The sequence below is a fragment of the Sphingobacterium sp. MAE genome (genome assembly GCF_056711605.1).
Genome location: NZ_CM160044.1, coordinates 2,709,062 through 2,766,732, shown reverse-complemented (window position 1 = coordinate 2,766,732; position 57,671 = coordinate 2,709,062). Strand labels below are relative to the sequence as shown.

The window sequence follows — 57,671 nt, the reverse complement described above, 5'->3', positions numbered from 1 at the left end:
TTATTTTCATGGGATGTTCCCGCAATGATATCCCCTTCAACTGGTACTTGTAATTAAGGAAGATATGAATAGATTTAAAAAAGTAATTGATGAATATTTTGACTGGAAATTTTCTGGAGACCATCTGAGTCTTCAAAACAGAGCAAGTTGGACGAACGGGGTGAACGTTTTCTTGCCAATCATCCAGATCTTTTTAAAGAAGGTCATAACTGACTTTAGATCAAATTTTCCACAGTCAGAAATTTTAGGATTCAGTCCATTTCCTGTCGAAGACCGATGCTTAAGTTTTGAAATAAAGTCTAACACTGAAGGTACTTTTGTTATTTGCATTAGTATTTTCAAGTATTTGCTGGTGTGGAAATTGTATGATGGTGAGCCATATACTCCTGAAAATTATATAGAAACTGGTGAATCGGAACTAATTGACAGAATTTACCAACTCGTAATAAAACCACATGTGGAGGTCGAGTGGTTGTATAGAGATGAAGCGTTCCTAGAAGTGAAAGAATTTAATTATGCTTCAGCCTCAGGACCATTTAAAGACGAGGAGGAAGATTTTGAAACACCGATTTTCTTAGCAAATCTATTAACCCGTTTTCGTTAAAATTTAAACTTTGTTTAAGCCTTTCGCACAGTATGGCGAAAGGTTTTCCAAGCTTTATATATTTTGCTCGTTGGCCAGATATTACAGCAGGAGAGTTGGAGCCATTTAAGAGGAGATTGGTTGATTAATTTGTCGTAATAGGAGTGTTTTCTTCGAATTGTAGCAGCTTTCCATATGGACAACATTGACACCCGACATTAAGAAATTGATTAATCAAATTCATGGAGGTTTATGTCTATGCACTTTATCTTAAGTGAATTAATATGGAAATGTAAACCATGAGAAAGCATATGTAGCATACAAATTTCAGGAAATAGACAATTCCTATTTGCACATCTCTGAAAACTATAAAGTCGTCAGGAAAGTTCAATCTTAATCACATTGGCTTTTTTTGCAAATTAGATGTTGATAAAACAACTTTACCAAATTCTGGATATAGGTTATTAACTTGCTATAATGTCTAAAAATCGAAATTTTATAAGGAGTAAAAATAAAGAGCAAAAAGATAAAGGTTCTGGAAGGCTACACATTGTATGGCGTATAACAATAGTTTTGTACATTGTAGTCATGCTGTACTTTTTATTTACATGTGGTGGCAACGGAGCTGATTGGTTTCCAAGAAAACCTATATTTACGAGATAGCTAAGGTAGAACTTATCCGTTTCGAGCGCTTCAAAACCAAGTTATGCAGGGTCTTTATGAAGACAAAAGTTTATCTCCAAACGGTGGTATCCATCTCCAGATACGAGAGCTTACCAACCTAAGCTTTACGAGCTTATAAATTCGTATAAAATATATACCAATGAATAAACCAGGTGTATTCAGTTTATAGCAGGCACTGAAGAAATTGATGTACATGATCATAAAAGATGTATCAAAGAAATGGACGATGCCAATGCACAATAGGGGCTTGAGCATATGACAACTATATACTAAATTTGGAGATAGGCTCAAGCTGGATAGAGGCTTTTAGAATTAGGCTAATTATCCAATGACACAGTTTGAGTTACACTCCCAGATAGAAACTTTTAAAAAGAGACTAATAACACAGTTGCTTGTACACTCCCGGATTTAGATCAATTAGTTTCCTGTATAGTTTCGCATAGTTTTTGGAAGTGAAATTTCTACACTGCCATCTTTTTTTAATTTAAGGAACATTTTTAATTTCGTGTCCATCGGCCTTCCACTGTCGTACATTATTGCTGCTCTCCACTTAGGTTTATACTTTCCAAAATCTTTATTCTTGTCCAAAAAAATAGCCCTTTCAGCAATATCGTTAAGCTCTGAGTTTTTTCCTCCAATTGATTTTACATCTGTAACCTTTCCAGTTTTTAAAATGATTATTTCTAGCACACAAATAGAATCATTAACAGCATCAGATTGGTTTAAACTTAATTCTTTGGCAATCTGCTGTTCCCGTGCCTCTATACTGCCCAAATATTTTGCAGGAAAACCCCATAATGGCATTATCTGTCCGTAGAAGTCTTTATGTGTAGTAAAGTAATATATAGTGCTATCTCTATAAATGGAGATTTTACTTAAGTAATTTATCTCATCATTTTTAGGTAGATTTTTAGGATGTATGTCCTCGATAGATGGTAAATGAAGCCACGGATAATTTTGATTTAAGATATATTTATCGCCCTCAAAATTTAGATCAAAATAATAATTATTTTCTTTATGCAGAAAAGATTGCGAAGTATCTCCATTTTTTCTATCAAATGTTGTTGTCTTTTTTGTAAATAATTTGATGAAGTATGCTTTTTCATTTGAATATCCTACATATATATGAGTTATATTATCATCTTTAATGCTGTTCTTTACAGAGGAAAAATATTCTTGTTTTAAGGAATTCGTTGTACTCCCTTTTAGCGGTATTGTTTTGTGATAATACATTTAATGACAGTAAAAGAGTGCAGAAAAATAGAAGATATTTCATATACATAAATGTGATTACTGATTATAGGCAATGATTTGAATGCCATTAAAGATCAACAGATCCTCTTCAATTTCTTCAAAATCCGTTATTTTCTGTTTCGAATTAAATAAAACAATATCCCAACTCATAATGGGATATAATATGGACGTATTATATAACTAATATAGTATAAATATAATAAATCATTGGTATTCAAATGGTACAAATAAAAATACATGAAAAACTAATATTTATAGCAATTATTAGCTAATATATTTAGTTTTATTATTTATCTTTGGATATTGAATAAGGATGGACACGCTTCAAGATAACTGGTTGCTCAACATTCTTGCGTGTTCGTCCTATTCAATATTGAATTAAAGCAGGGGAGAGTTCTGTAAGTTCACATTATAGTAAAGGGACTTGCGATTGAAATGCCAACCTGTTGGAATGAGGTGATAATGATAAATACTAATTGCGATGAATGTACCATTGACAATCGAGATCTTGAAGGACTTAAAGCATAAGGGATATAATATCCTGAAGTCTGACAATAGTGTGGATGATGTTATACAGCATTTTGTCCCGACAAAAGTAAACGACCTATGGGCGTTTATGAGTGAATTTAAGGAAGTTGTTAAGTGCATCAAAATTGGTGAAGAACCAAAGTAAATTTGCTATTTACATTGTGATTATTTAGATGAGAATGAACTGCTAGAAGAATGGTCAAAGTATACGAAAGAAGATCTCGAAGACTGTGATTTTATTTTTACCACTTACAGAATAATTCGGAGAAACCACTTCACGATCGATTTATCCTATCAAAAAATTCTGGATTAAGGTTAGGAACTTCAGTTAATTCAATTGGATCATCTAAAAAATTTGCAGAGATCTCAAAATTAAAGAAAGTTAGAAAAAGCTATAACCTCTAACCGTTTTCAATTATCTTACAAAATAGCTAAACCAAGTAAAAGGAAGTTGTTTTTAAAATTTTTTAATGGAGGGGTATCAATACCACTCTTTCCATTAAAAATTGATGAACGACATTAAATCTACCCAACAAAAACATCATAGTCATTCATTTTGTCTCTGTTTTTAACTAACCTAGGCGCTTTCTTCTTTTTTGTATAGTGTTGAATAGCATTGGCAATTAATAGCGGTCTAACTGCTTCATCGAAATGTGCTTCACAGTCTAAGAAAATATGCAGTGCAGTTTACGTAGTATAAAAAAAGCTGCCCTTTTCGGACAGCTTCATCTTGAGAAACACAAATAATATTATAATTATTTATCTGAAATTTTTTTGTAATCAAAATAACATCCTTCGGGACAATTTAGATAAGTAGGAGTCAATCTCAAAATACCCTCTTTGATACTAAATATTTCCTTTTGTATCCCTTTACTTAACATATTTTCTTTCCCCTCGCATGTATAATCAAAGATTATATAATTCTCTGAAATTTTGTATGTTCCTTGATCACAGTTCCCACCGAACTTTTTGAATGTTCCATCACTATTTATAAATATTTCTGCTCCATCTTTAATCGACACATGTGAGTCAGGAAGTCCTACATTTTGTGCAATCAATTTCCACTTTCCTTCGATCTTATTTAAATTTACATTTTCAGTTTGTTTACTGCATCCTTGGTTCACTACAGTAAACAGCAATAATGCTATAATAGGTATAATTTTCATTGGTTTCCTTTGTTAATATATTTTGAGAACTATTTTCACTTAATTTCTTACTATTATAACGAATCTGTTATAGAAAATGCTACATCGTTACTGAGTACATAATATACTTCCAGTCACCCGTTCCACAACTATTTTTTGCTCTAGCCTTTAATTGTATAGTACCAGAACCATTAATCTGTATAATCGCTGTTTGTCCTATATTACCATTTCCATTATTGACAGGATTAGTTGAATAGTCCCCAGTTATAAATATAAAATTACCAAATCCTTTTTCCCATTCCCAATCATTTATTCCAGTAGTATTTGTACCTTTCCCTTGTAAACTTAAAGTTATTTTTGAACCGAAAGGTAAAGAACTTGCTGCTCCTCCATAGTTCATGTCACATGTAGTACTGAAAACATCATTACAATACATATTAAGGGCTACAAGTGGAGTACCGATTCAAACTTCTTTTTTAAGCGTTTGAAAAGGAAGTTTTGCCTCGACAAAAGCTGTTTTTTCATAAATTAACTTAGGTTTAACCGTTATTGAATTACTGTTCTGTGAAATGATATCTACTGTAGAAGAAACATTCCAAACAACATTAGAGCCTCCATTTAGAAGTGTATACACTATATTTTCTCCAGCGCAATAATTCTGTTTATTTGTTGATAAAGTTGGAATTATACAGTTATTTCCGATTACATTTGTTAGGACTGAATTATTAAAAATGGATGTTTTCATTCTTGATTTTTGTCCTTCAGTAAAACGTGCGCTGGTCGATGTATAGTATGACATAATATTATTTAAATCTGGCGTATATCCATTTTCCGTTCCAAACCCCCGGTCAGCAGGAGTATCACAGACCTTGTCTCCACATGTAATACAATTTGACCCATTTATATTTTCCGCACAGCCAGATGTTCCTGGTTTAGTACCCTGAAAAGTATGCCATAAGTCAAGGCAATGTCCCATCTCATGAGCAGAAATAGGAGTGGTTACATAATTCTGATTCATAATTAACGTTTTAGATGGAATTCCAAGGGCCATTCCCAAGACACTAGAACCTCCGCTACTCCACAGATTATTAACTATATAATAATCTATAGCATTCTGTTTCACATTAACATTTCCTAATTGATTAGATTCAGTATCATTATCTATAGAATAATATTTTGAACTGTTTATAAAATCATGACCTGTTGACTTAAAGTATATACCGTGTTTATTGTAATGACGGTTTAAAGAATCAAGTACTATATTTAGATTTGTTTCAGGGTATCCACCTGTTCCATTATCTTGACGTACAATATGAAAGAAAACATTAATACATACAGGTTGATCCGGATCTATTGTAGAATAATTGGCAGAAGCTCTATTTTTAGCCTCAATTTCAGTTGTTGTAGGAGTTGGAGTACCACATATTATTCCATGGTTATCTAATTCTAAATCAGGTTTGTTTTTGTCATTTTTATCATTTTTATTACAAGAACTTATTCCAAATAATAACGGTAGAATAATTAGATAAAAAAATTTTTGCTATTTTCATAATTTTTTTCGGTTTTCTCGAAATTATAGCTTTGTTTTTAACTAGTTTTACGGGAAACCGGAAATTGGTGTATTATTTGTTTTTTTTACAATATTTCATTTTTCTCATAATTTAATCTTGATGTGTTTTTTAAAAAAAAATCTAAATTTTTTAAACAATCAGAGCTTTTATAATAGAAGCGAAAAATTTGATATGGACATGATTAAACTATTTGTTAAAAATCAGTCCCGTCCTAAATAAATTTTAGGCGCTTGTTTCCATTTCTAAAACAGCTATTTTTAGATCATTTCAATTTTGATCCTATTTTTTAGTCTGAAAACATTTGTAACTGGCCATTTTTCCCTTTAACTGGTGGCCTGATAAAAGGATCATCTATCCATTGCCATATATTTATTTTTACGAAGATATTCATCCTGATAAATCCCACCAGATTTGATAGATTCCAGTCATATTTTAGCCTTCTTTTGAAGGTATTTTAGTAACAAGATGCCGATCAAGGAAGTCCATATCTGGATCATCACCGCATTTTCGGATGTGCCCACAAATGTCGATACTTTTAAGCGCTGTTTGAGATGCTTAAAGAAGACCTCAATCTGCCATCGCTGTTTGTAAATGTTTGCTACCAGTGAGGCCTTCCACCCAGTATTATTTGTCAGAAAGTGATACTGGGTGTCTGTGGTGCTGTCCCAAAAATGAATCAGGCGCAGCGATTTGGAACTGTATTTATCTGCTGATGGACCAGAAAGCTCAACGATCTGATCTTTAATGATTCCCTTTTCTAAGAGTGCTTCACTCTGATATGACCTGATCACGTTGTACTTCATGTTAGTTTTACTCCTGGTAACAAAATAACAGCCGTTGCTGTCCAAATCCCCGAGCCAGCTGTAATCTACATAACCTCGGTCCACCACCATGACGCTTCCTTTAGAAAAACTGTAGCTGCCCGCACGCTGGCTCTCATGAACCTTTCCGTCCGTAATCTGCATAAAAACAGGCAGACAGCCATCATAATCCAAAACAGTGTGCAACTTTACAGCTCCTTTGGTACTTCTAAACTTAGCCCAGTCAAATACCGATAAGCATAATGGGATAACACTGGCATCCATTAGATAAACCTTGCGCTTTAATTGGTTAAGCTCTTTACGGAAATGGGTATCTTTTTGCCACAGCTTATCCAATAGCGAAAAATACAGACCTTTAAAGAGTTCATGGGTGGGATGCTTATTGATATAGGAAATATTGGACTTGCTGGGAGCTCTGCCCACACCTAAATGGTTCAGATTACCGGTCGTACTACGCAAGCCATTACTGATATCCCGAACTGAATCTGCAGAAGAAAAATGGCAGAATAACATGCTTGCAAGATGAGTCCAGCTGTTGATCCCTTTGCAATGTTTGTCACTCTTATGTTTAGCAACCAAATCTTTGAATAATTCCCGGTCGATAAGGGATAAAATCTGACTAAAACGTTTAAATTTACCATGGCGGTGTAAGAAAAGTTAGCGATTTAAATATAGCAACTTTGCTATACCAAATCACCGCCAATTTTTAAACGTTTAGGACGGAACTGATAAATTTTAGTCATAATAATGAATCTATGAAGAGCTATTAAATCTTTTTTTAACTTAATATAGTTGTTTTTCTAAGTCTATTAGGCTTGGGTTTTCTGAATTATTTATTTGACATTTATCTCCTATCCACCTCTCCAATAAAAACATCATAGTCATTCATCTTGTCTCTGTTTTTAACCAACCTTGGGGCTTTCTTCTTCTTAGTGTAGTGTTGAATAGCATTGGCAAGGAATAACGGTCTAACTGGTTCACCGAAATGAGCTTCACAGTCTAAGAAAATTTCCAGTGCAGATTTAGCAACATTAAAATATCCATTATGGTACTTTTTATCAATCCAACTTTGAATCTGGGTATCTGTTATTAGACTAGACGACTCTAGAAGGATGTCCTTTTCTTCATCACCAAATCTTAAAAATTCCTTCCACTTGCCGTTTCCAATTTTTTGCTCTGCTATATAATTTCTGTTGCCTTGGTCATCAACTTGATAGAGTATTTGAATTTTATGATTGGTACTGCCGTTACTTAATGGAACAAAATCCTCAAGTTCACATTTGAAAATTATTTTGATGGTATTATTTTCACTAAGACCTAAGATTAAAGTATGATCTGGTCGTTCAAAATCTCGCACATAAAGGTCACGTTGTCCCAACAAAAATGCTAGCTCAAATTGACTTAAACCACGGTTATTACGTAATTTAATTATATTGAGCATCTTAATGAGCTCGATATCCGACATACTGCTTATTTTTAAGATCTCAAAATCTAGATTTCGTTTCATTATATGGGCTATTACCGACTTACAACAAATATAATCAAACGAATCTTTAATACTATCTCCTTTAAAAATATATTGTAATGGGAAAAATTTGTAGATTCAATAAATTAACAATGAATAGATCTGATGAATCAAAATCAATTGCAAATATTAAAATTATTGGAAGAACTTCCTGACTCATCAGACTTTGAGTTGGTTCCAGCTACTTCATTACAAATCACTGTTTTTAAAGAACGTGCTTTTACGAAAAAAGTACCTGAAAATGTGATTACGCAATTGATTGAATTATATAAGGTTGCCGATGGATATGTTAATCATATGGTTATAGGCTTTATTAATTGTGATGATGAAACTATATTTGAATGGTGGGGTGTTTATCAAGAGCTTTGGATAGGGCAAAGAGATTTAAATACATTACGTTGGGCAAATGGTACGTTCTGTTTAGGTGATGCCTCCAGCATTAGCTATGACGAATCTTATGAATCACCAACTTTAGTAGGACTTATAGAAATATGTAGAAATGAAATGTTGAGAGCGATCGATTAAATCTTTGGACATTATAAATACTAGTCAACCTTTTTATCAATACTTTCTTTTTTAGGTTTGTATTTTATGTAGGTATTTCTGCCATCAACAATTACGACTTCCAATCTTTTGTTTTTGCCTTTAATAGCACGACTCAATGCATCAGTGAAATCTGAACTCGTCCAAGTCTGATTTTGTAATTTATTACAATGATTCACTATTTCCTCTAAAGTTCTGGCTTTGTCGAAATACTTTGTGTTTTCAATCACCGCATTCAATGTAGATGCAGAGCCTGCTCCTGGTGGGATAGGAGGTATCACTTTTAATACTTTATCTCTTTCTTGAATATCAGAAGGTTGTAAATCTAAGTTGGTATAGCTTGTTTTAAAATCTATTGGTTCACCATTCTCTACACATTCATTTTTACGCTCTTCTGCTTTTAACGAGAAATAGATTGCAATGTGATAAAGAGCTTCTTCGGTATATTTTAGGGCACTAGCCTTACTTTCAATATGTCCAATATATTTTTTACTCTTCCCTAGATAAAGTGATAATTCTTCACCTGAAATACCCAAGCTCAATCTAATTGTGCGAACTGTAATTATTGTTAATAACTCATACGGGGTAAGATACCATTCCTTGTTCATTATTTATAAATGAAGTAATTTTGTTCGCGTATATTGTATTGATATAATAATTTGCTTTTGTAAAATATACTCTGTACTTTAGCGTTAGATTTCGGATTAACGAATTAATCTGAAATACTGGTATTTAAAATAAGAGTCTTGCGATCACAATTTCTCAGGCCGTAACGCAGGGCAGTAGTTTAAAATACCCATGTCTTTTCTTTATATTGCAAATCGTATATTTGCGTATATAAGATGGATATGGGCCTACTGTTAGTCCGTGTTACGTAAGGCCTGAGAACTGATAAGTGGTCACGGCGTGTAGTCCCATATTCATCATACTACCTGCTACTGGACTCGTTAATTATAAAACGAGTTATGAACAAAAAACAAATCACCAAAAACATCGTCAAGCCTGCAGATTAGATCTGTTGCGCAAAGTCACTATACTGACTATCCATTCAAAATGCAATAATGTAGACCATTATATAACCAATTGACGACAACTTAAAATTGCATTTTTTCCATTTTATTTTTTAACTATTGAAAGTTAAATAGGGGATTTATTGTCTAATTTTTAGCTCCTGATTCACTTTCAGTATAAACCTTTAAAAAATGCAAAAAACTTGCTATAGGGAGAGCTATGTGCTATCCCCAAGGAAAAGTACTGTCCTAAATCAAGCGTTATTTTTTGGTCTTCAATCAAAAACAAACCAAAAAATAAACACATTGAAAAGTTCTATACTACAAATTGAAAATGTTAGACATGATTACGCTCTTCAAGAGCATGATCAAGCTGCTGTTTCATATATAAAAACACATTGGAAGCTGGTGCTATGCATCTTGCTTTTTCCAATACTACCTGTCTTTAATTTGCTCTCGTGCTTGCTAAAGGCCATTAAAGTAATTGCGATATCCTGTATCATGATCATTGCAGTATTTCATAGTTTATGTTTATCAGCTCAGACACCCCGCAAGGACAGCGGGGTGAATGGGCAGGTAAAATATGAGCTTACAGGTGTTGTTTTTTCTTCCACCGATGGTACGCCACTGCAAGGAGTGTCGGTCCGAATCGAAGCCGAGAACTTACAGATTAAAACTTCCAAAGATGGAAGGTTTCAATTGACGGTCCATAATAAAAGTGGAAAGATCAGATTCTCTTCCATCGGTTTTAATAGCCAAGAATTCAATTATACCACAGGAGTATCAATGACTGTTAAATTGATACCTGAAGATCATAAACTTGATGAAGTGGAGGTGGTATCGACAGGATATCAGAAAATACCGAAAGAACGAGCAACTGGTTCTTTTGAATTTGTCGACAATAAACTTTTTAATAGAAAGGTATCGACAGATTTCGTGAGTAGGCTGGAGGATGTGGTGCCGGGGATCTCATCATCAAAACTATATGCGGATAATAAAGGAAATTTATTAAATATAAATGTTCGAGGAGTAAGTACTCTGCGTTCAGAAGGCTGGCCTTTAGTTGTTATAGACGGAGTGCCTTACGAGAATAAAAGTGCTGATTATGGAAAAGGTGCTTTTAATAATATCAATCCCAACGATATCGAAAGTATAACCGTATTGAAAGATGCAGCGGCAGCTTCTATTTGGGGTGCACAGTCAGGAAATGGCGTGATTGTAATTACGACAAACAGAGGGAAGTTCAATGACCGTACGCAAGTTGCTGTTAATGCAAATATCAGTATCAAGGCCAAACCAGATCTTTATTATTATCCACAAATGAATACATCAGATTATATTGATGCACAGCAATACTTATTCGACAAAGGGAAATACAATAGCTGGTTCAGGAATAGATTGCGGAATCCGCAGCCCGCCCTCTGGTTGATGTATGATAGGAAGAATGGCAATATTTCAGAAGTGGCTTTTAATGAAGAGATAGATAAAATGAAAAATACAGATTTGCGTGATGATTTTTTGAAATATATCTATCGCCATACTGCCAATCAACAGTATCATGCACAATTGCAAAGCGGTGGTGAAAAAGTCAATACATTATTTTCATCTGGTTACGATAAAAATGCGAATGAGTTAGTTACTTCCTCTTTTAATCGACTAAATCTCAAATCAAATACACAGATCAAACCTATAAAAAATATGGTGCTGGATGTTGGAATGATGTATACAGAAATTAAAACGAAAGAGTCTCTACTGGGTGTTGGATATAATAGATTGGCAAAGGGTATTCAAAACTATCCGTATATGCGACTTACCGATGATCAAGGAAACCCGTTAGAAGTGAATGCAGGAGGATATAACCCGGCTTTTAGAGATACGGTAGCAGGTGGACGTTTATTGGACTGGACCTATAATCCTTTGAAAGAATTGAAAGATACAAAGGAAACGCAAGACATCAATGAGTTTTTTACAACAATCAATGCAAATTATAGCTTTGATTTTGGATTAAAGCTAAACTTACTTTATGCCTATCAGCGGTCTTCTACTGAAATTGAAGCATGGAGAGGTATTGGTTCAATGGCGCAACGTGATTACGTTAATAGTTTTGCGAGTTGGGATGATGCTTCAGTAACCTGGAACGTACCCGTAGGCGATTTTTTAAATATCATCCACTGGGACAATCGTACCCAGCAAAGTCGTGGTACTGCCGAATATTTTAAAAAATGGAATAATCAGCATGAGTTATCTTTGTTCGCTGGGATGGAAATTCGAAAAATTCAAAAAAATGTCTCAACTAGCCAATATCATGGATTTGATCCCGAAACGGGATCATTTAAATCTGTCCCATTCGGTGTATTAGTTCCCAAGTTAAACGGGATAATAGGTGTGTCTACCATCGCAGATGCTAATGAGTATCGATCTTATCGGAATAACTTTGTATCCTATTTTGCTAATGTAGGGTATACATATTCAGAAAGGTACCTTTTCAGTGCTTCTTATCGGAAAGATGCTTCTAATCTTTTTGGAGTAAAGAGCAATGATCGTGGACAACCTTTCTGGTCTATCGGAGGAGCTTGGGTAATATCAAAAGAATCATTCATGCAATATAGCCCATTTGAATTGTTGAAATTACGCAGTACCTATGGGTACAATGGAAATGTAAATAATAGTATTTCTGCTTATCCTGTTATATCCATTCAAAGTGAAACCCATTATATAACAAATCAGAACTATGGTATGATCACGATGCCTCCCAATCCCAGTTTGCGGTGGGAAAGAATCGGGATTACAAATTTGGGTCTTGACTTTGCATTAAAAGGTAATAAGTTTTCTGGAAGTATCGAATATTATATTAAAAATGCCAAAGATCTGATTGCGCCGGATCGCGTTGATCCCAGTACAGGTTTTACTACTTTAATGGTTAATAGCGGTAATATCCGTACAAAGGGTTGGGACATCAGTATGAATGCAATACCACTGCAACGCAAAGACTGGACATGGAACAGTAATTTGGTTTTTTCCTATGCAAGCACTAAAGTCTTAAAATCCAATATCGAAAATGAAAATGGAAAAGACTTTATTGGTTCGCAACAGAGCTCGCTATGGACGCCAATTGAAGGTATGTATTTGAATAGTTTATTGGCATATAAATGGGCAGGGCTGGATCCTGAAACAGGAGAAGCCAGAGCTTACCTGAATGGTGAAGTGTCCAAAGATTATAATGCCATACTGGCACAAAGTGTTTATAATCTTGAAAAATTAGGTTCTACCATACCTTTGTACACAGGTAGTTGGCGCAATAGTATTCGATATAAAGCTTTTGAACTGTCCTGGAATATCTCTTATCAATTGGGACATAAATTCTTACGAAATTCCTTTGACAATACCGTGTTTTTAAACAGCGATATTGGTCATAAGGATTATGCTTTACGTTGGCAAAATCCGGGAGATGAGCTAATTACAGATGTACCTGCTTTCACATACCCATCTAATATAGGAAGCCAAGTATACATGCGATCTTCTGCATTGCTAGAGGATGGTGGTCAGGTTAAACTAAGAGATATTCAGATGAGCGTTAACGTGCCATTTACTACCAAATTTAAATTGAAGAATTGCAAGGTATATGCTTATGTGCAAAATGTCGGTACCATCTGGCGCGCTAATAAATGGGGTATTGATACCGAATATGGTTTTAATATACCCGATCCAATAATGTCTTCTTTAGGTATAAGTTTTAACCTTTAATTTTCCATAATCATGAAAATAGCTATTTCAACATTTTGCATCTATATGATGCTCTTATTCTGCTCGTGCAATAATTTTTTAGAAGTTAAGCCTGATATTAAAATGGTCATTCCTAAAAGCTTGCAAGATGCCGAGCTTCTGCTCAACGATTATTCGACGATGAATACGGGCTATCCCATATACGGGGAGTGGTCCGCAGATGAATATTATGTACCTGAAGAAACTTTTGATGGGATGCTGGATTTTGATCAACGAAATACGTATATCTGGCAAGATATCATTTACGATGATGTTGCGCAATGGCAAAGACCTTATAAAGCTATTTATAATGCCAATCAGGTTCTTGATATATTGGACAAAATCGGCAGTAATGATGATGATGCAAGAAAAAAAAATTTAAAAGGTATTGCACATTTCTTTCGGGCATTTGCATTCCAGCAATTGGTTGAGGTGTTTGCTCCGGCGTATAATTCCGGTTCCGCTCATGAAAAAATGGGTATTCCATTGCGACTGTCGCCCGCTATTGATGATCTTTCTGTTCGAGCGTCTGTCCAAGAAACTTTTGATCAAATAATAAAGGATTACAGAGATGCGTCTAACAGTTTACCAATCGAAGAAAGTATACAAGGTAGACCTTCTAGAGCAAGTGCTTATGCTGGCTTGGCAAGGACTTATTTGTATATGGGTGATTTTGAAGCAGCGTATCATTATGCAGACTCTTGTCTGCAATTAAAAAGTGAACTGATGGATTATAACGATTTAGACGTGAACAAAGATTTACCGATTTCAAGATTCAATGTGGAAGTGCTTTTTGCCGCTATTTCTGCAACTGCAGGGCCGATGAGTCTTAATATTGGTTTAGTTGACACCACACTTTACAAAAGCTATTCTTCCAGTGATCTAAGAAAGAAGATTTTCTTTCTCGAATATACCTATCCATTAAATTCACATGGTTTTAAGGGAAGTTATGATAATGCTATGGCGAATCTATTTGTAGGATTTACGACAAGCGAAGTGTATTTAATAAAGGCTGAGGCAGGTGCAAGGATCGGAAAAATAGATGAGGCGTTAGTAGCATTGAATGATTTGGGAGAAAAAAGGTTTGTCAAAAATCAATATGTTCCTGTAACCGAGCAAAATCAAACACTGCTATTATCCCTAATATTGAATGAAAGACAAAAGGAATTAGTCTTTCGTGGACGCCGTTGGTCTGATCTGAAAAGATTGAACCAGGATCCTAATTTTCAGAAGACGCTGAAGCGCAAAATGCACGGCGTAGTATATGAACTGGAACCTAAGAGCAGCAAGTATGCCTATCGACTACCTGAAGCAGTGATCAATAATGGGAAAATACCGCAAAATATTCGCTAACTATAAACAAGAACAACATGAAATATTTAAGATTCTATGCACTTGCATTTATTATATCGGTTATTACAATTGACGCAAATGCGCAAACAAATATAAAAGTAGATTTAAGTAAAGCCCTTAAAGTAGGTGATACTTTTGTTCCTCCAAGTGCATTGCAACAGATGCGGGGTAATGGAACAGTTATTAATCTTGAGAAATTGGAAGATAAAGTGGTCATATTGGATTTTTTTGATACGTATTGTGGCACATGTATACAATCGATGCCTAAGCTTCAAAAGCTACAAGATAAAATGAAAAATAAAGTACAGACTATTACTGTTGGATGGCAGGATCGGGCCACCCTGGAAAAGTTTTATGAAGGCAATCAATTTTTGAAGGAAAATAAAGTCAACATTCCCGTTATTTATGCGGATGTTTATCTGAAAGAAAGATTTCCACATCAAGGTGTACCTCATGTTGTTTTCCTTTATAAAGGAAAAGTGCAGGCTATAACGGGGAGTGATTTTATTAAAGAAGCTAATATATTGGAGTTGATTGAAAAAGGTACGATTGATTTACCATTAAAAGATGATTTCGGCATTGGAAATCTGATGGCACTGGGCAAGGAAACACAGATAAGAGGAGCGGTTTCGCTTTCGGGATATCAAAATGGTGTTCCTTCTGAATCTTTAAAAATAAGAAAGGACAGTATTACTGGCATGCAAAAAACTTATTTTTACAATTTTTCTATCTACAGAGCAGTTTTGTCAACTTGGGCTAAGATTGAAAAGGTAGATTATATCCCGAGACCAGAACGCTTGGAACTTAAGGTGAAAGATCCCAATCGCTATGACGATCAAGTAAATATTGGTAGTCTATGGTATACGCAACATGCAATATCATATGAGCGCTTGGACTCCTTAAAACGTACTGATTCAGCTCAAGCTAGCATAGTTCTGAATGATTTGCATAGTTTTTTAGGTATCCGAACATATAAAATGATGAAAAGTATTCAGTGCCTTATTTTGAAACCATGTCCTGTAAAGACCTATTCAGGGAAAGTATCGCTTAATGGAATGACATATGAAGGTAGTTCAGTTTTTGCCGTCATGACTGATATGGGAAGACAATTTCCTCCAGTCTTGGACTTGGTCAAAAGTAAAGTGAAAATAACATTAGGGGAGTATAGAAGTATTACTGAGCTTAATAAACAGTTAGCCGCTTATGGAATAGTAGCAGAGATCGGAATGGGTAAGCAAGAAGTGCTGGTTATTGAAGAGGTGGAGTAGCTTATAACAATGTAGGGTATGAAAATTCATACCCTATTCTAAGTTTAGCGAACGCTTATTTCTATAAAACACTAATCTTTTACCTCGTCTTTAAATGGACATTTGGTCCATCGACCTGATTTTGCAAAGAATTAATCATTTCATTTTTTAATGCATCTGTTATAATAGGTCTATTATTAGCATCTGCTGATGCTTGTAAAGCACATATTTGCTCAGGTGGACCAGTACACGATGGAGGTGTTGAAACTGGAGCAGCATACTGAGTTGGATTTGATGGGTCTGAGCCCGTGAATGGAAACCAGGACATAATTGACATGTTTTAAGTTTTTATTATGACATAAATATTTCGTATATTCATATCGGTTCAAATCGGTCTACCTGTGAATAACAGGCTGGCCACATAAAAGCTTCCACGCATCAGAGGCTTTTATATTAAAGTGGACTTTCATTTCCTGCCCGGCCACCGGGGAATGTTGCAAATTTGCGACGGTATCTTTTAATACCTGTTCTGTTAATCATGACATTATTTCAATTATATAAACCAACCTTTTATTTTTCACCTTTTTAACCATTTCGATTTCTAGCCTTCTCTCTTTTCTAACCTTTATACAATCTTTATCAAAGATAGAGCGCATAAGCAGGTGAGCGTTAGGCTGAATGTTGTCTTTGAGTAAGCTATATGTTGTCTGCAGTTCCTAACTCTTGATTTCTCAATTCTTACCTATTTCAAAGATAAAGCGTAATAGTAGGTGAGTGTTAGGCTGTATGTGTCCATTGACTGAGCTACATGTTGTTAGGGGGAGTAGTGGGGTAGAGGCTTTGTGCTTTCTTTTTAGTGTTTGTGATATTGCGCAAGGGATTGTCCTTTAATCTTTTTGAAAAAACGGTTAAGTTCACTTAGCCCTGCGAAATTTAGTTCATAGGCAAGACCCGATAGGTTATTGTGAAAATGATCGTATTCTCGTAATATCCTTTCGACTAGCAGTTCATTGCGGTAGGTTGACAGGCTGCAGTGGTAGTATTCTTTATGAAGTTTATAGAGCCGGCTGCGGTCTACCTGTACACTTTCTGCAAGGTCTCCGATAAGAGCTTTGTTGCCGTATTGGTCAATAATGAGTCTTAATATTTCTCGGACATGTTTGATAATAGTAATCGGTGTATTGATGGATCCGTCTCCCATCATGATTTTGAGTCTTGATAATTTGATCAAGTAAATCTGGTGCCGAATCAAAATATGCTCATTGTCCAACACTTTGGGATTTAGATTCTGGAATATCGCGTCGAGCTCGTATTTCGTTAATGTGCCGATCAAGAAATCCACACTCTGCATCGAAATACTTTTGCCTGCACTAAAGGCATAACAAATTCAAAGCTCCGCGCAATGTTGGGACGGAACAGCCCGGCATCGAGTGTGATGCCTCTCACGATGTAATGGCCAATGGGTAACTCAACGTGAAAGTCCGCAACTGCTAGGTAGAGATAAGATGCTCTATTTTGGTTCAGGGTTAACTTGATATCAAGCAGCTCATCGTGCATGATCAGTGGCTGCTCACCAATTTCAATCGGATAGCATAGGTGGAGATCTGGTGCATGGGATCGATAAGTGACAGTAGTTGCTTTACTGATCCAAAATTCGAAATAGTGAAGGTAGGCATATCGTCCATCGAAAGTCTGTTCGGCAACCAGGTTGCCGTCAAACTCCCAATAATATGTCTCTGCATTGCGCATAATATAGCTGATTTCTACTTTTGGGTTCATCACTTCCTTTGCCCCGAAGGGTAGGTTTAAAGTAATGGTTCTTTTCATAATAGGCTTTTGTTAATTTATATCTTGTCAGATTGTTTAGGTCTTTTTTATAAAGCAACGGAATGCTTACATCGTTCCGCTGCTTTATTTTTCTTGAAATTTTTGATGTTCAAATACACATTTACCTGGTATGGCGGGATGGAAATAACATCGATCGCAAGGTCATTTATTAATAGCTGATTACAAAGACAAATTCTCCCTCAGCTTGAAGTGCTTCACCAGTAGCAGCACTGCTGTTAATGGGATTGTGTGACTCACCTCTTTTTACTCCTAACACACTGACACCCGGATTAGGCTTTTCAGGTTTGACCAGTCTTATTGGCAATTCAAGTGTTAAGGTGAGTGTAAGCTGGTTACTTATAACGAAAATAAAATCATCATCCAGAGCATCTAACCATTCTTCCTGCTCGCTTGTAAAGTAAAACATGGATTTTAATGTAAGCCTGAATGACTGCTGAAGTGCTTTAATCAGTTGTTTTTTTTGAAAATCATTTTGTGCGTAAAATTCGAGATACCATACTCGGACACCTTCGGGTGTAAATTCTTTCTTTTCCATATTAAATTTATTTGTTTAAATTTTTAAATTTCGGTTTACTATTACGGGTTTACAAATCATTAAAATGGGTTTTTTACCCAATTGGGAAAGAATAAATACCGAATAGGGAAAAACATACAATCAACAAAATGACATGAACACAATCAAAAGCACTTTAATTATGGACTTGTTATTTCTCAATTGTTAATTGTGAATATATTTTGCTTATATAGGATATTATAATTATCTTTGAGTTAAATCTAATTTTATTTAGAGTATTGTCAATTTTATTTTCAACCATTTTTATTCATAGATTATAACCGAATATAGAAGGGAAGTAAACCTCATATTATGAAACGAACTGTAAAAAAAACCATGTGGCTCGTATTTACGCTGCTTAGTGTTGCAGGCGGTATAGTGATGTATCTCATCAATGAGCACGAAAGCTTATTTGAAATTTTAGATGATCAAGATCTGATTAAGAATTTGAGTATAAGTATTGCCTCTGTCGCGCTGTTTTTGCTAGTCTCTTATCAATCCAGTAGATTAGTATTAAAGTTCGTTCCAGATCATCAGTCAAAAGTTGCGCACTATTCTTGGTATTTTATTTTACAGTTCTTGATCAGTGGTGGCTTAAGTTTACTTACAGCAATCTGTTCAGCAGCGGTGACCGTATATGCAAATAGCGGCAGATTTTTGGGTAATACCTCTTACTTTAGTGTTGACATTTATTTTGTCCTCTTATCTACTGTATTTGTTCAAATTGTACTGTTCCTTATTTACTTTCTTGTTAGTAGCATGCAGCGCCAGCATCGATCTGAAAAGCTTACAATGCTCTTAGAATCGGAATATATAAAATTACTGCAAGAAGTTGCTGTCCGCAAACTCGAAATGGATAGCATAGCTCCTGAAAAGCAATATCTACAGGAATTAGATGGCATTGATCTAACCGATATTAATTATATCTATAGTGAACAAAAGATTCGCTACATCCAAAGTGAGGTTCGGGGTAAAACCATGTTCGAAGGGTTGACGCTCTCTGAATTAATTCGAGTGTTGCCTTCGGATCAATTTTTTTTGGCAAGCCGGCATCTTATTATTAACCGTAGTTCTGTTAAATCTTATAGAATAATGAGCAACTATAATATTGAACTGGAATTAAATCCACCGTTTCATTTGAAAACGACTTTAAGTGAAACAGCAACAAGATTATTTAAAGCCTGGTATACGCGCGGGATGGATGATTTGGCCGATTAGGCGAAAATATAGATTGCAAGTTTGATGGTTTAACCTATCAGCCCCGGCCATTTTGCGCTGGGGCTGGTATCACTATGCTGTTTATCAAACAGCTGCAAACAGATTGAATAATGAAAAAATGGTTACTAAATATACTTCAAAGTATGGAAGATATCTATCAAATTTTGAAAGAAATAAAAGCGCTCTATCATCAATTTACAATAGTCACTGCTCATCTGCAAACAATCATCCAACTCATAGAGAACTACAATCAACTCGCGGAAGAACGGGAAAAGACAGTTGACACCTCTCAACACCAGCATGAGATCAAACTGTTAGATATAGGGCAGGTAATGAAGATACTGAATATATCAGAGTCAACCTATTATCGATGGGTAGAGAATGGAGAGCTTCAACCCAGAAAAAAGGGCAAGCGCCACTACTATTATTTATTTGATTTGCATGATCAGATCGCAAAATCCAGATTGAAAGGACGGCTCTAGTTCTACGGCTGCTGCTCGGGTGTTGTTTGACTGATGTCCGAGAGCGCTTCAAGAAGTATTCGATACAAGTTCGGGACTTGCTCGGGTGAGCTTCGACTGCTGCTTGACTGGGCTTCGACAAGTTGCCGAAGCCCAGTCAGACACTTGCCAATAAATGGTCGAAGCAACCTCCAAGCAGTCTGCTTACTGGATCAAACTTTAGTCAAAAAGCAGTCGAATATTTTTGATTTATGTATCGTTATTTTTAATATTTACACCTTTTACTTTTGTATTTATGACTGGGAATGACAGTCTTTCCTGTCATCTGCTATCATGCTCTGTCATCACTCTTTTTCATTTGTTTTTGCGCCTACTTTAGTTCTCGATATCAGCAACGGCCGGCATGCAGGTCATCATGTAAACAATTTAAAATTAACACAATGGCAAGATTTTTAAAAGGTATTGTAGGAGCGTATTCGGGTAAAGTGGGAAGCGTCGTAGGGAGCTCATGGCGAAGCGTGGATTATGTCAAATCGCTACCAAAATTTACGGGTAAAAAAGCCACAAATGGACAAATTGCACAGCGCACCAAGTTTGCTTTGGCAGTAGCATTTTTATCACCGATCAAAGATTTACTCAACCTAGGTTATTCGGATAAGCTGCAGGGCAAGGCGACGGGATATAACAAAGCGCTGCAGGCAGTGCTTAGCAACGGTATCTCGGGTGTCTATCCAAGCCTGGAAATTGACTATTCGAAAGTGGTGATCTCCAAAGGTGCTCTTTCCAATTTAATGGGGGTAGCATGGGCGGAAATCAATGCTGGCGAGCTGGAGCTTTCCTGGTCTCCGGAAATTAACAAGTTCAATGCTTTCGCTGACGATTCAGTAGTGCTTCTTATGTACAATAGGACGAAGAATTTCTTCAGTATTATGGAGTCCGGAACACGGTTGGATGCGACCTTATCGCTGCCTTTACCGGCAAGTTATTCTGGTGATACTTTGGAAGGCTGGATCTTCACGGGGCACCGTGATGGTGTCAAAACTTCATTGAGTTATTACCTGGGTCAATTGGTATTAGCATAACATGTAGCTCTGTTTTTAGGGAGGTGAACCGATGGTTCGCTTCCCTAATCTCTAAAAATCAAATTCCATGAACTTAACATTAATCCGTGTCAAGCAAGGGAAGGAAAGTACCTTGTCTGAACTGTATCTCGATGGACAGTTTGTCGGCTATGGTCTGGAAGATGCTGTCCGTAAAACTAAAATAAAAGGGAGCACTGCTATTCCTGCTGGTAAATACCGACTTGGCCTGAATACTTACGGCGCGATGAACGCGCGCTACAAGAGAAAATTTCCGAATGTGCACCGAGGTATGATCGAGATCATGAATATCCCAAATTTTAGCTATGTCTATATCCATATCGGCAATCATATCGGGGATACCTCCGGATGTGTGCTGGTCGGAAATAAAATGGCTTTAGTGGATGGTGATTATGAGGTTTATCAGTCTAAAAAGGCGTACGTAGCGCTCTATGAGAAACTGGTGGAGATGATGGTGAACGGAGAGGTGTTTATTGAAGTGATCAGTAAATGAGTAACGAAGTAACGGAGTGACACAAGGATTTTCTAACTTATTAACTCTCTCACTTTCTAGCTATTTACTAACCTTGTAACATTAAACAAATGAAAAAGATAATAACTAAAATAAACCGAGCACTACAGGTTGTATTGTTGGCGCCGATTAAACTGCCGGGAAAGGCACTGAATATTATTAAATACATTGCATTGGGACTTGGTGTGGTGGAGACGGTGCTGGAGGATAAGGACAAAAAAGGAGAGGAGGAGTCACCACCACCAGAGCAGATACTTCGAAATAAAGAAAGGGAGGTGCGGGATGAAAGGCAATGATATCCGGATCGGTACTTTAGGGGGTACGCTATGTTCGATCTGGGCGAGCTTTTCTCTTGGTGACGTCATGCAAACTGCTTTGATGGCGGCATTAGGTACAGTGGTCAGCTATATGACGAGTAGGCTTTTGGGAAGAATGCGACGCAAATAGTCTAAAAGAATAGGCTTATCTATTGTTGGATAAGCCTATTCTTTGTCGATCGTATATTTACTCTGTCAAATACATATCAGAGAAAAATATGATACAGAGGATTACAATTAGCTAGATAAGTGCCGTTAAATAAAATTTGTTTGTTCAAACGGACGATTTAGTATAGGAGAAATTCGGTAATCCTTTTGTCGTAGCTATTAAAACTTTGATCCTTATTTGTTGGTCACGGTTAAAAGAGAATTCGGGACACCAGTTTGCTGTTTTTTTTATGTTAAGAAATAATCTTTTATCGTACTTATTAAGAGCCTGCCTTTTAACAATGGCAGGTTTTTTTAATAACTTTTTTGGTAACTAACTAACGTAATATTACGAGTTACAATATTATCTATTATTTTGTACATTTATGGAAGTTTAACCCGTTGGAGTTTTAGTATATGCATCAGGAAACGCAAGATAAATTTACAACAATGATTGATTTTTTTAATTCAATCATTCCATTGAAGGAAGAAGAAAAGGATTTGATCCGGCAATACTTCCATTTGCGTTTCTATAAGAAGCGAATGTATGTTCTTCAGGAAGGAGACGTCTGTCAGTATCTCAATTTCGTGCTCTCCGGCTGTCTGCGGATGTATAAAGATGATGAAAATAACATTCCACATATCTTACTTTTTGCGACCGAAGGTTCTTGGATCAATGATTTGGATAGTTATTACGAAGAAAAAAAATCGTTGCTGAACATTGATGTTTTGGAAAATGCCGAATTACTCCAGATCAGTCGAGCGGATATTGTAAAGTTGTATCTCAGTGCACCTAAATTTGATAGGATTTTTAGAATTCTCACAGAGAAAAACCTTGTTCTCTTGCAAAATCGAATGTTGGAGAATATCAGTTTGTCTGCTGAGGACCGTTACTATAATTTTTTATCCAATTATCCCGACCTCATCAATAGAATACCGCAGGTACATATAGCATCTTATCTCGGTGTCTCAGCCGAATTTATAAGTCGCTTAAGAAGCCGAAGGGCTAGAAATCCTTTAATGGGAAATTGATCCGGATCAATAAGTATTTCTTGATCTGGTTCTACGTCGCGTGAGCAACCTTGTCCGTAAATTTGCATAATAAAGTAAATTTATTTTTATTATGGAAATTGTTAATATAAGTAAGTTGATAAAAACCCTTAATCCAGTAAATGGATGTACTGCAGGGTGTGTATATTGTTATGCACGAAAAATTAACAACAGATTTAAAATTACTCCTGATTTTGAAATCCCCGAATTCAGTCCACATCGTTTAAAACAGATCAAGCAAACTAAGAAATCCCAAATCTACTTCATGACAAGTATGAGTGATTTCTCAGATTGGCACGAAGAGTGGAGAACAATTGTTTTTGATTACATCAAAGATTTTCCACAGCACATTTTTATATTTCTTACGAAATTTCCAGAACGTATTCATTTCCAGACCGACCTTAAAAATGTATGGATCGGAGCAACAATTACGGCAAAGAATGAAAAACGAAGAATTGATGCGCTGAGAAGCAATATTAATGCTGTAAATTATTTTATCACATTCGAGCCATTGCTTAATGATCTAGGAGAGCTTGACCTGCACGATATCAAATGGATTGTTATAGGTCCGGAAACAGGAAACAGAAAAGGTAAGGTTACTGTAAAAAAAGAATGGGTGGAAAATATTATTAGACAGGTGGATAAGGAGAATGTTTCAGTCTTTATGAAAGATGGTCTTGCGTCTATTGTAAATTTAGCTGACATCCGCCAGGAATTACCTTTTAATGATCTGGCTGAAAATAAAGAAGAAGAGCTGCAGATTTCATTTGATTTTCAATAGCTAGAACCTTGACGAATAGTTAGAATGTTGACCTAGATCAATATTAGAAATTGATTTAGGTCAAGCCATACTATTAAAACTCGTTCGTAAATTAGTTAGAATTAAATTTTAAGCTTTTCAATATATCAACTAAGAAGCAGACAGAATCTTTTGTTTTATAAACAGCATAATGAAAACACGAAGAAATATTGGCGGCTGGTTTGAGATCTATGTCGAAGATATGCAACGGGCGATGGATTTTTACCAGTATGTTTTTGATGATGTAAACTTTATTGACCTTTCAAAGGGGGGGAGCCAGATGCAGATGTTTGAATGGGAAGATCACTATCCCGGAGCAGGAGGTGCATTGGTAAAAATGGAGTTTAATAAACCTTCACCAAATGGAACTGTTATTTACTTTAATTGCGATGACTGTGCTGTCCAAGAGGCCAGAGCCCGTGAAAAAGGTGTGGAGATTGTCGCTTCAAAAACGCAACTTCCCCACTTTGGCTTTTCAGCGCTCTTGAGAGATAGTGAAAATAATACGATTGGACTTTACTCACTTAAGTAGAAAAGAATTAGAAGGACACATTTAAATAAATTGATATGAAATTACAACAAATTAGAAATGCAACAATGGTTGTTAATTATGGTGGTAAGAAATTTTTAATTGACCCAATGTTATCCGATAAAGGAACATTACCTGCTTTTCCACATCCCGCAAGTGGTGATGAGCGTAATAACCCTTTAGTAGAACTACCAGTATCAATAGATGAGCTGTTAGAAGATCTGGATGCCGTATTTTTAAGTCATCTGCATTATGATCATTATGATGATGCTGCAAAAAAAATCCTACCTAAACATATAAAAATTTATGTTCAGGATGCTGCTGATAAAAAGGAAGTTGAATCTGCCGGTTTCACAAATGTTGATGTACTTACTGATGGAACTGAGATAGACGGAATTCAATTATTTCAGACCCAGGCCCAGCACGGATTTGGAGAAACATTAAAATTAGCAGGAAATGTACATGGATTTGTCATGAAGCACATTGAAGAAAAAACATTGTACTTCATTACAGATTCAGTTTGGTATGAAGGAGTACAGCAGGAACTTGAAAGACATACTCCTGACATTGTAGTTGTAAACGGAGGTGACAATCAGTTCGTTGGCGGTGGCCCATTGATCATGGGTAAACTAGATATCAAAAAGGTGCATGAGACTGTTCCTGAGGCAACTTTGGTGGTAAGCCATATGGAGGGTGTAAACCATAATACATTATCTCGAAGAGAATTAAAGCAGTTTCTTGCTGATGAAAATATCTCGGAGAAAGTATTGGTTCCAGATGATGGACAATTTTATGAGTTGTAGTCAAGTATCAACTATGTATAAATGAGAAGATCCCTGTACTTGTTATTGTAAACATGCATAGGGGTCTTTTTTTTAGTAAAAATGAATTAAATTACTTCCTTTTACTCCGTCTATGGTAGTCGTGATCTCTAAATTTATTCTTAAACTAAATTTTCCAGACCAAATTGAGCCAGTTGATCAACTATGGGCAGGGTTTTCAATCCTAATTCAGTTAGTGTATATTCCACTTTGGGAGGAACTTGATGATATACTTTTTTAATCACCAATTTATTCTCAACCAGCATATTTAATTCTTGAATGAGCATCTTTTCACTGATGCCGGTCACTGTTCTTTTTAGTTCGCCATACCGCACTGTATTTTCGTTGATCTGAAACAGGATCATCAGTGTCCATTTTCCAGCCAACAGAGATAATGACGCTCTTACAGGGCACCTCTCGTCACAAGGAGCAGTTGATTTTAATTTTTTTTCCATTGATATTCAGCTATTCTAACCATTTGGTAAGTACCAAACTATTTGGTAAGTACTTGTGCAAAAGTAAGTTAATTATTAGATTTGATCAAGATATAGAAAAAAAATATTAGCAAATGAGAATTTTAGTATTTGGAGCTACGGGCTCACAACAGTTCAATGTAATTGGCGAAGCGAAGAAAAAAGGTGCAGAAGTATTTGCTGCGACCAGTTCAGAAAAAAGTTTTGAAAAATTAACTCAAGCAGGTGCAACACCGGTATTGGCAAACCTGAATGACGCAGCCAAAATCCTAGAAATTACGCAAGGTATTGATGCTATTGCTTTTATGATTCCTGTTTCATTGCCGAATCCATTTGATGGTTTACAATATTCAAAAAATGTGATTGATGCAGCGAAAGCAAATGGAGTTAGTAAAATTGTTTGGAATACAAGTGGTTGGTTAGAGTCTCAAAAAGTAGGTTCTCCGGTAGATGACGTGAAATTGGATGTTCGAGATTATTTGAAAAATAGTGGAGTGGACTATGTTATCATCGAACCTACTATCTATATGGAAAATATGATGGGTGCATTTTGTGCACCGTTTATAACAAATGAGAAAAAATTGGCTTATCCTACTCCTGAGGCCATGCCAATTGGGTGGATTGCTTCTAGAGATGTGAGCGCTTTTGTCGTTGAAGCTATTTATAATGTTGATTTAAAAGCAGATGCTTTCAAAATCAGTGGTATGGAAAACCTAAAAGGGAATGATCTGGCGACGCAGTTTTCTAAGGGAGTAGATGAAGAAATTGTGTATTATCCTCAAAAACCTAATGAATTTGGTGATATATTAAAACCGTTTGTGGGAGAAGCAGGTGCAGCTAGTGTTGCAGCATATTACGAGAATCTTCAGAACGCAACTGAATTTCCACCTAAGTTTAATTCGAAAATGAATGAAATCTTGGAAAAACTTCCAGTGGAAATGACTTCGTTAGCGCAATGGGCTCATGATAATAAAAATTATTTCATTAAATAGTTATTAAATTCCAATATATGGAAGCGAAAGAAGTTGTTGCATCATACTTTGAGGCATTGGGCAAGGGTGAATTAGAAAAAGCACTTTCATCATTTACGCCAGAAACTAGATGGTGTCAGCCGGGAGACAATAAGTTTGCCGGATTGAAGAATAATCTCAGTGAAATTATCCAAATGTTTCAGGGCATAATGAGTCACACATCGGGGAATATGGTTGTGAAACCCAACGGAAAGATGTTGGAAAGTGGAAATCTGATTGCAGTTCCAGTTTGGTTTACCGCAAAAACGGAAACTAAAGTTATGGATTTGGGCGGTCTTGACCTTTTCGAAGTAAAAGACGGAAAAATAATTCAGGTTTGGACATTTTCAGATGACCAGTCTGTGGATGATGATTTTTTTGGTAAGTGATATCTTAAATAATTTAAAATCGAATCTACAATCTATATGGAAAATATGATGGGCGCATTTTGTGCCCCGCGATTGCTTGCCAATACAGATCTTACGGTAAAGGAGATTGCTGTCCAGCTTGGATATGATGACCAATCTTATTTTGTCCGTTTTTTTAAAATACAAACAGAAAAATCACCTATTGAATTTAGAAAAATACAAAGCAAAAACTAAAGAATGGGCAAAATGTCCTATACAATGTGCCCAATATCCATTGTATGAAATTCTAAGAGCCGGTAACTTTGTACTATAAAATTTTATTAAAATTAAGTTTATGAAAACAAGTGTTAAAGCCGTTTGGCAAGGAAGTTTTAAACAGGGAAACGGACAATTGGATATTGAAAATTCGAAATTGAATAGCATAGCATTTAAACCTTCTTACGCTAAAAATGATGGCAGTTTTAGCAATCCGGAAGAATTGCTGGCTTCTGCTCACGCTTCGTGTTATACAATGACATTGGCTTATATCCTCGGAGAAAACGGACTTTCTGCCGACACTATTGAGACAAGTATTTCGCTGGTGATAAGCAACAATGTTATCAGCAATTCCAATTTGACATTACAAGCTAAAATTCCTGCAATAGCTGAAGAACAGTTCCAAGTTTTTGCACAGAAAGCCAAGGAAATGTGTCCGGTCGGCAATGCTCTTAAGATTGATATTTCTTTAGAGGCTATACTGTTAAAATAAAAATTGGTTAACCAAACAGAATACTTTTCAGCCCGTTTATTTTTATTGAACCAGGAATATTACCGATACTTTAATTGCTAACTGATGCTGTGGTTAAATGTTTATTTATCAAAATGGTAGTTTAATAATTCATTCTGGTATAAGTTAGACCTAAGTTTAGCGTTAAATTTGAAGAATAATATAAATAAAATAGTTATGAGTAAAGCTTTGATTATTATAGACGTTCAAAATGATTATTTTGAAAATGGTGCTATGGAATTGGTTAACCCTATTCCTGCTAGTGAAAATACAAAAAAATTGCTTAAGCACTTTAGAAAAGAGAACTTGACTGTAGTACATGTACAGCATGTATCTCCAGAAGGTGCACCATTTTTTGCACCTGGTACCAGTGGTGTTGAAATACACGATAATGTAAAGCCATTGCAAGGCGAAAAAGTAATTACCAAGCATTATCCAAATAGTTTTCGTGACACTGATCTGTTAGCATATCTGAAAGAGAACAATGTTACTGAACTTGTGATTACAGGTATGATGACCCATATGTGTGTAGATGCTGGTACTCGCGCTGCATTTGATTTTGGGTTTGATTGTACTGTAATCAGTGATGCCTGTGCAACTCGTGACCTAGAAATCAATGGCCAGTATGTAAAAGCTGCTGATGTACATCATGCTTTTCTAGCGGCATTAACATTTTTCTATGCTAAAATTCAGGATACTGAAGAATATTTGTCAGCATAGGTTTGTTAAAAATATAGTGCATGCACCGTTTAATAAAACTCAGAAAAGGATCCATTTTAATGGATCCTTTTCTGAGTTTTATTATTTTAAATAATGAGGTGTTGGAAGAAGATAGTCATTTTGGCATGATGAAGTTACAAAAAACGCATGCACAACATGGTATGTAAAAAATAAGGGGATTTCCTATACAGAAGTCTTATCTGCAGATGGATAAAACATAGTTTTTAAGCGATACTATATTGTTTTTTTATTTTAGATATAGGCATGAATATCGTCAGATGGGTAGTGATAGCAATTATTGGCGAGTCGTAGAAAAATAGCCGTTTTGGTTAGTTGAAAGACATTTCGGTAAAGACCACATCAAGTGTTTTTGAACAATCTATGCATCGATTTGAAAAATAGAACTATGTGCACGAAAACCGAAATCTATATACTTTAAAAGCGTATAATTTTGCGATTGAATCTGATTTACGTAAATCAACTATTTTTTATTTTTAATTGAAAAAAAATGTGCAATCTTAAAACGTTATCGCTATTAAAATTAGGGGTAATGACGCTATTCTGTTTAGTCGCGATATCCTGTAGTAAGGATACGATAGTCAATGGCTATCTACCGCCATTACCTATACCCGATGCTGTTTCCGTCACTTTTGGTGATACCTTGTCTTATCAGCTTCCTGAAGAGTATAGCGCCGATGATATTTCGCTGGAAATAACTGTAGATCATCCTGGCCAGCAGGTTGATAAAGATCACTCTTTGTTGGATCTAATAAAACAGTCGATAACATTTGACCGTGAGCATTCAAGGATTATCTATTTATTCCGGAAAGTTATATCCCAACAATATGTTTTCGTCCGAATTTCAGAATACGATTCCAGAAAATTACCCTATTATAATCACTTCTAAAACTGAGAATGGTTTAAAGGGGTTTTCAAAAAAAATTAAACTGATTGTGAATCCTGCTCAGCTTTATTTAAAAAATGAACCAAATGCCACAGCGATATTGACTCCATATTGCCTATATAACGATCCGCAAAATACATTTGATCTGGTATTGGATAACTTCAATATGGAAGGTGCAACTTTCCAATTTGATCCTTCATATGGCAATAAAGATGAGCATATAAATGTTGTCAATAATCAAATTGTGGTGTCCGATAAAGCCGGAGATCCGAAAAAAAACAAGGAGTGGGTATATACACTAAGACCGTTACTTCTTAAAAACGGTTATAAATTGGCAGAAAGAGATCTTAAGTTATCCATATTGCCAGCACCTAAACTGTTTTATGGGATCTATTATAAGGACTTTGACTTAACGATCATTTACAATCGTTTTGTTATCCCTTTGGGTAACTCATTTAAATCTGATGCTCCAGTGGTCAATCCTGGACGTTTTAAAGGAGCATTTAGTATAAAATCCATCACATTAAATGATAATAGTTTTAATGATAGTAATACGATTTTTTCTATTGATCCACTTACTGGAGTAATCCAGGTTAAGAAAAATGATTCTTTAAATGAAGGGACATATAAGTTAATTATTGAAAATAAATCTCCAGAAGGATTAGTTCTGAGTTCAGATTTTAATTTAGTGATGCAAATTCTGTCCGATAATTAATAACAAAAATAAGTATCTATAGAAGTAGGCTATATAGATTTTAAACATTTGCTGAAGTACCTGAAAAAAGTACTGCGATTTAAGTCAAAATGTTTCTAAATTGCTTAAAAATAGCGTATATTTGAACTTTATGAAAAGAGTACTTTTATATTTCCTTTCTGTCCTCCTGCTGTTTCAGGCATGCTGGGGGGTGGTTATGGTAAGTGCTTTTTATATCAATCGTGATTATATAGCGCAATATCTTTGTGAAAATAGAGATGCCCCGCAATTGCATTGTAAGGGCACTTGTGTATTGATGAAGAAAATGAAAAAAGCGCGAGAAGATGAAAAGAAAAATATAGAAAATAAAATAAAGGAAGCGCAACCCTTTGTTTTAATACCATCTACGTTGATTAATATGCCCACTATTTTAGAAGATAATATTGCCAACGTAAATTTTGATACGTGCTATTCACATTATACGTTTAGTCCTATCGATCGTATTTTGCGACCACCAATCTGTTAATTCCCCCTCAACTCTTCGACTTATTGGCTAAAAGTGTTTTATACCTACAGCTATTTTTTTAACATCTCGGTTTCTTAGTGCTTGATATTTTATATTCAAGACTCTAAGCTATTATTCTTTATTAAATTTTTAATGAGAGCTCATTTATCCCTCTTAATTGTCTTTGCTATTTTGCTCCAAGCGACAAGTTGTGCTTGGATATGGATGGGTTTTGAGCTCAATAAGGATTATATTACAACCCAATTATGCATAAATCGGTTTGAGCCGGCTGTAACCTGCAGTGGGTTTTGTTATGTGGAAAAACAGGTTGAAATGGAGCGAGGACAGACCGATGCGAGCGCAAAAGTCAAGCAAATTGATCTACATATCTACTTTCCTCTTACCTATTTCGGGGTAGAAGCTACTTCTTATACAATTGAATCCTCCAAGATGCATTTGTTTTTTGATAATTATATTGTCTTAGTTGGTATAGAGCGTTATATTTTTAAACCCCCCATTATGTTTTTTGTATAGTCGATTATCTCACTTTGCAATTACATTAATTATGGTTATAAAAACAGAAAATATAAACACAATATCATTAAACAATATTGATCCAGATCACATTGGCTTAATTGTATACAATCTAAAAGATGACTATAGTTGTCTTCACAATCTGTATCTACCAAATCGAAGAACATTTTATTCGGTTATTTATTTAACATCAGGAGTTATTACGTTGAATATTGACAAATATAACTGTCAATTACAGCAACAACAAGTAATGTTTTTCAGTCCTAGTACCGTATTGAGTTTGTTGACAGAAAATGATCAAAAAGAGGGTTGGGTTATTTTATTTGAAGAGCATTTTTTTACGCAACGGTACAACGATAATGTACTGCATCATTTTTCATTTTTAAAAACGCAAAAGATGCAACCCCAAAATGTTGCTGTTGAACAGCAGTTAGGTTGGCCAATGATTTTAGAAACAATGCATCGCGAGTATTTATTTAGCCATCCAGACGCTAAAAATATACTGCGTTCCTACTTAAATATTTTTTTGGGAACACTCAGTCGAAATGTCAATATTGAAGGAACTGAAATACCGAAAAATGAAAAAGAGGAGAAGGTGATCTCTTTTGAACGCTTGATCAGCGAGCAGTTTGCTCATGAACGCTTGCCTTCATTTTATGCTGATCAACTTTTTATTTCAACGAATTATCTCAATCGTTTGTGTCAGGAAAGGAGAGGGATATCTGCTGGTCGACTGATACGGGAGCGCGTACTGATGGAGGCTGAGCGCCTTCTCATTCATACCTATAAGAATATTTCGGAGATCTCTTTTGAACTTGGTTTTGAAAATGTATCCTATTTTATTACTTTCTTTAAAAAGAAATATGGTGTAAGTCCTGAAGAATTTAGGAAAACGCAGTAACCATTTTGCAGTACAGAAAAGGGATGAAACTGATCAATATTTCATCCCTTTTTTTGTTTCGGTCATTTTTTATTAGCACTTACTTTCGGTCATTCGTTAATGTATATAATTCGTCCGAAAAGTAATATTTAGGCATGTGAAAAGCGAAATGATTAGCATGCTAATTTTATTGTTTAACCTTTCCTTCTTACGAAATTTATAAAAAAAAGAAGAGATATGGATTTCCCAATGTTTCATTTAGACTGGCTAAATGACCGATTTTTAATTGCTGCGATAGCGATTGTCCATGTGATGATCAACCATGGTTTGGCAGTTGGATTTATTCCCTACATTACTTGGCTCGAATTTAAAGGAGTCAAAAACTCATCATCGGATCTCATTACTGATCCAAAGTGGGATCAACTTATTTATAATAAAATGAAGGTTGCATTTATCATTACGACTACTGTAGGCGCGATGACAGGTGTGGGTATCTGGTTTTCAGTCGCGCTCGTGAGCCCAAGTTCGATTGGAAGTTTGATCCGTGTATTTTATTGGGCTTGGTTTACCGAATGGTTAACTTTTGTTACCGAAGTCGTGCTTATCATGATCTACTATTTAACTTGGAAAAATGCAAATCGGAGTTTAAATGCGAAGTTAAAACATATCAGATTTGGAGCTTTTCTCAGTATTGCGTCATGGATAACGATGGTTATTATCGTGTCTATATTGAGTTTTATGATGGATCCTGGCAACTGGAATACCGAAAAAAGTCTATTCAATGGGTTTACCAATCCCATTTACCTTCCGCAACTTTGTTTCCGAACACCAACGGCTATGCTTATGGGAGGTGTTTTTGGTATGCTATTGACCACAATTTTTACTAAAAAGAATGATCCAAATCGAAAATTAGCGATTCAGTATGCGGGTAAATGGGTGCTCTTTTGGGTACCATTTACAATAGCTGGTGCCATTTATTACTGGAACGTAATGCCAGAAGCGATGAAAGCGAACATGAGTACTGCGGTAGGTTCAATGGATTTTGAACAGTATTACGACCTGTTAAAGTATTTTATTATAGGAGCGAGCTTCTTATCGGTCATCTTGGCAATATTCGCGCGGTGGAAGCCAGGTAAAGTGAGTTTTTTAATGGTTCTAATTCCCTGCTTATTCATATTTGGTTTCTTAGGTATTTTCGAACGTGTACGGGAGTTTGTAAGAAAGCCGTTTGTCATCGGTAATTACATGTATTCTAATTTACTGCTTGAAGAGGATTATCCATTGTATAAAAGGGATGGCATATTGAAGCATGCTACTTATACGCCCATTTATGAGATTACACCTGAAAATAAGATTGCCGTAGGACGTACTGTCTTTATGTTGACCTGTAGTCGATGTCACACCACTAATGGTATTAATTCTATAGTCGACGTTTTCGAAAAGATGTACGGAAAAGATAAGGTGCTCGATGTTACTTCTATGGCCGGTTATATTCCTAATATGCATCAAGGACGATCCTTTATGCCTCCATTTCCGGGGAACAAAGAAGAACTGGACGCGCTAAGTTGCTTATATTCAACAATTGCAGGAGTCTGGTGAATCGTTATCTGGTGCCCAAGAGGATGGAGTATCCATCAACCCGTTGAATAGTATGGAAACTATTGTTTCTGATCTGCAGAAAAAAAACAATTAGAAGCAAATAAGAATAGCCAAAACAATAAATAAATTATGTCACTACAAACAAATACCCCAATACCTAAGGATATTCCTCTAGACTTACCGTTACCTGAATGGTTGCTCATCACCATTCTTATATTCTCTTTTTTATTGCATATTATTTTTGTAAATCTTATGGTTGGAGGGAGTATCGTAACGTTATGGGCAGAAATAAAAGGCCGAAAGAACAGAGATTATGATATATTTGCTTTTGAAGTTGCAAAAACCATCACTGTCAATAAAAGCATTGCTGTAGTACTTGGAGTTGCGCCTTTATTAAGTATAAATACGTTGTATACTGTTTATTTTTATACAGCCAATTCATTGACTGGGATTGCTTGGATATTGATTATTCCATTAGTAACCATTGCATTTTTACTGACCTATCTCCATAAATATACTTGGACAGCGATGGCTAATTATAAATCTTTACATATCGCTATTATCGGACTGTCTGTTGTCATTTTCTTGTTTATACCACTGATCTTCCTTACCAATGTCAACTTGATGATGTTCCCAGAAAAATGGGGCACAGTAAAAGGGTTTCTGTCTGCGCTGATTTTGCCTAATGTATTTCCTAGATATTTAGAATTTTTAGGGGCCTGTTTAACAGTCACTGGTGTATTTATTGTTTGGTACAACGGACGTAAGCATTACGATGTGCAAACAATCTATAAATCAATAGGACGCTTAGAACTTAAAAAAATAGGCTACTCAATTGCTATAATTGGCCTCGGTATGCAGATTCTTTTCGGTATACTGGTCTTGTTTACACTTCCTGCAAAAGGTATGCGGTTTGAAATAATCCAGTTAATGGTGGCTGCAGGTAGTTTACTTATTATCTCCTTGTGGTGGGTTTGGAAATCTCTACAGGCTGATAATATAGGCATAGATCGCGATTTTTGGAAGATCGTGGCAAGTATAGGTCTCTTTATGGTATTTTACGGTAGTAGCCGACAATTCTATCGTCAAAATGCACTTGAAAAGCATCAAAAATTAATGCATGAACGTACAGCGGAATTTCGAGAAATGAGTCGTGAAGCTCGTGAAAATCCTGTTGAAGAGGAGGGCCTGGAACTGGATCCTGCTTTGGGTGATTTAGCCAAGGGTACTGCATTATTTCAACAAAATTGTGGCGGATGCCATAAACCCTTTGAAAAATTAGTAGGTCCTCCTGTAAAAGAAATGTCCTCGATTTATAAAGGTAAAGATGCTGAATTGAAAAAATGGATTGTTTCTCCAGGGAAAAAAAGGGCAGACATGCCACAGATGCCAGGTTTTCCGCAGTTAAGTCAGGATAATTTGACTGAGATTGCTAAATATATTATGTCAATCAAGTAGTATGAATATTCTCAAAAGATTTTCACTTAAATTTCGTGAGTTTCAGCACTCATTTCTTTCGGGAGATCAGAGTATCTTAATCGATATTTTAGTGGTTACTGTGTGGGTGGTATTATTTGGCTATTGTTTGGTCAATGGATAGTATTTGAATCCATTTATAGCTCTTTAACTTGCTTATTAAAGAGCTGTAAACTTTAATGTTTAAAAAATATGTTTAATTAGAATAGGTTGTTAATGAAAAAGATTATACCGCAATCAAAGACAAGATACTTAATTTCAATTTTGGTAATTATACTCGGTATCACAGGTTTTTATTGGTACAAAGAAGGACACCTCAATATGGTATTGGGGTCTATCGCTATTTTAGTCTCATTTTTCATTATCTCATTGCAGGTTATTAATATAACAATGTGTTTTCTTTATTTAAAGAAGGACAGGAATCTTCAAGATGATAAAAATGTGCTAGATAAAGATTATGAGTTTATCAAAGGTCTGTATTAGAAAGTATTTTTATAGCAATAAGTACCTTTTAAGATAAAGGTACTTATTTTTTACGCATTATAAATAGTAGGATCATCGTTATCCCATAATTTTAGTTGATGATCCTGGTATTTTTTAATTAAAGTTTTTCATTCAGAATAGTTTTATCGGACGGAATAGCGCCTGGAACTTTATGCTATTTTTGATCACGATAATCGATTGCTATTTCGAATCTTCTTGTCTCAGGTATTCCAGAATTGCGATTGCTTCTTGAGGGTTTAACCCTAGAGCCGCCATTGCTCCATCGTAAGATTTGCTGAGTGCTATTGCATCTGCATCTTCTGCTAGCATCTTATCAGGGGTCAAGATCATGTTCATCATCCATTCTGGCGTTCTTTTTTTTGTGACGCCATAAAGTGCTGGACCTATTTTATCTTCCTTGATTTCATGACACATCGTACACTTGACAATGAATAATTTATTGCCCTCATCGGCTAACTTTTGATCGAATGGCTTGTGTTCAAAACTCGTGATGCCGCCTACACCTTTATTTCCTTCTTTTAGAAAATCATTTACTTGAAGCGTTACTGGAGTGGGTTCTTCAACAGCAGGTTCGGTTTTTTCTGCACCTGAGTCTGCAGAGTTGTTAGCATTACATGCAATCATGCTGAATATACAGCATGATACGAGTATGGATATTGAGCTAATAGATTTCATAGTATGTTATTTTTTTAGAGTTTAAGACAATCTTTTTGCTTTTTTAAAAGCTGTAGGACAAATGGGTAAGAAACCGATCGCCAGCTTCTACACGACCGCCAGCAAGATTTTGGCTTAAAGGGGATTGATAGTTACCGCCGAATGATATTTTTCCAATATTGACTTCTATACCTATAATTCCTGTGGTAGAGTTTCCGCCAGACTGTGAGACATCATATTTTCCAAAGACGACATCCTGTGGCTGTGTCTCATAAGTGACACCAGCATTAGGTGCTATACGTACCTTATCGCGTATATTAAATTTATAATATGCGAGTGCATTGGCAGTGAATTTATTGGCGTATTTGTAATCGTATTTGTTTTCCGTGTTCAATTTGTATGTGGTATTGACATTCAGACCTAGATCCATCAGCCTTACATCATAGGCAAGATTGAACATAAAGTCTGTACTGGCGGTACCCAATTGAAAGTTATTTGGCGAGTCCTGTGCTGCATTACTACGTTCGCTTGCATCGTACTTGCCCGTAGGTGCTTTTACACCTGCGCCTATCCATAGCGAGTGGACGAGCATTTTATTGGATGCAGTGCCTTTCGCTTCTTCAAATATTTTGAAATAGCCCATTGCTACGACATCACCCATTCCATTTTTCTTCCCCTGCTCTCCGCTGCCCTTTATAGTACGCGTGTTGAAGTTATAAGGCAAAATTGCCATTACCCGCCAGCGCTGACCGATATTCCATGCACCCCACATTTCCATGCTTTGATAGGTTTCATCGGCGGTAATAGGCGTGCGATTGCCGGTAGGTCCTAAGTGTGTGAGAAGCGATTTATGTTGATAGCGAAGCCCAATAAAGCGTTTATTGAAGTCTGGTAAAATACCAATGTAATAACTGCCGACACCACATCCACAGATATCACATGCTTTTGAGATAGGGATCATCAGTCCGCATGCTAATACGGTCAATAGACCGTATATCGTATTTTTTTTAAGGTGTTTATATGTATTCATTTTGTCGCTGTTTTTATGATAATATGTCGAAAATTGTATATGCTTTTCATCTCTGCTTACCGTTGATCTATTTTTTAAATCCGGTATAGGAATGTAAGAAGAGGACCAATGCTGCTTGAAAATCAAATGATCAATTGACAACAAAGCCCGAATTTATTTCGGGTTCTGCCAATAGCTTATTGGTCAAGAAATCTCGGTCATCTAAGGTTTTTAAAAATGCTATCAGATTATCTTTTTCAGTATCGCTCATTTTTATACCTAACGATCCATCCGCTTGTCTAAAAACGGGGTCAAGGGTAGGGGAATCAACCATTCCTGTCCGGTAATGTTCGATAACCCGATTTAAGGTCAGGAAGCGCCCATCATGCATGTAAAGTGCGGTATAGGAAATATTACGAAGGCTTGGGACTTTAAATTTATATCTATCGACGGGATTTAAGGTCACAGAATCTCGACCGGTGTCGTTAGCTCGATTAGGAGAAAGTCCATTATTGCGGTAGCTTCTATCGGTAAACAGGGGCTCGTTGTGGCAGGATGAACAGTTTTTTTGGTAAAAAAGATAGCCCTTTTGTTCTTGTTCTGTAAAGGCATATCCTGCTTCTTTGCGCATCACATGATCGTATTTAGCATTGTTGCTTACAGCCATTAACATGTATTGCGATAGGGCTTTGAAAAAGCGTGCATCGGTTATTTCATCTGTCCCAAAGGCTTTTTTAAATAGCGCAGGATAATCAGGATGTGCTCTTAATTTTCTAAGCACATTGGGTACTGTTTCATCCATTTCAACAGGATTTGTGATCGCGTTGACTGCCGCAAGATCTAAATCAAAGACGCCTCCGTCCCAAAAGAATTCTTTTTGCCAGGCCATGTTCATTATAGGCATAGGATTGCGTATGCCTAGCCGATCATCAATACCGTGACTCACATCGTGACCATGATGGGTAAATGCTGCAGACTGGATGTGGCAACTGCCACAGGCAACGGTATTGTTACGGGATAAGCGCGGTTCGTAAAAAAGACGCTTGCCCAATTCAAAGCCTTCTTTTGTAATCATGTTTCTAGAAAAATTATAAGTTGGCTCAGGAAAATTACTTGGTTTCAAGAAGCCTGTGAAGAGTTCAGGAATTGAGTCTTCACCTTTTTTGCATGCCCATACGAGGGCAACAATTCCAATTAGCACAAATATTTTTTTCATCAGTTATAATTCATCTTCACTTTTCACAAAATTTTCGGTATGATCATGTGTGAAAAAATGCGGGAAATTGTTTGCAATATTCACACTGTATTCACTGAACATGACATTGGGATGCTCCACAATACTGAAGGTGTGTGGACCATTGAATATTTTCATGATATCGACAAATAGGTGGACGTTACTGCGTAAACCTTCTCTCACTTGTGCTGTTCCTGCATTTTTCAGATCGACTGTAATGGTCTTGATATTGTTCAAGGTGGGGGCATTGTAACCTCCAAACCCACCGATATGGTATTTGAACTGTTTATTTCCAGTGGGATCTCCCTGTTGATTGTCGGAGATCAAATCGCAGTAACCTTCCATCTTAAAGAAGATATAACCGCTGTTCCATCCCCAGTACATACCTCCTCCTTCGTGACCTTCTTCTGGATTAAAGGATAGTACGCCAGTTCGTTTTTCTACAGGCATCGAACTTCTTGCACTGTCTACACCGATGACAAATTCAACTTTTTCATAGTTGCCTTCTGGCACTTTTACTTTGGTGAAACGTGTGGTACGATCAGCTGCGTTGACTAAAAAATAACTGTCATCCTGAGGTACTGTATAGCTGCTGCCGTCTGCTTTATAGAGCTTGATATTGCTGATGAAATATTGCAACAATTTAATTCTAAAGGATTCTCCTTTCGCATTTTTATAAACTCGGGGTTCGAAACTCAAAGTTTCTTCGCCCATTATATTGTCAAATTCGATAGAGAATTGTCCAGTTTTTTCCTCATCGGGGGTAGGTGATTCAGTTTTACTACATGCTCCTGTTATTGTTAATAGCAGGATTATCATCGCTGTAAGAACGGTTCTACTGCCTACATTTGTTTTGTCTTTTTTCATTTCTTATTTGGATTAGAAAAAGTTATTTCATTTAAAAATATATCGTCTGTCAATGCTTCTAGAAATGATTTTATATCTGTCATTTCTTTATCGCTCATTGCTATGCCAGGATTTTCATTTTGATCGTAAAGAAGTCGGTCTGTGACCGGACTATGCTTAATACCGGATCTGTAATGTTGTAATACCTGATCAAGCGATGTAAATCTTCCATCGTGCATATATGGGGCAGAGCGTGTTACGCTTCTTAGTGTTGGTGTCTTAAAGGCTCCGAGATCTACTGGATTAAAAGATATGCGATAACGTCCGCGATGTATCCATTCGTTGGAGTCATCGGTAAAGTCATCGTCAATACCGTTATTATGGAAAGCATTGTCGGTGAACAGTTCACCACTATGGCATGTCCCACATTTTTGTTTTACAAGATGCATTCCACGTAGTTCCCCTGCGGAAAGGGCTTTCAAATCTTGCCCACTTCGATAACTGTCATAACGTGAACTGGCCGATATCAAGGTTCGCTGGAATTGCGCCAATGCTTTTGCGGCACCCTGTGCTGATGGCTTTTCATTAAAAGCTTGCTGAAATAAGTTGACGTAAAATTCACTAGCCATCAGCCGGTTGGCCAGAGTGACTAAGGACATTCCCATTTCATCGGCATGTGTAAGCGGTCCAAAGGCCTGTGATTCTAGATTTGTTGCACCACCGTCCCAAAAAAATCCTTGATCAGCCCATGCTAGATTAATCAATGTCGGAGAATGCCGCTCAAGTGTTTTTCCTGATACACCTGCAGCCGTAAGTGCCACTCCATCTGCAAATGCTCGTTCTTGGTGATGACAGCTTGCACAGCTTACCTGCATATTTGCAGATAACAAGGGATCATAAAAAAGATGACGACCTAGATTTACTCCTTCAACCGTCAGGGGGTTGTCGAGCATCTTTGTTGGTGCCGGAAAATGGCCCGGGACTTTTAGCATCAAAGGAGTAGGAGTTTGATCCGGTTGCGGATTGTCCACTTGTACTTTACTACATGAGATCGTGCACAAGCTTAATACTATGCTTGTGAAAACTCCTACTTTTAGTCCTTTGCCTATCATCATATTATTTTGCTATAGCAGTCGAACTTGTGCTTTTTAAGGTGATGGCCTTGGTAAGCAGATTGTCTTTTAACTGTGTCATGAGCTCCTTTTTGGATGCGCTGATCAACCTGTTGGACCATGGGTTTTCGATATCGATTACTTTTTTGACATCCAATTCTAAGTTGATATTTGATTTCATCTGCGCATTAATAGTGATCGCTTTATCTAGTTTAATTTCTTTCTCCGTATAGAGATTGTTTGAAGCGAAGTCCCAAAAGAATGTTTGTGAAGCAGGAGCTTCCGGAGTTGCTTTTACCCAGGTCATTTTTCCATTTACCACAAAAAACTTATAACTGGTGAACCACATCCAATTTTCAAAAGCCATACCATTTAAGGAGGATAATTCGCCAGCACGTAGGGTTAAATTATCGTTGTATTTTGAATCTACTCCGACAGCAAATTTTATAGCAGTATAATCACCTGCTGGTATAGAACTTATCTGCACCTGTTCTCTTTTATTTGCAGGATATTTTTTGTCAAATGATCCCTCTTGTACAGGAATTTCGACATTTTCTTCGATGAGGTAGTAGGATTCTGGTACTTTGAATTCTTCGCCAGCAGCATTGACTAAACGAAAGTTGCTCACCCAGTAGCGCAGTTGGCTGAACTCATATTTTAGATCAAACTGACCAGTAGCATTGCTGAGTTTAAAATCATATGCTTTGTTCAATTCGAAGTCAGCGTCACCATATCGTGCATCAAAAACCAATGTTGTACTTCCTGGGCCAGAATCAACCGAAGTTTGAACAATTGTTTCTTTTTCACATGCTGTCAATAATAGGATGCAGGAAAATAGGCTTAATGCTCCCTTTTTTGAATAGTTTTTCATTTTATTATGTTATAATTTGTTTTGTTAAATTTTTAATCGCTTTTATTTGATTTTGATAGGATAGACCAAACTATCTTGTGATACTGTTTCCCCATTTTTCAAAAGCTTAACTTTGATAACCCAGTCTCCAGACATCGTGAAATTGACTAAGCCGGAATAACGGCCATTTCCCTTGCTTTCAGCATCTTTATTCTCTGGAGAGCCATGTTTCATAGCAGGCATAAAAGGTTCTATTGCTATGGTATATCCATCTAGATTGGTGAAGGTCTCTTTGTCCATTTTGTGTAAGGCAAATTCGATATTGTGCTTACCTGATTCGACCTCATTAGGAATTAAACAGGATACGAATACGCGATCATCTGCCGTTGTTCCTGTAGCTATAGTGCGGGGTATAGTCGCTTGTTGTACTGGGAGGGCAAAAGTCAAGGTATCTGTTTTATCTTTTCCTTTGAGTAAAGTTTTGAATAACCATCCTCTCCCCATATCCTTCATATTGGCCATGATAAATACCATATCAGCTTGAAAAATGCCGTTTCCTTTGTTGACTAGAGCGTCATAAGGTCCACCATGGGACATCATTCCCATATCCATTGTGATTTCGTAATTTACTTCCTGGTCATTTATTGGATTTCCTTTTCCATCTTCTAATCTCAAGTATAGGCTTTCAAATTTATTGGTTAGACTATCTGGTGTCCAGAGTGATACTTGATGACCTGCAAAGGTTGTGTCTCCAAGCATGATCATATTGGAAAGATCTATGCTATTTGAAGCATGTTTATTTTCTGACTGTGTTGCAGTTGATTTCGTCATATTATTGCAGCCGTAGAAAGATGTCTGTACTAGAATTAATGTGATGTAAAGGATGGTTATTTTTATTATACGCTTCATAATTGTTTTTATTAATGTTGTTGAAGTAAGTTATCGTTGATCCAATAATTGTTGAATATCTTGTATGGCAACTTTTACGGAGTCCATCTCAATACCACTGTAGACACCTCTTATATGCCCTTTTCCATCTACGAGTGTAAATACACCACTATGATCAAAACCACCTGGTGCATCTGGGCTTTCTGTGGCAAATGAGAAATAACCTGCGGCTCCCGCAATGTCATATACTGTTGCTTTTGGGCCATTGACAAATTTCCATAGGTCTGGTGCGCCCAGTTTTTGAGCATAGGTTTTTAAAACCGATGGCGTATCATGATCTGGATCTATGGTATGCGAAAGGATGGCAAAACGTGACTCGTTCTGAAAATGTTTGGCTACCTCAAGCATGTGTTTGGACATGATCGGGCAGATGGTAGGGCAGCGGGTGAAAAAGAAATCGGCAAGATATATTTTACCTTTTAAATCTTCATTGCTGATCCAGTTACTATCTTGATCCACAAAACGAAATTGGGGTATACGATGATAGCTTGTATCACTTTGTGCAATACCATCTTTTGAAGTGGAAATGATTTCTTTCTCCCCTAAAATGGGCAGTTCTTTATTTTGGCTAGATGATGCGCATCCTACCATACCCATGAACAGCGCAATAGATGCACAGCCAAGAAATATATGCTTATGTTTTGATAACATTTATGTTGATGTTATGATTAATGGTTCTGTATATGGCTAACCTGTGCAACACTTGTAGCTCATAAATGAGTACGATGTAGCGGAGCGATTCAAAATAATGAATAGCGTGTACTGGATAGCCTGTTCAGGTATCAATTAATGCTGTGAAATGAAAAGTCTTTGATGACAGATGATGTCAATTGTTTTGTTCAATTAAGCGGAAAAGAGGGGTGGGTGGAAGATTGTTTCTGCGAAAAGGAAAGTATAGCTCATCTCTTGAGGGTAGTGCTTAATAATACGTCGTGCTATGCGATTATTTTTTGGAAACTCGAAGGTATCAAGATGATGAATAGAAGCCAACTGTTCTAAGTTAACAGTTGCCTGTTTTGCTTCTTTTTCAGCCTGCTTCTTCAGTTTTTTCATGAGCACACATTGACCTTTACAATGCATGGTAGGTTTATCAATGTTTTCACACGATTTGAGATATTCTTTTGTGTTTAATTTGTAATCAACGAGCATACCTATTCTACTAAACGTCTGGAATAAGAACGTTAGCAGGAGTAAGAATATGGTCAATTGTTTCAAATCAGTCTAATTTTTTACAAATATACTGCCCTATGATCGATTGCAGTTTTGATTTTCGTGCACATATTATTGTATTTCGGCACTTTCGGGCTAGAAGTAAGTTATCAACTGTTAAACTGCTAAAAAAACGATAAATTATAACCGGTATAAGCACTGATTTTATGTAGAAAATCTTATCTTTGTTTAGAATCAATCTACATAAATATCAAAACAAAAATGAAGAAAATTATCGTTCTATTGTTGTTAGCGCTTGGTAGCGGAAGTCTTAGCATGGCACAACAAAAAGCAAAAAGAGAAGTACTGCCTGCAGAAGTTCAAATTAAGATAGCAGTACAGGCTGCACCTACCGAGTTTAGAGAAGGGGCTCAAGTATATGGTTATGATAGTGAAGGAAAGTTTGTTGTTTTAAGACCGGGTACCAATGATTATATCTGCTTAGCGCCAGATTATAAACTTCCGATGCTATACGCGTATGCGTATCCAAAAAGTTTGGAACCATTTATGGCTAGAGGTAGAGCATTGATTGCGGAAGGAAAACGTAGAGAGCGCGATGATATTCGCGAACAGGAATTTAAAGCTGGTAAATTGATCATACCACAACAGCCGACGATGCTATACGCTTATTGGGGTTCTTTGGAACAGCTTAATAAAGAAACGGGAGAGATGGCCGATGCAAAACGCCGTTATGTCCTGTATGTTCCTTTTGCGAAAGCTGCAGATCTAGGTATGGCAAGTAAACCAACTGTTCCGGGTATTCCATGGTTGATGGATGAGGGTAGTTACAAAGCACACATTATGATTAATCCCGCAGATATGGGACATTCGCACGGACCTGCAAAATAAATTTTTGAGCATAAAAAAGAGCAGCCTTTTGTCAGGCTGCTCTTTTTTTTATGTTACTTCTTTTCTTTTTTCATGACATGTTTAGTCTTGAGTGCTTGATCTTTTACTGCTTGAGGAACTTTATCGTCCTTCAGGAGCTGATCGCAAGTAGTGAAGATGGCTTCTCTTTGATATGAAAGGGGAAACCAGCTCATTGCTTCTAATGCTGTGATGCGGATCGTTTCGGATTCAGTTGGATCTGCAATCAGCGTGAGCACCGTGGGTACTAAACGATGGAAACGGTAAAGTCGTAATGTGGTGATCTCGCCAATACGTTCTTTCTCGGTCTGTTTTTTGTCGAGTATGTTGGCTTTCATTTTTTCTACCTTGGTGCTGTTATAATCAATATCTTTCAAAAGCTGATCACTTAAGTTGGCTGCATTATAGATGCTCTTATTTTGACGCACTTGATTTTCAATTTCTTTTTTCAGCAATTCGGGATTGAAAAATGTCATGTTTGTTCTCAATCGATAGTTTATACGTTCGGAATGCGGGTCACTAACGTAGAATGCAATCAGATCTTTTGCAAAATCATCGCCACCAAATTCTCCTAAATCATAGACAGCTCTACGTCTGATAAATTCGTAAGAATCATTTTTTGCAGCATGTAATACTTCAAAATATGGCTCGTTTTCAAAGTTTCTAAGCAATGCAAATGCTTGCATTCGTGTCGTTTCGAAAGGTGAGTTAAAGTAGGTGTTTTTTAAGATCTGCGCCACCTCAGATTCGGGCAACTGTTTTTGTAGATAAACAAGAGCTAATGACTGGAGGTCGGCATCATTTTCTTTCAATAAATTTTTCCAGTATGCCGTTTTTCCTCCGCTAACGATCGCATGATTGAGCTCTTGGCTTCTTTTACTTGTAAAATGAAAAGTAGGGTCGCCGAGGATATGGGTCTCGAGATAAGCAATGTGTTTGAACCAGTTGCCTACACGGACTCCATGTTGCAAAGTACCCATCAGCTTCTGCTGGCCACAAATCTTGCAATACGCCAATACTATTGGCAATGGCAGCAACATTTTTATTGTCCGAGAAGGGATAATAGCCCGCTAAGTAATTGTCCAGGTGGAAAGAACCGGTCAAACACGAATTGAGGTATACCAATCGTGCTTGTATATCGGCATCTTTGACATCCCATATTTGAACGTCCAAGTTGTCATTGAAAACCGAGTCTGAATCCATTACCGCTTTTTCAAAGGCATTGGTCATCCATTTATCTGAAACTCCCAATGAGGTCTTGAAATTTTCCTTTACTTGTTCGACATCTCTTCCATCTTCTTTTGCAGCTCTAATTTTAGAACGTAAATAGCGTCCAACGTTTTCCATAGAGGGCTGTGGATTGGATGCTAATGGATAACCATTGATCAATTGCAGTGTTGCTGTTCCATGTCCGGTCATAAATGCGAAATCAAGTCCTTCACGTTTTAATTCGCGGAGTAAATTGTATTTCATAAAGTCAGCGTTTCTGAAATTCAAAAACTTGATGGAATTTCCGGGTTTGTACAGATCTGGAAATTGTGATTTCAGCGCCAGTACATCACCTGCAAATGAGTTCATCGAATTGGAGTTATAGCCATGACCGGTAGAGGCTACCATATCATTAAGCGGGTTGTTCTCTTCACGCAATGTTACCAATTTATGGAGGTAAGACTTGATCTTTTGCGTGGCATCTTCACCTTTTTCAACAGGTGGTTTGATACGGGCAGAGTAGATGTCCATCTCGATGTATTGTGGCGATGTACCATTGAGACTGTAGTAATAATAGTGGGTACGTCCTTTTGCTGTATCTTGTTTTACGAAATCCAGCTGGAGATCAAAATCATCGTAGTATCGGTCGGACGGTACGGATGATTTATCCCATCTTATTTTTTGATTCATCTTGAAAGCAGATGTCAGGTACTGCGCATCACGGATCATGACGATGGGAATATCGCCAACTAGGACTGTTCCTTCAAGCGGTTGCTTACCTTTATAGAGCTGCTGAAGCTGCTCGCGGATCTGCTCGGGTTTGTCCCAGTTATGTGCTATGATGTAGGTACCTAATCCATCTTTTTCGATGGATTGGCGATAAGCCATAACTTCAGCACGTGCACTTTCAAAAGTTTTGCTGTCAATAACAATTGCAAAGCTTGTTTTTGATTGTACAGATGGACGGATCAATTCCTGGCCGTAGCTATAGGCGACGGCAGCGAAAGAACTGAGCAGTAAGACTGCTTTTTTTATTTTAATGGTATTCATCATGTCTATTTTTACAGATCTATTTTGAGTGTAAGTTAAAATGTATTAATGCCAATTGATAATTGTGTCAGGTATCGGTTGTCTCCTTTTTGAATCATACCGCTGTTATTCATTGCGCTGCTGATCAGTCCGGTAGCTTTTATGTAAAGCTGATTTTCTCTTTTTCCAAAGGGTTTCAACTGGTACTTGATTTGGGCTTCATTTGTCCAGGTATTGACCTTGTTGTAATCGTGCATGGGAAGAAATACTTCATGGGCAACAAAATTACTGGAGTAGGATTTGTCGGTGTACAAAATGTCATCATGAACAAGAAAGTCATAGGCAGATTTAAGCTGCAGGGACAGGGCTCTTTTGTTTGACAATGGATAGCGTTTATCAAAGCTCAGATCCAGATTGATTTTATCGATCAGCTGTTTGTTCTTTGGGTTGGCATACCTATTATCGAGACTATGATAAGTGGCAGTACCTGTTAACCACCAATCTACCTGTCCATCTTTTCTTTCTTTACTCAATAAATAGGAGAGACGGGTATTGTTTCTTAGCATGGTGCTCATGATACTGGAGTATACGGTCTCATACTGTTTCGTATCGGGGTTTTGTATTTGATGGTACTCCGTATTGTCCATGTCTTTTAATGTCCACGTTATTCCGATCTGATGGGAAGTTCTATTTATTTTCCAATCGAAGTAAGAAGATGCCTGATATTGTTTAAAAGCGTGTTTTCCTGCTTGCTGTAAGTAGATGCTCCCATCTGTGACATCCTCGTATCCATTGCGGTAGTCCAAGTTTATTGTCCATTGTTTTCCGGCACTGCGATGAACGTAATCCACTGCTCCGCCCCATGTGCGGCCTTCATAGGTACGATTATAACCTACCGTTAAGATATAGGGTGCACTATTCTGGTACTCACCGGCTCCTAATAAGCGGTATAAATTAAACTGACGGTTTTTTCCAACTGTTTCTATACTCAGATCTTCTTTATAGAAAAGGTAATGTCCTGTAAGCCCAACGATATTTTGATCATCAAGTTTATACGTGATGCTGGGCGACAGGCTGAGGTTACTGGTATTGTCAAGTGGCCGTGGATCTTTCTGCCGAGCTCCGGTCTGCATATCGTACTGAATACGGATACCCGCATTCATTCGATCATGTGCAAATGTCGGCGTAGCGACCTGAAGCTGTAAGCCATATTTTTGTTTCTTCCAATCAGCAGATAGTGAATCGATCAGTTGATAAGGGTTGTCACGGTAGGGATCGTTGTGTGCTGTGAGTCCCACTTCTTTGTCTTTGCTGGATTGAAAATTGAAATGACCATAGAAGGTCCAGTCGTTGAGACGCTGATAGCGGGCTGACGAAAAATTGACTCCCTGGGTTGACTTTGAGCTGTAGGGCGAACGCAAGTCTCCACCTTTATAGTACGCGCCAATTTCATTTTCTCCCTCTAATGGAAGGGTCATATAGCGTAATAGTGCCGCATTGGAACTTTTGAGTAGGGGTTCTTTGATTTTAAAATAATCGTATGTTGGTACTGTTTGTGCCGTAGCAACATGACCAAGACCGAGTATCAGATATATGCTGGCAAATAGGTTCTTTTTCATGATTACTATTTAATTTTTCTTGGTGTTGGATTGTTGTTTACTTCAAAATCTTCGGATGAATTGTTGGTATCCATGAGTACAGCCCGTTGTCCGATTGTACTTTTAACTTTCCGGATGACCGATCTGCCGGAATTAGCCACTCCGACGTAAGTCAGTCCGGCATCTACCGTTTCGGGCAATCGTTTCTTGTCCATCGTGATGGTCAAATTGCCGACGCAATCTACGGCGTCGAGCACCGCGCTCACTGGTACCTGTAGAAAACGTGTTGTACCGCTTACATTAGGTTCTGTCATCGAGGGGAAATCAGCTACTGCAGCATCTCTGAATAAAACTAATCCTGCACCATTGATCCCAATATTCCAGTCAAATCCAGCAGTGGTGTTATAATATTGATGGATCATGTTAGGGACATCGGGGTTGTCGGTATCCCGAATATTAGTACCGGTAGGATTGAAGTAGGTTTCAAAGTCAGCCACACCTTTTCCAAGGTCGGTAGGGGAATTGGGGTTGCCGTTTGGATCTGTTTTGTGATTGAGTGCTGTTACCGCAATGACAATAGATGCTCCAGGCTCTACTGGATAATCTTGACCTGAGCCAGGAACCATCCACGCTTGTGCGAGGTAAACATAGTTTTTGTCGGGATAGAATCCATAGACAGAATTGGCAGATGTTTTCGTATTTCCTACCACCAGACTATCGGCATATAGCAACGCTGTGCTATTGTTGTATATTTCGATGAAGCCATCATAGAGATAGTTGGTACCTGCAGGAGTTTTTGATCCGGTATAGTAGAATTCCTTGATCACAAATCCGCCCGCAATACTTCCCGTTAATTGGATCGTACTGGTTGCCGCTTCGGTGATCCGAAGGGTCGGGATGTTGCCATTGCAGAAGATTTCTTCGGCAATACCTACCAGTTGTTCTGCTTCTGCAGGGTTGATGGTTTTGGAAGCAGTGACCGTATAGATACCGGGGGTGATATCCGTAATACGGATACGTCCTTCACTATCGGATCTGTATTCTTCACTGGCGCCAGTAATGCTATTTTTAAGTGTGACTTTGACCTCGCTTGCCAACTTTGTGCTGTAATTTTCGGGATAATGTACGGTAAAATTATAGTCCAATGTATCGTAGCTGTAATAGTCTTTACGACAGGAAGTCAGCAAGAATAAGAGGCCGCTTAGGATCAGTATGTGAATGTTTTTCATGTCAGTTTAGAATTTAATCGTTATTTCTGTTCCGTAGAACATGCTGATATTACGTTTCGAATATTCTTGTGGATATCGCGTGCTCGCTTGTAATGGACGATGGTTGAATACATTGTTGGCGTAGAATGAAAAGCCCATGTTATTGGCAAATTCTTTTGTAATCTTGAGATTGAAGAGCCAGAGTGGTTTCCAGCTTTCGGCTTTGAAATAACCATCATTTAAACTGAGGTAAATATCGCGATCTGCTTCTGTGATGGATTGGCGTTCGGCTTCTGTAAAATAAGTGATCTGAGGTGAACTGCCGGCAGCACCTACCGGGATGTAACCAACAGGTATGCTGGAATAATGGAGATATTGATGTTTATCTTTCCAGATGGTCTGTGCGGTAGCGGTAATGATAAATCTAAATTCTGGGATGTTATGTATCGCCCTTAAAGTGGTGACAAATCGCTCTTGCTGCATACCTCTTGCTTCAAATACACCAATTCTTTTGAGGGGCATATTAGGCGCATTTTGCAGTAGGATATACGGATTAGCGGTCGTTAATTTCGTGGACAGGTATGCCCCATTTAAAACAAATGAAGTACGGATATTGTCGAATCGGCCAAAATCAAGATCAAACTCGATTCCTTTATTGAGGATATTACGATCATTGCTCGGGGCGTTGAATGTTGAAACAATGACGCTTTCGCCAACATCGGTGCTAAGTACAGGAGGCTGACCTACGGGTGACTCGATGACAGTATAGGTTGGAATGGAGAAAAATTTGACACTATTGAGGTTGGTGTTCATCTCATAACCGTTCTTGGTCTCTTCATAGTATCCCGTTACTGAAAATCGTTTTTTACCGCGCGTATAATCCAGTCCCAATTCTTTTTTTGTGGCTTTTGCAATCTTCAAATCTGGATTTGCGGTATCAAAAACCCGTGTGCTGATGATGGCCATTGCCTCTACAGGATTTTCCTTATAATGATTTAAGCTGAATGCGTCATAATAAGCGCGATCTGGATAAAGATAGAGGAGGCTAGGCGATTTTGCAGTCATACCATATCCACCGCGAATGGTAAAGTCTTTGATGAATTCATAGGAAGCATTTATTCTCGGGGCCAGTACGGATTGCGATAAACTTCCGAAAGGCTGTATCTGATCCCAACGTACTCCTGCCTGTACATGTAGGTCACGATCAAAAATCTGCATGGAATAGCGATCTTCAAGATATACTCCAAATTGATTTAAGGAGGGGATATCTTTGTAAGAACGTGGTCTAAATCCTAATGGATCGGCTGTTCGGTAAGGATTGTTTGGGTCAACTGTTCGACCAGAGCCAAAGTTAGCATCTAGGCGATAGTCTGCTCCGAGAAGGAAACGGTGTGTACCTTCACCTGTTTTCAGGTAAAAATCATCGGACAGCTTGGCAAAGATGTTGAGAGGCTTGCCCTCGATCCATAACTGATTGAGAAATGTCGCCGGTAGATAAGGGACTTGCTGCGTTACATTTTCAGTAGCCGTACTATTAGCTGACACACTGAGGGTGTTTAAACGTTGCTGATATCCTTTTTGTAAACTGTAGTTACCCGATAGGGTATAATTAAGGTTGCGGGCAAACTGCTTGTTTAATTTCCATTTACCATTGGTTGAAAACTGGTAAGCGTAATTCTGTGCCTTATTGATGATCTGTTCTACTTGATAATCAGGATCTACTTTGTTATCATCGAGGTTCATGCCGAAGGAGAATGTCGTATTGGAATATAGCGGACGTTCTTTTCCAAAGGTATTGGTATACTGCATGGACCCGGTCATGCGTTCGTAAGCAGAATAAGCAGTTATTTGGTTGTCGTAGGCCTTTGTAAAATCCAGATCGACAAATAAATTTCCTCTATTTTTTCCGAGGCTAAAACCTTGGCCAGCCCAGAACTGCGTGAGTTTGGGATTGAGTCTGGCTTTTACCTGTAAGGGTTCTACACCGGCTTTGGTACTGACAAGTATAGCTCCGGAGGTAAGATCCCCGTATTCAACAGACGGAATACCACGTATGACTTCTACCGATTCAATGTTGTCTGCTGAAAGTTGACGCATGTCTGTACCCATACCACTGGATGTAGAAAAACCAGCAAGTACACCGGAGGTGACCGTGTTCATGGACTGGAGGTTGGCGTTGTTAGACTGCGGCGCACCATTGACAATGACCGATGTACCCATGGAACTCATATTGTCGCCGGGAGAAGCGGCATCGCCTGAATATTGGCGAATACTAGTTTTATTGGGGTTTGTGAAGCTTGGATTGGAGACTATCGCTCCCGGTAACAGCTGTAGGATCTCGCCCAAATGTGTTGCCTGCATATGCTCGATCGCCTTACGGGAAATCACTGTTGAAGTGGCACCATCTCTACGTTGTTCTTTTCCAACAACAACGACATCTTTTAGGGTAATGCTGTTTTCTGTCAACAGAAACTGAAGCTCAGTGGTTGGAAAGCTAATTTTTTGTTGTTCTTCCAGCATACCGAGATATTGTACAACTACGGTATAAGTACCTTTTGGAATTTTAGAGAAAGAGAATTTGCCCGATGCATCGGTTTTACTGTATAAACCCAGTTCTAAAATTTGAACGGTGGCTCCATCTAGAGGATCTTTATTGCTGTTTCGTCTCACAGTTCCTGTGAGATTTTGTTGTTGCGGCGATAGCTTTGTTTCTATTGATGCGGACTGTTGGGCCATTGAATCATCAATAAAAGTGGTTTGCAAAGATAAAAGCGCAAAGAAAAGGATAGGTTTTCTCATTGTACTCGTAGTTCAGGATAAGTTAATATTGTGCATGTTAGTGCAGATTATAGGTGATGTGCCAGCAAAGATAAGTAAAATCTTTTTATTTAGAAGCTGTCTAAATAAAAAGATTTGTCATTTATATGTCGGCTTTACATTTCTCTGACGATTGACAAGAAAGCTCTGAAAGGATGATTCTAGATGGTGTTTTGATCGTTTAGTTGTTTAATCACAAATAATTCATCGAATAGGCAAGAACATCTGCTATTGAAGCTTAAGCTTTTTATATGCAATAGGAACTTGCTTCTTATCCTTTAAATACTGATACTATTGAGGTTGTTTGCATGGATCATTCGTGTTTATCATAAAAAAATGTAGGAATTATTAAAGTCCCTAACATCATTTTTACAACTTAAATTAAACAATATGGAGGTCATATTTTTCTTTCTCATAACATGGAATCAAAAAAAAATCTTTCCAAATTTTTTTGGAAAGATTTTTATAACCGTATTTATTTTTAAATATTTTATAAAGTATTAACCTCCCATTTTGAATAAATAATGACGATGACCATAGCGTTAATTAAGATGTTAATATTAATCTGTCTTACATTGTTCATGATAAAAGGTAATTTTTGACCTCCTCTAAACAAAAGAAGCCGTTCTACTTACGCAAAACGGCTTTTTTTGATTTATATAAACTCTTATATTGGTGAATTTAAGAAAGATGTTATTTACTGTAAGCAAGTAATTTTATGTTTCATTGCATACATTTAAATGTTAACAAGCCATATATTATGGTGTGAGTTTATAACGCAATCCTAATCCCATACGAAGTCCAGTCCAATCAATTTTACTATCTCTCATCTCACTGCTTTTGCCAGGTATTTCAGCATGATAACCAATACCAAGGTTAGCACCCAAAGATTTTATAAAATTCCATTGTACACCAACATAAGGTGTAACCGAAAAACCCATTGATTTGGATTCAACAATATGCTTTTTATCCATTTCCTTTCGACCCGATTGAGTTTCGTAATATCCATCTGAAGTAATATTATTGATGGTTACTGCAGGAGAAATCTCCGCAAAAAGGGATAAATTCTTGTCTTGTCCTTGATTGGTTTGGAAGAAGTAATTTCGATATAAAGCTCCGATACCATAAGCGTTTGCATTCAAATTATAAGCAATCTCGCCGGAATAATCCGAATAAGCCAATCGACCACCTGTTGATAAATATGTGATATTGATACCATAGTCACTATTTTTGACGGAATATGTCACTTCACCATAATTGGTATAATGATTGGGGAAATTGTCGGTAACTGAAATAGGTACGGGATAATCTAATTTAATTCCACTTTGAATGACATTCAAGAATGAACTCATTTCGGACATTTTATAATTACCAATGCCAAATCTATAGCCAAACCCAATTTGTGCCATTGAGGTTATAGTCATCAGTAACAATGTAATACTTAATATTAGTTTTTTCATGATTTTTAGGCTATTGGCCAATATTGACATAATTGTTGTTAAGAATAATGTTGTTGTTTAAAAGTTTAGCTTCGAAAGGATGGAAGTAGAGACCTGTTGTCAGGCTAAAAACAATACTGCTATATTTACTATCCATAACGTTGATAAGCGAATTAGAAGAGAAATTCTCATCTTTAAACAATATTTTTCCAGTAAATTTATCAAAACATATAAATTCTCCAGGCACCTTTTTAATTACTTTTAAACTTGGTAATTCACAAATTGAAAAATAATTATCAAAGGATTGAAGAACAACCTGGTCTTGGATTAATGGGTGAAATTCAATAGCATTTCTCGTACGGCTCCCTGTTTTTTCGGCTATTAATGTATATTGATCATTTTCATATCTATAAATTTTGTACCAACCATTATTATAGCTCCCAGAACTTGTGGTATACCTGCCGTCCTCGGAAATACCAGGAAAGAACTGTCCGTTGGCTTCTCTTTTTTCACTCAACAATTTACCAGAGTTTAAATCATAAATTTCATAGTGATATAAATTATTGTTACCAACAAGGATTTTATCATCATTGGTCAAATAATAGACTGGAAAATCATCGCTAACATAAGTTCTAATTTTTTTGCTGAAAGTAAAATCTGAGTACACTTCGATTATTGGCTTAGTTTCATAAACTTCGCTTCTTAAATGAACTGCAACTTTTCCTGTCGCTTGAGAAACTTTAAAAGAACTGATATAATAAGGATATTGGACAAGATCCGGATTTTTACTTTTCATCACAAGATCATCAATTCCATAATTTCGAATTCCAAAACCATTTTTGTGACCTCTCATAGTAAGGATTGATTTGTTTTTAACGTCACCTTCAACCAAGATCAGATGCGCATTGTCTACTTCGGGATCACCGTATTTTTGCTCCTTAAAATAGTTGATAATCTTCGGGTATTTAGCGTAATCCCAGGTATCAGCTTTTTCTGGTAAAATATACAATTCATAATACTGTTCTTCTTGAAAAGGGAATGCTGGTCTGTATACCTCCGTATTATTTTCACCTAACGATATGGTTTGTGCATTTCCCTTCCATATGAGAACGTATTTATTTTCAATGCCATCCGGATGGGTCCATTGTATATCCAGATTTAAATTTTTTAAGGTTTTTGTTTTGAAGTAGTTACTGGTGAAAACTTTATATTTCACAGAGTAGAAATCCTCTTTTGGAGCAACTTTATTGCCTTTATATCTTGTGATTATTTTATACGTTCTAGCTCCATAGGAATAGTCATCATCGACAAAATTAGTTTTGCTTGGATCTGAAATTTTGTTAATAAAAATCTGATCTAAATTGTCGAAATTATAAATTTCATAACTTTCAATTTCAGCTCCTTCAAGATTTGGCTTGTTCCAATAGATTTCTAATTTCTTAGAAGAATTGATTCGTTGGTTAATATTCAAATTTATCTGGGGATTTACATATTTTATTGGATATATAAATTCAAAACTTGATTTCTCCTCGCCTAAAATTTCAGCTAAACTTCCAGTTCCTGAAGAAAGATTTACTTTTACTTTCAGTACATCAGAATCGTTTCCTGTAAGATCTGAGGGATCTAAACGCAATACCTCATTTTCGCCATTAATCAGTTTATTATTAAGATAAAATTCTTTTTTTGTAACAGCTCCAGGAGCGGCATTGATTGAATACATTAAATCAGTAGCACCATAGATGTAAATAGTTTGACCATTTGGCACGTCTGCGATATTCATGGTGGCCTTGACATCCTTGTCAGGTTGTTTAATTTCATGAAAATTTAGGTCTTGACTTTCATATTTACAGGAAATAAGACATAATAAATTAAAACATATGTATAGTTTAAAGATACATAGTAAGTTTTTGCGAAGCATATAGATTAATTGATGGTTTTTATTTGCTGCCAAAAATAACAAAAAATATTAACCTATTAATTCTATTTTTAATAAAATTTCACCTAATGATTTAAAAAATACTTTAGATTTAGAATCTTTCTGAAAACACCAAGTTTAGATTAGAGTAAATAACAGAAAAGAAATTGTCAAGCTACTAGAGTTCAGTGACTATGGTGGACCTCTTCACATTTGGTGTCAAAAATGTCCGCAAGGAACAACTTAGCGCAGTCGGCTATACATTTCACTGACTAATGACAATAATCCTTGGAAGCTCTTTTTTTTTAACCCGTTCGATTTGTCAGGCTGAAGTAAAAACCAATTGTATTGCTACAAACTATATTGTGCACAATATAAAATAGTGTACATTTGTTTCAAGCAATCAGATTTGAACTAGATCGTCCAGATGATCGAGCAGAAAGCAGAGGCTATCGTTGAAAATCTGGTTTGCTGTGCATTGGAATAAAAAGTAAAAACTAAAAAATAAATAAAGATGAAAACATTGTATACAATTGGTGCCCAAGCTACTGGCGGTAGAAATGGTCAAGTAAAAAGCGAAAACAATATCTTGGATCTGGAAGTGCGTATGCCAAAGGCACTGGGAGGAGCTAACGATGATTATGCTAATCCTGAAATGCTTTTTGCGGCGGGCTATGCAGCCTGTTTTGACAGTGCGCTGAATCTGGTCATCAAACAGGCTAAAGTACAAACCGGTGAAACTTCGGTAACGGCAAAAGTAAGCATCGGCCAATTAGAAAACGGTGGTTTTGGTTTGGCTGCAGCATTGCACGCCAATATCCCGGGGGTGAGTTTGGAAGAGGCACAAGCTTTGACCGAAAAGGCACACCAGATCTGTCCGTATTCAAATGCGACGCGTGGAAATATGGACGTTGAAATCCATGTCTCCAACCAATAGTCGGCATCAACCGTAGGATACTTTATAGCATAGAAATGGCCGCTCTAGAGCGGCCATTTCTATGTCATATCATCAACGAGCGACTAGTCCCAGTTGACATTGAGGTTGTTTTCTGTTGCAAATTCTTTACCTAATGCTAATAAAGAAGTGATTCTTTTCTCAAACTCGGCACTGTATTTTTGCTCGATAGCTGTCGAAATCTCTTCTTTCTGTTCCTGTGGCGCATGGGCATCACACAATTTTGCATAAGCGGTATATTCGTTTTTATATACCGGCAAGACAAATTCATATAGTGCTATGGCTTGCTCTTTAATCTCTTTTCTGCCATCATCATTGGCCGATAATGCCTCAAGATCTTTCAACACTTTCTCCAGATAGAGCACTTTGTTTTTGACCACCTCTGCTGCTTCATTACCATTTTTTTTACTGGAAGGAATATCGGGATATTCTACGCTATGGTCATGGAGCTGTTTGGTAAATGCAGGTGTGCCAAAATCTGTAATCATATTGGTATTTAAAATCGCGACACCAAAAAATTTATCTGCAGGTTCGGAACAGGATTGTAAGAACATAACTGATGTCAAGAGGAGGATGCATAATGGAGCAAATAACGATTTAAAGGTGCTTTTCATGTAATTTGTTTTTAGTTTCTTAATAAAATGATCTGTTTGATTTAAAAACAGGATTGTCTGCCAATGAAATCAAAAATTGAGCCATAGGCACGCTATAGGTTTACATCACTAGGGTAGTTCCTTCATTTTCTGTGTTTTTCAGTTCGAAAAATATTTTTTACTGTATAGCATCTTCTGTACGTACCTCAAAAAAATATACCCATATCAGGATATGGACTATTGTCCGTTTAACATGATGGGTGAAGTAGCATATAAGATCTTTGGAATTAAAATTGACCCTAACTGATTTCATTATTTTTCTTACCTTAATCCCGGGAACTAGGTTAACAACTTCATGGCGATGCG

The 57,671-nt window shown here is 36.9% G+C and carries 59 protein-coding genes; 30 read left to right on the top strand and 29 right to left on the bottom strand.

Features of this window, described 5'->3' with window-relative positions; genetic code table 11:
• Positions 1-64: 64 nt before the first annotated feature.
• Positions 65-604: a hypothetical protein gene (locus AC06G9_RS11725; protein ID WP_480956240.1), complete on the top strand. Its 540-nt coding sequence runs from the start codon at positions 65-67 to the stop codon at positions 602-604.
• A gap of 1,080 nt (positions 605-1,684) precedes the next feature.
• Here AC06G9_RS11725 and AC06G9_RS11720 read toward each other — a convergent pair.
• Positions 1,685-2,500 (bottom strand): hypothetical protein, encoded by an 816-nt coding sequence (locus AC06G9_RS11720; protein ID WP_480956239.1) that lies wholly within the window; start codon positions 2,498-2,500, stop codon positions 1,685-1,687.
• Between the two features lie 502 nt (positions 2,501-3,002).
• Here AC06G9_RS11720 and AC06G9_RS11715 point away from each other — a divergent pair.
• On the top strand, positions 3,003-3,194 hold the full coding sequence (locus AC06G9_RS11715; protein ID WP_168126285.1) for a hypothetical protein: 192 nt from the start codon (positions 3,003-3,005) through the stop codon (positions 3,192-3,194).
• A gap of 610 nt (positions 3,195-3,804) precedes the next feature.
• Here the strand turns inward: AC06G9_RS11715 and AC06G9_RS11710 are convergent.
• The 5 genes from AC06G9_RS11710 to AC06G9_RS11690 form a co-directional block, all read right to left on the bottom strand.
• Positions 3,805-4,215, bottom strand: coding sequence for a lipocalin family protein (locus tag AC06G9_RS11710; RefSeq protein WP_168126286.1), 411 nt, complete (start codon positions 4,213-4,215; stop codon positions 3,805-3,807).
• Positions 4,216-4,294: 79 nt separating this feature from the next.
• Entirely contained in the window at positions 4,295-4,594 is a 300-nt protein-coding gene (locus tag AC06G9_RS11705; protein WP_480956238.1) for a hypothetical protein, read from the bottom strand.
• Between the two features lie 63 nt (positions 4,595-4,657).
• Positions 4,658-5,212 carry a M43 family zinc metalloprotease gene (locus AC06G9_RS11700; protein ID WP_480956237.1) on the bottom strand — a complete coding sequence of 185 codons (555 nt, stop codon included), beginning with the start codon at positions 5,210-5,212 and terminating at the stop codon, positions 4,658-4,660.
• A gap of 978 nt (positions 5,213-6,190) precedes the next feature.
• Positions 6,191-7,201 (bottom strand): IS4 family transposase, encoded by a 1,011-nt coding sequence (locus tag AC06G9_RS11695; RefSeq protein WP_480958180.1) that lies wholly within the window; start codon positions 7,199-7,201, stop codon positions 6,191-6,193.
• Between the two features lie 229 nt (positions 7,202-7,430).
• Positions 7,431-8,093, bottom strand: a complete 663-nt coding sequence (locus tag AC06G9_RS11690; RefSeq protein WP_168126289.1) for a hypothetical protein — start codon at positions 8,091-8,093, stop codon at positions 7,431-7,433.
• A gap of 123 nt (positions 8,094-8,216) precedes the next feature.
• Between AC06G9_RS11690 and AC06G9_RS11685 the strand changes: the two genes are divergently transcribed.
• On the top strand, positions 8,217-8,636 hold the full coding sequence (locus AC06G9_RS11685; RefSeq protein ID WP_480956236.1) for a hypothetical protein: 420 nt from the start codon (positions 8,217-8,219) through the stop codon (positions 8,634-8,636).
• A gap of 20 nt (positions 8,637-8,656) precedes the next feature.
• On the opposite strand, the gene AC06G9_RS11680 is transcribed toward AC06G9_RS11685, so the two are convergent.
• Entirely contained in the window at positions 8,657-9,262 is a 606-nt protein-coding gene (locus AC06G9_RS11680) for a hypothetical protein (protein ID WP_168126291.1), read from the bottom strand.
• 708 nt (positions 9,263-9,970) lie between these two features.
• On the opposite strand from AC06G9_RS11680, the gene AC06G9_RS11675 reads away from it, so the two are divergent.
• The 3 genes from AC06G9_RS11675 to AC06G9_RS11665 are packed head-to-tail and all read left to right on the top strand — an operon-like array spanning position 9,971 to position 16,047.
• Entirely contained in the window at positions 9,971-13,408 is a 3,438-nt protein-coding gene (locus AC06G9_RS11675; RefSeq protein ID WP_480956235.1) for a SusC/RagA family TonB-linked outer membrane protein, read from the top strand.
• A gap of 12 nt (positions 13,409-13,420) precedes the next feature.
• Positions 13,421-14,779, top strand: a complete 1,359-nt coding sequence (locus AC06G9_RS11670; protein ID WP_480956234.1) for a RagB/SusD family nutrient uptake outer membrane protein — start codon at positions 13,421-13,423, stop codon at positions 14,777-14,779.
• A 17-nt stretch (positions 14,780-14,796) separates the two neighbouring features.
• Complete coding sequence (locus AC06G9_RS11665) at positions 14,797-16,047, top strand: TlpA family protein disulfide reductase (protein WP_480956233.1); 1,251 nt, start codon at positions 14,797-14,799, stop codon at positions 16,045-16,047.
• Between the two features lie 79 nt (positions 16,048-16,126).
• Here AC06G9_RS11665 and AC06G9_RS11660 read toward each other — a convergent pair whose 3' ends face one another.
• The 4 genes from AC06G9_RS11660 to AC06G9_RS11645 all read right to left on the bottom strand — a co-directional run bounded on the left by AC06G9_RS11660 (position 16,127) and on the right by AC06G9_RS11645 (position 18,409).
• Positions 16,127-16,354, bottom strand: a complete 228-nt coding sequence (locus AC06G9_RS11660) for a hypothetical protein (protein ID WP_480956232.1) — start codon at positions 16,352-16,354, stop codon at positions 16,127-16,129.
• Positions 16,355-16,879: 525 nt separating this feature from the next.
• Positions 16,880-17,377, bottom strand: coding sequence for a helix-turn-helix domain-containing protein (locus tag AC06G9_RS11655; protein ID WP_480956231.1), 498 nt, complete (start codon positions 17,375-17,377; stop codon positions 16,880-16,882).
• A complete protein-coding gene (locus AC06G9_RS11650) occupies positions 17,356-17,853 on the bottom strand; it encodes a hypothetical protein (protein WP_480956230.1) in 498 nt (165 codons plus the stop codon). The genes AC06G9_RS11655 and AC06G9_RS11650 overlap by 22 nt, the downstream gene beginning before the upstream one ends.
• A gap of 169 nt (positions 17,854-18,022) precedes the next feature.
• Complete coding sequence (locus tag AC06G9_RS11645) at positions 18,023-18,409, bottom strand: hypothetical protein (protein ID WP_480956229.1); 387 nt, start codon at positions 18,407-18,409, stop codon at positions 18,023-18,025.
• Between the two features lie 330 nt (positions 18,410-18,739).
• On the opposite strand from AC06G9_RS11645, the gene AC06G9_RS11640 reads away from it, so the two are divergent.
• The 10 genes from AC06G9_RS11640 to AC06G9_RS11595 all read left to right on the top strand — a co-directional run bounded on the left by AC06G9_RS11640 (position 18,740) and on the right by AC06G9_RS11595 (position 25,362).
• Positions 18,740-19,645, top strand: coding sequence for a LytTR family DNA-binding domain-containing protein (locus AC06G9_RS11640; RefSeq protein WP_480956228.1), 906 nt, complete (start codon positions 18,740-18,742; stop codon positions 19,643-19,645).
• Positions 19,646-19,755: 110 nt separating this feature from the next.
• On the top strand, positions 19,756-20,127 hold the full coding sequence (locus tag AC06G9_RS11635) for a helix-turn-helix domain-containing protein (protein ID WP_480956227.1): 372 nt from the start codon (positions 19,756-19,758) through the stop codon (positions 20,125-20,127).
• Between the two features lie 419 nt (positions 20,128-20,546).
• Positions 20,547-21,188 carry a DUF6266 family protein gene (locus AC06G9_RS11630; protein WP_339424530.1) on the top strand — a complete coding sequence of 214 codons (642 nt, stop codon included), beginning with the start codon at positions 20,547-20,549 and terminating at the stop codon, positions 21,186-21,188.
• A 67-nt stretch (positions 21,189-21,255) separates the two neighbouring features.
• Positions 21,256-21,699, top strand: coding sequence for a DUF5675 family protein (locus AC06G9_RS11625; protein WP_480956226.1), 444 nt, complete (start codon positions 21,256-21,258; stop codon positions 21,697-21,699).
• Positions 21,700-21,788: 89 nt separating this feature from the next.
• Positions 21,789-22,013 (top strand): hypothetical protein, encoded by a 225-nt coding sequence (locus AC06G9_RS11620; protein ID WP_480956225.1) that lies wholly within the window; start codon positions 21,789-21,791, stop codon positions 22,011-22,013.
• Positions 22,000-22,164 carry a hypothetical protein gene (locus AC06G9_RS11615; protein ID WP_480956224.1) on the top strand — a complete coding sequence of 55 codons (165 nt, stop codon included), beginning with the start codon at positions 22,000-22,002 and terminating at the stop codon, positions 22,162-22,164. The genes AC06G9_RS11620 and AC06G9_RS11615 overlap by 14 nt, the downstream gene beginning before the upstream one ends.
• A gap of 467 nt (positions 22,165-22,631) precedes the next feature.
• Positions 22,632-23,213: a Crp/Fnr family transcriptional regulator gene (locus AC06G9_RS11610; RefSeq protein WP_480956223.1), complete on the top strand. Its 582-nt coding sequence runs from the start codon at positions 22,632-22,634 to the stop codon at positions 23,211-23,213.
• 91 nt (positions 23,214-23,304) lie between these two features.
• Positions 23,305-24,012: a DUF5131 family protein gene (locus AC06G9_RS11605; RefSeq protein ID WP_132767543.1), complete on the top strand. Its 708-nt coding sequence runs from the start codon at positions 23,305-23,307 to the stop codon at positions 24,010-24,012.
• A gap of 169 nt (positions 24,013-24,181) precedes the next feature.
• Positions 24,182-24,562: a VOC family protein gene (locus AC06G9_RS11600; RefSeq protein ID WP_339424536.1), complete on the top strand. Its 381-nt coding sequence runs from the start codon at positions 24,182-24,184 to the stop codon at positions 24,560-24,562.
• Positions 24,563-24,597: 35 nt separating this feature from the next.
• Complete coding sequence (locus AC06G9_RS11595; RefSeq protein WP_480956222.1) at positions 24,598-25,362, top strand: MBL fold metallo-hydrolase; 765 nt, start codon at positions 24,598-24,600, stop codon at positions 25,360-25,362.
• A gap of 140 nt (positions 25,363-25,502) precedes the next feature.
• On the opposite strand, the gene AC06G9_RS11590 is transcribed toward AC06G9_RS11595, so the two are convergent.
• Entirely contained in the window at positions 25,503-25,835 is a 333-nt protein-coding gene (locus AC06G9_RS11590) for a winged helix-turn-helix transcriptional regulator (RefSeq protein WP_108160939.1), read from the bottom strand.
• A gap of 113 nt (positions 25,836-25,948) precedes the next feature.
• On the opposite strand from AC06G9_RS11590, the gene AC06G9_RS11585 reads away from it, so the two are divergent.
• From AC06G9_RS11585 to AC06G9_RS11530, 12 genes are all read left to right on the top strand, one after another.
• Positions 25,949-26,845 (top strand): SDR family oxidoreductase, encoded by an 897-nt coding sequence (locus AC06G9_RS11585; protein ID WP_132767548.1) that lies wholly within the window; start codon positions 25,949-25,951, stop codon positions 26,843-26,845.
• Between the two features lie 17 nt (positions 26,846-26,862).
• Positions 26,863-27,252 (top strand): nuclear transport factor 2 family protein, encoded by a 390-nt coding sequence (locus tag AC06G9_RS11580; protein ID WP_339424538.1) that lies wholly within the window; start codon positions 26,863-26,865, stop codon positions 27,250-27,252.
• 36 nt (positions 27,253-27,288) lie between these two features.
• Complete coding sequence (locus AC06G9_RS11575) at positions 27,289-27,465, top strand: helix-turn-helix domain-containing protein (RefSeq protein ID WP_132767552.1); 177 nt, start codon at positions 27,289-27,291, stop codon at positions 27,463-27,465.
• Between the two features lie 100 nt (positions 27,466-27,565).
• Positions 27,566-27,979: an OsmC family peroxiredoxin gene (locus AC06G9_RS11570; protein WP_132767554.1), complete on the top strand. Its 414-nt coding sequence runs from the start codon at positions 27,566-27,568 to the stop codon at positions 27,977-27,979.
• A 195-nt stretch (positions 27,980-28,174) separates the two neighbouring features.
• A complete protein-coding gene (locus AC06G9_RS11565) occupies positions 28,175-28,717 on the top strand; it encodes a cysteine hydrolase family protein (RefSeq protein WP_480956221.1) in 543 nt (180 codons plus the stop codon).
• A gap of 20 nt (positions 28,718-28,737) precedes the next feature.
• The gene (locus AC06G9_RS11560; protein ID WP_480956220.1) at positions 28,738-28,884 is read left to right on the top strand and encodes a hypothetical protein; all 147 of its coding nucleotides are present in this window, start codon (positions 28,738-28,740) and stop codon (positions 28,882-28,884) included.
• A 341-nt stretch (positions 28,885-29,225) separates the two neighbouring features.
• Entirely contained in the window at positions 29,226-29,624 is a 399-nt protein-coding gene (locus AC06G9_RS11555) for a hypothetical protein (protein WP_480956219.1), read from the top strand.
• Positions 29,563-30,336: a hypothetical protein gene (locus tag AC06G9_RS11550; protein ID WP_480956218.1), complete on the top strand. Its 774-nt coding sequence runs from the start codon at positions 29,563-29,565 to the stop codon at positions 30,334-30,336. The genes AC06G9_RS11555 and AC06G9_RS11550 overlap by 62 nt, the downstream gene beginning before the upstream one ends.
• Before the next feature lie 130 nt (positions 30,337-30,466).
• Entirely contained in the window at positions 30,467-30,841 is a 375-nt protein-coding gene (locus AC06G9_RS11545; RefSeq protein ID WP_480956217.1) for a hypothetical protein, read from the top strand.
• Positions 30,842-31,385: 544 nt separating this feature from the next.
• Positions 31,386-32,255, top strand: a complete 870-nt coding sequence (locus AC06G9_RS11540; protein ID WP_480956216.1) for a helix-turn-helix domain-containing protein — start codon at positions 31,386-31,388, stop codon at positions 32,253-32,255.
• 216 nt (positions 32,256-32,471) lie between these two features.
• Positions 32,472-33,833: a hypothetical protein gene (locus AC06G9_RS11535; protein WP_480956215.1), complete on the top strand. Its 1,362-nt coding sequence runs from the start codon at positions 32,472-32,474 to the stop codon at positions 33,831-33,833.
• A gap of 129 nt (positions 33,834-33,962) precedes the next feature.
• Positions 33,963-35,291 carry a c-type cytochrome gene (locus AC06G9_RS11530; protein ID WP_480956214.1) on the top strand — a complete coding sequence of 443 codons (1,329 nt, stop codon included), beginning with the start codon at positions 33,963-33,965 and terminating at the stop codon, positions 35,289-35,291.
• 702 nt (positions 35,292-35,993) lie between these two features.
• Here the strand turns inward: AC06G9_RS11530 and AC06G9_RS11525 are convergent.
• The 9 genes from AC06G9_RS11525 to AC06G9_RS11485 all read right to left on the bottom strand — a co-directional run bounded on the left by AC06G9_RS11525 (position 35,994) and on the right by AC06G9_RS11485 (position 43,615).
• Complete coding sequence (locus AC06G9_RS11525; RefSeq protein WP_480956213.1) at positions 35,994-36,488, bottom strand: c-type cytochrome; 495 nt, start codon at positions 36,486-36,488, stop codon at positions 35,994-35,996.
• A gap of 43 nt (positions 36,489-36,531) precedes the next feature.
• On the bottom strand, positions 36,532-37,497 hold the full coding sequence (locus AC06G9_RS11520) for a transporter (protein ID WP_480956212.1): 966 nt from the start codon (positions 37,495-37,497) through the stop codon (positions 36,532-36,534).
• Between the two features lie 130 nt (positions 37,498-37,627).
• Positions 37,628-38,692 (bottom strand): cytochrome-c peroxidase, encoded by a 1,065-nt coding sequence (locus AC06G9_RS11515; RefSeq protein ID WP_480956211.1) that lies wholly within the window; start codon positions 38,690-38,692, stop codon positions 37,628-37,630.
• Between the two features lie 3 nt (positions 38,693-38,695).
• Complete coding sequence (locus tag AC06G9_RS11510) at positions 38,696-39,577, bottom strand: MbnP family protein (protein ID WP_480956210.1); 882 nt, start codon at positions 39,575-39,577, stop codon at positions 38,696-38,698.
• A complete protein-coding gene (locus tag AC06G9_RS11505; protein ID WP_480956209.1) occupies positions 39,574-40,671 on the bottom strand; it encodes a cytochrome-c peroxidase in 1,098 nt (365 codons plus the stop codon). Before AC06G9_RS11505 ends, AC06G9_RS11510 begins: the two co-directional genes overlap by 4 nt.
• Position 40,672: 1 nt before the next feature.
• Positions 40,673-41,539 (bottom strand): MbnP family protein, encoded by an 867-nt coding sequence (locus AC06G9_RS11500; RefSeq protein WP_480956208.1) that lies wholly within the window; start codon positions 41,537-41,539, stop codon positions 40,673-40,675.
• Positions 41,540-41,581: 42 nt separating this feature from the next.
• Positions 41,582-42,427 (bottom strand): FixH family protein, encoded by an 846-nt coding sequence (locus AC06G9_RS11495; protein ID WP_480956207.1) that lies wholly within the window; start codon positions 42,425-42,427, stop codon positions 41,582-41,584.
• 30 nt (positions 42,428-42,457) lie between these two features.
• A complete protein-coding gene (locus AC06G9_RS11490) occupies positions 42,458-43,117 on the bottom strand; it encodes an SCO family protein (RefSeq protein ID WP_434443092.1) in 660 nt (219 codons plus the stop codon).
• 192 nt (positions 43,118-43,309) lie between these two features.
• Entirely contained in the window at positions 43,310-43,615 is a 306-nt protein-coding gene (locus tag AC06G9_RS11485; RefSeq protein WP_480956206.1) for a hypothetical protein, read from the bottom strand.
• A 282-nt stretch (positions 43,616-43,897) separates the two neighbouring features.
• Between AC06G9_RS11485 and AC06G9_RS11480 the strand changes: the two genes are divergently transcribed.
• Positions 43,898-44,524: a hypothetical protein gene (locus AC06G9_RS11480; protein WP_094772184.1), complete on the top strand. Its 627-nt coding sequence runs from the start codon at positions 43,898-43,900 to the stop codon at positions 44,522-44,524.
• Positions 44,525-44,577: 53 nt separating this feature from the next.
• Here AC06G9_RS11480 and AC06G9_RS11475 read toward each other — a convergent pair whose 3' ends face one another.
• The 7 genes from AC06G9_RS11475 to AC06G9_RS11445 form a co-directional block, all read right to left on the bottom strand.
• On the bottom strand, positions 44,578-45,522 hold the full coding sequence (locus tag AC06G9_RS11475) for a HEAT repeat domain-containing protein (protein WP_480956205.1): 945 nt from the start codon (positions 45,520-45,522) through the stop codon (positions 44,578-44,580).
• A complete protein-coding gene (locus AC06G9_RS11470; RefSeq protein WP_480956204.1) occupies positions 45,419-46,804 on the bottom strand; it encodes a hypothetical protein in 1,386 nt (461 codons plus the stop codon). Before AC06G9_RS11470 ends, AC06G9_RS11475 begins: the two co-directional genes overlap by 104 nt.
• A gap of 32 nt (positions 46,805-46,836) precedes the next feature.
• Positions 46,837-48,399, bottom strand: a complete 1,563-nt coding sequence (locus AC06G9_RS11465) for a DUF6850 family outer membrane beta-barrel protein (RefSeq protein WP_480956203.1) — start codon at positions 48,397-48,399, stop codon at positions 46,837-46,839.
• Positions 48,400-48,404: 5 nt separating this feature from the next.
• On the bottom strand, positions 48,405-49,607 hold the full coding sequence (locus AC06G9_RS11460; RefSeq protein WP_480956202.1) for a DUF4876 domain-containing protein: 1,203 nt from the start codon (positions 49,605-49,607) through the stop codon (positions 48,405-48,407).
• A 6-nt stretch (positions 49,608-49,613) separates the two neighbouring features.
• Entirely contained in the window at positions 49,614-52,385 is a 2,772-nt protein-coding gene (locus AC06G9_RS11455) for a TonB-dependent receptor (RefSeq protein ID WP_480956201.1), read from the bottom strand.
• Positions 52,386-53,161: 776 nt separating this feature from the next.
• A complete protein-coding gene (locus tag AC06G9_RS11450; protein WP_480956200.1) occupies positions 53,162-53,863 on the bottom strand; it encodes a hypothetical protein in 702 nt (233 codons plus the stop codon).
• A 10-nt stretch (positions 53,864-53,873) separates the two neighbouring features.
• Positions 53,874-55,622 (bottom strand): hypothetical protein, encoded by a 1,749-nt coding sequence (locus tag AC06G9_RS11445; RefSeq protein ID WP_480956199.1) that lies wholly within the window; start codon positions 55,620-55,622, stop codon positions 53,874-53,876.
• Positions 55,623-56,271: 649 nt separating this feature from the next.
• On the opposite strand from AC06G9_RS11445, the gene AC06G9_RS11440 reads away from it, so the two are divergent.
• Positions 56,272-56,694 (top strand): organic hydroperoxide resistance protein, encoded by a 423-nt coding sequence (locus AC06G9_RS11440; protein WP_248753627.1) that lies wholly within the window; start codon positions 56,272-56,274, stop codon positions 56,692-56,694.
• A gap of 83 nt (positions 56,695-56,777) precedes the next feature.
• On the opposite strand, the gene AC06G9_RS11435 is transcribed toward AC06G9_RS11440, so the two are convergent.
• Entirely contained in the window at positions 56,778-57,326 is a 549-nt protein-coding gene (locus tag AC06G9_RS11435) for a hypothetical protein (protein WP_248753628.1), read from the bottom strand.
• Positions 57,327-57,671 lie beyond the last annotated feature (345 nt).

Coding starts and splice junctions, on each gene's coding strand:
- AC06G9_RS11620 (WP_480956225.1), top strand. CDS start 21,789: ATGAAAAAGATAATAACTAAAATAAACCGAGCACTACAGGTTGTATTG.
- AC06G9_RS11455 (WP_480956201.1), bottom strand. CDS start 52,385: ATGAGAAAACCTATCCTTTTCTTTGCGCTTTTATCTTTGCAAACCACT.
- AC06G9_RS11450 (WP_480956200.1), bottom strand. CDS start 53,863: ATGAAAAAACTAATATTAAGTATTACATTGTTACTGATGACTATAACC.
- AC06G9_RS11435 (WP_248753628.1), bottom strand. CDS start 57,326: ATGAAAAGCACCTTTAAATCGTTATTTGCTCCATTATGCATCCTCCTC.
- AC06G9_RS11575 (WP_132767552.1), top strand. CDS start 27,289: ATGGAAAATATGATGGGCGCATTTTGTGCCCCGCGATTGCTTGCCAAT.
- AC06G9_RS11645 (WP_480956229.1), bottom strand. CDS start 18,409: ATGGAAAAGAAAGAATTTACACCCGAAGGTGTCCGAGTATGGTATCTC.
- AC06G9_RS11560 (WP_480956220.1), top strand. CDS start 28,738: ATGCACCGTTTAATAAAACTCAGAAAAGGATCCATTTTAATGGATCCT.
- AC06G9_RS11690 (WP_168126289.1), bottom strand. CDS start 8,093: ATGAAACGAAATCTAGATTTTGAGATCTTAAAAATAAGCAGTATGTCG.
- AC06G9_RS11665 (WP_480956233.1), top strand. CDS start 14,797: ATGAAATATTTAAGATTCTATGCACTTGCATTTATTATATCGGTTATT.
- AC06G9_RS11540 (WP_480956216.1), top strand. CDS start 31,386: ATGGTTATAAAAACAGAAAATATAAACACAATATCATTAAACAATATT.
- AC06G9_RS11720 (WP_480956239.1), bottom strand. CDS start 2,500: ATGTATTATCACAAAACAATACCGCTAAAAGGGAGTACAACGAATTCC.
- AC06G9_RS11680 (WP_168126291.1), bottom strand. CDS start 9,262: ATGAACAAGGAATGGTATCTTACCCCGTATGAGTTATTAACAATAATT.
- AC06G9_RS11715 (WP_168126285.1), top strand. CDS start 3,003: ATGAATGTACCATTGACAATCGAGATCTTGAAGGACTTAAAGCATAAG.
- AC06G9_RS11530 (WP_480956214.1), top strand. CDS start 33,963: ATGTCACTACAAACAAATACCCCAATACCTAAGGATATTCCTCTAGAC.
- AC06G9_RS11570 (WP_132767554.1), top strand. CDS start 27,566: ATGAAAACAAGTGTTAAAGCCGTTTGGCAAGGAAGTTTTAAACAGGGA.
- AC06G9_RS11725 (WP_480956240.1), top strand. CDS start 65: ATGAATAGATTTAAAAAAGTAATTGATGAATATTTTGACTGGAAATTT.
- AC06G9_RS11630 (WP_339424530.1), top strand. CDS start 20,547: ATGGCAAGATTTTTAAAAGGTATTGTAGGAGCGTATTCGGGTAAAGTG.
- AC06G9_RS11595 (WP_480956222.1), top strand. CDS start 24,598: ATGAAATTACAACAAATTAGAAATGCAACAATGGTTGTTAATTATGGT.
- AC06G9_RS11700 (WP_480956237.1), bottom strand. CDS start 5,212: ATGAATCAGAATTATGTAACCACTCCTATTTCTGCTCATGAGATGGGA.
- AC06G9_RS11470 (WP_480956204.1), bottom strand. CDS start 46,804: ATGATGAATACCATTAAAATAAAAAAAGCAGTCTTACTGCTCAGTTCT.
- AC06G9_RS11565 (WP_480956221.1), top strand. CDS start 28,175: ATGAGTAAAGCTTTGATTATTATAGACGTTCAAAATGATTATTTTGAA.
- AC06G9_RS11490 (WP_434443092.1), bottom strand. CDS start 43,117: ATGTTATCAAAACATAAGCATATATTTCTTGGCTGTGCATCTATTGCG.
- AC06G9_RS11550 (WP_480956218.1), top strand. CDS start 29,563: ATGTTTTCGTCCGAATTTCAGAATACGATTCCAGAAAATTACCCTATT.
- AC06G9_RS11460 (WP_480956202.1), bottom strand. CDS start 49,607: ATGAAAAACATTCACATACTGATCCTAAGCGGCCTCTTATTCTTGCTG.
- AC06G9_RS11525 (WP_480956213.1), bottom strand. CDS start 36,488: ATGAAATCTATTAGCTCAATATCCATACTCGTATCATGCTGTATATTC.
- AC06G9_RS11710 (WP_168126286.1), bottom strand. CDS start 4,215: ATGAAAATTATACCTATTATAGCATTATTGCTGTTTACTGTAGTGAAC.
- AC06G9_RS11465 (WP_480956203.1), bottom strand. CDS start 48,399: ATGAAAAAGAACCTATTTGCCAGCATATATCTGATACTCGGTCTTGGT.
- AC06G9_RS11510 (WP_480956210.1), bottom strand. CDS start 39,577: ATGAAAAAAGACAAAACAAATGTAGGCAGTAGAACCGTTCTTACAGCG.
- AC06G9_RS11495 (WP_480956207.1), bottom strand. CDS start 42,427: ATGAAGCGTATAATAAAAATAACCATCCTTTACATCACATTAATTCTA.
- AC06G9_RS11660 (WP_480956232.1), bottom strand. CDS start 16,354: ATGTCCTGGTTTCCATTCACGGGCTCAGACCCATCAAATCCAACTCAG.
- AC06G9_RS11440 (WP_248753627.1), top strand. CDS start 56,272: ATGAAAACATTGTATACAATTGGTGCCCAAGCTACTGGCGGTAGAAAT.
- AC06G9_RS11605 (WP_132767543.1), top strand. CDS start 23,305: ATGGAAATTGTTAATATAAGTAAGTTGATAAAAACCCTTAATCCAGTA.
- AC06G9_RS11515 (WP_480956211.1), bottom strand. CDS start 38,692: ATGAAAAAAATATTTGTGCTAATTGGAATTGTTGCCCTCGTATGGGCA.
- AC06G9_RS11670 (WP_480956234.1), top strand. CDS start 13,421: ATGAAAATAGCTATTTCAACATTTTGCATCTATATGATGCTCTTATTC.
- AC06G9_RS11640 (WP_480956228.1), top strand. CDS start 18,740: ATGAAACGAACTGTAAAAAAAACCATGTGGCTCGTATTTACGCTGCTT.
- AC06G9_RS11635 (WP_480956227.1), top strand. CDS start 19,756: ATGAAAAAATGGTTACTAAATATACTTCAAAGTATGGAAGATATCTAT.
- AC06G9_RS11485 (WP_480956206.1), bottom strand. CDS start 43,615: ATGCTCGTTGATTACAAATTAAACACAAAAGAATATCTCAAATCGTGT.
- AC06G9_RS11535 (WP_480956215.1), top strand. CDS start 32,472: ATGGATTTCCCAATGTTTCATTTAGACTGGCTAAATGACCGATTTTTA.
- AC06G9_RS11685 (WP_480956236.1), top strand. CDS start 8,217: ATGAATCAAAATCAATTGCAAATATTAAAATTATTGGAAGAACTTCCT.
- AC06G9_RS11555 (WP_480956219.1), top strand. CDS start 29,226: ATGTGCAATCTTAAAACGTTATCGCTATTAAAATTAGGGGTAATGACG.
- AC06G9_RS11650 (WP_480956230.1), bottom strand. CDS start 17,853: ATGAAAAGAACCATTACTTTAAACCTACCCTTCGGGGCAAAGGAAGTG.
- AC06G9_RS11600 (WP_339424536.1), top strand. CDS start 24,182: ATGAAAACACGAAGAAATATTGGCGGCTGGTTTGAGATCTATGTCGAA.
- AC06G9_RS11500 (WP_480956208.1), bottom strand. CDS start 41,539: ATGAAAAACTATTCAAAAAAGGGAGCATTAAGCCTATTTTCCTGCATC.
- AC06G9_RS11520 (WP_480956212.1), bottom strand. CDS start 37,497: ATGAATACATATAAACACCTTAAAAAAAATACGATATACGGTCTATTG.
- AC06G9_RS11545 (WP_480956217.1), top strand. CDS start 30,467: ATGAAAAGAGTACTTTTATATTTCCTTTCTGTCCTCCTGCTGTTTCAG.
- AC06G9_RS11475 (WP_480956205.1), bottom strand. CDS start 45,522: ATGGGTACTTTGCAACATGGAGTCCGTGTAGGCAACTGGTTCAAACAC.
- AC06G9_RS11505 (WP_480956209.1), bottom strand. CDS start 40,671: ATGATGATAGGCAAAGGACTAAAAGTAGGAGTTTTCACAAGCATAGTA.
- AC06G9_RS11585 (WP_132767548.1), top strand. CDS start 25,949: ATGAGAATTTTAGTATTTGGAGCTACGGGCTCACAACAGTTCAATGTA.
- AC06G9_RS11480 (WP_094772184.1), top strand. CDS start 43,898: ATGAAGAAAATTATCGTTCTATTGTTGTTAGCGCTTGGTAGCGGAAGT.
- AC06G9_RS11625 (WP_480956226.1), top strand. CDS start 21,256: ATGAACTTAACATTAATCCGTGTCAAGCAAGGGAAGGAAAGTACCTTG.
- AC06G9_RS11445 (WP_480956199.1), bottom strand. CDS start 55,622: ATGAATATCGCAGACGTGCCAAATGGTCAAACTATTTACATCTATGGT.
- AC06G9_RS11610 (WP_480956223.1), top strand. CDS start 22,632: ATGATTGATTTTTTTAATTCAATCATTCCATTGAAGGAAGAAGAAAAG.
- AC06G9_RS11655 (WP_480956231.1), bottom strand. CDS start 17,377: ATGCAGAGTGTGGATTTCTTGATCGGCACATTAACGAAATACGAGCTC.
- AC06G9_RS11705 (WP_480956238.1), bottom strand. CDS start 4,594: ATGAACTATGGAGGAGCAGCAAGTTCTTTACCTTTCGGTTCAAAAATA.
- AC06G9_RS11615 (WP_480956224.1), top strand. CDS start 22,000: ATGAAAGGCAATGATATCCGGATCGGTACTTTAGGGGGTACGCTATGT.
- AC06G9_RS11590 (WP_108160939.1), bottom strand. CDS start 25,835: ATGGAAAAAAAATTAAAATCAACTGCTCCTTGTGACGAGAGGTGCCCT.
- AC06G9_RS11580 (WP_339424538.1), top strand. CDS start 26,863: ATGGAAGCGAAAGAAGTTGTTGCATCATACTTTGAGGCATTGGGCAAG.